This is a genomic window from Acinetobacter sp. YH01024, from assembly GCF_013420195.1.
Taxonomy (GTDB): domain Bacteria; phylum Pseudomonadota; class Gammaproteobacteria; order Pseudomonadales; family Moraxellaceae; genus Acinetobacter; species Acinetobacter amyesii.
Genome location: NZ_VOYQ01000022.1, coordinates 1 through 57,671, shown reverse-complemented (window position 1 = coordinate 57,671; position 57,671 = coordinate 1). Strand labels below are relative to the sequence as shown.

At 41.2% G+C, this 57,671-nt stretch carries 58 protein-coding genes, 4 tRNA genes and 1 riboswitch (1 of these 63 running past the window's edge); of the genes, 38 read left to right on the top strand and 24 right to left on the bottom strand.

Features of this window, described 5'->3' with window-relative positions:
- Nucleotides 1–188, top strand: the 3' end of a protein-coding gene (locus tag FTT88_RS10755) for an outer membrane protein assembly factor BamD (protein ID WP_180005454.1). It extends 805 nt beyond the left edge of the window; only the last 188 of its 993 coding nucleotides appear in the window; its start codon lies beyond the left edge, outside the window; it ends in the stop codon at nt 186–188.
- Between the two features lie 212 nt (nt 189–400).
- Nucleotides 401–2,329: a DNA primase gene (locus tag FTT88_RS10750; protein WP_180005453.1), complete on the top strand. Its 1,929-nt coding sequence runs from the start codon at nt 401–403 to the stop codon at nt 2,327–2,329.
- Between the two features lie 370 nt (nt 2,330–2,699).
- On the opposite strand, the gene hemA is transcribed toward FTT88_RS10750, so the two are convergent.
- Nucleotides 2,700–3,983 (bottom strand): glutamyl-tRNA reductase, encoded by a 1,284-nt coding sequence (hemA, locus tag FTT88_RS10745; RefSeq protein ID WP_180005452.1) that lies wholly within the window; start codon nt 3,981–3,983, stop codon nt 2,700–2,702.
- 78 nt (nt 3,984–4,061) lie between these two features.
- On the opposite strand from hemA, the gene FTT88_RS10740 reads away from it, so the two are divergent.
- From FTT88_RS10740 to panD, 11 genes are all read left to right on the top strand, one after another.
- Nucleotides 4,062–5,774, top strand: a complete 1,713-nt coding sequence (locus FTT88_RS10740) for a hypothetical protein (protein ID WP_180005451.1) — start codon at nt 4,062–4,064, stop codon at nt 5,772–5,774.
- A gap of 9 nt (nt 5,775–5,783) precedes the next feature.
- Nucleotides 5,784–6,362 (top strand): lipoprotein insertase outer membrane protein LolB, encoded by a 579-nt coding sequence (gene lolB, locus FTT88_RS10735; protein ID WP_180005450.1) that lies wholly within the window; start codon nt 5,784–5,786, stop codon nt 6,360–6,362.
- Between the two features lie 28 nt (nt 6,363–6,390).
- Nucleotides 6,391–7,230, top strand: coding sequence for a 4-(cytidine 5'-diphospho)-2-C-methyl-D-erythritol kinase (gene ispE, locus FTT88_RS10730; protein ID WP_180005458.1), 840 nt, complete (start codon nt 6,391–6,393; stop codon nt 7,228–7,230).
- 3 nt (nt 7,231–7,233) lie between these two features.
- Nucleotides 7,234–7,308: transfer RNA gene (locus FTT88_RS10725), tRNA-Gln, on the top strand.
- Between the two features lie 38 nt (nt 7,309–7,346).
- Nucleotides 7,347–7,421 (top strand) — tRNA-Gln (locus FTT88_RS10720).
- A gap of 28 nt (nt 7,422–7,449) precedes the next feature.
- Nucleotides 7,450–7,524, top strand: a tRNA-Gln gene (locus tag FTT88_RS10715).
- A gap of 91 nt (nt 7,525–7,615) precedes the next feature.
- A tRNA-Gln gene (locus tag FTT88_RS10710) sits at nt 7,616–7,690 on the top strand.
- 37 nt (nt 7,691–7,727) lie between these two features.
- Nucleotides 7,728–8,681 carry a ribose-phosphate pyrophosphokinase gene (locus tag FTT88_RS10705; protein ID WP_078191360.1) on the top strand — a complete coding sequence of 318 codons (954 nt, stop codon included), beginning with the start codon at nt 7,728–7,730 and terminating at the stop codon, nt 8,679–8,681.
- Between the two features lie 98 nt (nt 8,682–8,779).
- Nucleotides 8,780–9,076 (top strand): 50S ribosomal protein L25, encoded by a 297-nt coding sequence (rplY, locus tag FTT88_RS10700; protein ID WP_180005449.1) that lies wholly within the window; start codon nt 8,780–8,782, stop codon nt 9,074–9,076.
- 20 nt (nt 9,077–9,096) lie between these two features.
- A complete protein-coding gene (pth, locus tag FTT88_RS10695) occupies nt 9,097–9,672 on the top strand; it encodes an aminoacyl-tRNA hydrolase (protein WP_180005448.1) in 576 nt (191 codons plus the stop codon).
- A 150-nt stretch (nt 9,673–9,822) separates the two neighbouring features.
- The gene (gene panD / locus FTT88_RS10690) at nt 9,823–10,203 is read left to right on the top strand and encodes an aspartate 1-decarboxylase (RefSeq protein ID WP_078191363.1); all 381 of its coding nucleotides are present in this window, start codon (nt 9,823–9,825) and stop codon (nt 10,201–10,203) included.
- Nucleotides 10,204–10,325: 122 nt separating this feature from the next.
- Here panD and FTT88_RS10685 read toward each other — a convergent pair whose 3' ends face one another.
- Entirely contained in the window at nt 10,326–10,946 is a 621-nt protein-coding gene (locus tag FTT88_RS10685) for a GDYXXLXY domain-containing protein (RefSeq protein ID WP_180005447.1), read from the bottom strand.
- A complete protein-coding gene (locus FTT88_RS10680) occupies nt 10,946–12,787 on the bottom strand; it encodes a DUF2157 domain-containing protein (protein WP_180005446.1) in 1,842 nt (613 codons plus the stop codon). Before FTT88_RS10680 ends, FTT88_RS10685 begins: the two co-directional genes overlap by 1 nt.
- Before the next feature lie 170 nt (nt 12,788–12,957).
- Nucleotides 12,958–13,111, top strand: a riboswitch (FMN riboswitch).
- 103 nt (nt 13,112–13,214) lie between these two features.
- Between FTT88_RS10680 and ribB the strand changes: the two genes are divergently transcribed.
- Nucleotides 13,215–13,874, top strand: a complete 660-nt coding sequence (gene ribB / locus FTT88_RS10675; RefSeq protein WP_180005445.1) for a 3,4-dihydroxy-2-butanone-4-phosphate synthase — start codon at nt 13,215–13,217, stop codon at nt 13,872–13,874.
- A gap of 88 nt (nt 13,875–13,962) precedes the next feature.
- Here ribB and FTT88_RS10670 read toward each other — a convergent pair whose 3' ends face one another.
- Both FTT88_RS10670 and FTT88_RS10665 read right to left on the bottom strand, forming a co-directional pair.
- On the bottom strand, nt 13,963–14,574 hold the full coding sequence (locus FTT88_RS10670) for a LysE family translocator (protein ID WP_180005053.1): 612 nt from the start codon (nt 14,572–14,574) through the stop codon (nt 13,963–13,965).
- 61 nt (nt 14,575–14,635) lie between these two features.
- Nucleotides 14,636–15,124 (bottom strand): DUF1289 domain-containing protein, encoded by a 489-nt coding sequence (locus FTT88_RS10665; RefSeq protein WP_078191447.1) that lies wholly within the window; start codon nt 15,122–15,124, stop codon nt 14,636–14,638.
- A gap of 188 nt (nt 15,125–15,312) precedes the next feature.
- On the opposite strand from FTT88_RS10665, the gene FTT88_RS10660 reads away from it, so the two are divergent.
- From FTT88_RS10660 to FTT88_RS10640, 5 genes are all read left to right on the top strand, one after another.
- Nucleotides 15,313–16,245: a rhodanese-related sulfurtransferase gene (locus FTT88_RS10660; protein WP_180005054.1), complete on the top strand. Its 933-nt coding sequence runs from the start codon at nt 15,313–15,315 to the stop codon at nt 16,243–16,245.
- Nucleotides 16,246–16,439: 194 nt separating this feature from the next.
- Nucleotides 16,440–16,736: a hypothetical protein gene (locus tag FTT88_RS10655; RefSeq protein WP_180005055.1), complete on the top strand. Its 297-nt coding sequence runs from the start codon at nt 16,440–16,442 to the stop codon at nt 16,734–16,736.
- 366 nt (nt 16,737–17,102) lie between these two features.
- The gene (locus FTT88_RS10650; protein ID WP_180005056.1) at nt 17,103–17,714 is read left to right on the top strand and encodes a DedA family protein; all 612 of its coding nucleotides are present in this window, start codon (nt 17,103–17,105) and stop codon (nt 17,712–17,714) included.
- Between the two features lie 21 nt (nt 17,715–17,735).
- Entirely contained in the window at nt 17,736–18,146 is a 411-nt protein-coding gene (locus FTT88_RS10645) for an ABZJ_00895 family protein (protein ID WP_180005057.1), read from the top strand.
- A gap of 141 nt (nt 18,147–18,287) precedes the next feature.
- The gene (locus FTT88_RS10640; RefSeq protein WP_180005058.1) at nt 18,288–18,704 is read left to right on the top strand and encodes an ABZJ_00895 family protein; all 417 of its coding nucleotides are present in this window, start codon (nt 18,288–18,290) and stop codon (nt 18,702–18,704) included.
- Between the two features lie 80 nt (nt 18,705–18,784).
- On the opposite strand, the gene FTT88_RS10635 is transcribed toward FTT88_RS10640, so the two are convergent.
- On the bottom strand, nt 18,785–19,309 hold the full coding sequence (locus FTT88_RS10635) for a YecA family protein (protein ID WP_078191372.1): 525 nt from the start codon (nt 19,307–19,309) through the stop codon (nt 18,785–18,787).
- 67 nt (nt 19,310–19,376) lie between these two features.
- Nucleotides 19,377–19,586 carry a PA3496 family putative envelope integrity protein gene (locus FTT88_RS10630; RefSeq protein WP_078191373.1) on the bottom strand — a complete coding sequence of 70 codons (210 nt, stop codon included), beginning with the start codon at nt 19,584–19,586 and terminating at the stop codon, nt 19,377–19,379.
- 399 nt (nt 19,587–19,985) lie between these two features.
- Between FTT88_RS10630 and rpoD the strand changes: the two genes are divergently transcribed.
- From rpoD to FTT88_RS10600, 6 genes are all read left to right on the top strand, one after another.
- Nucleotides 19,986–21,875 carry an RNA polymerase sigma factor RpoD gene (gene rpoD, locus FTT88_RS10625; RefSeq protein ID WP_078192191.1) on the top strand — a complete coding sequence of 630 codons (1,890 nt, stop codon included), beginning with the start codon at nt 19,986–19,988 and terminating at the stop codon, nt 21,873–21,875.
- 127 nt (nt 21,876–22,002) lie between these two features.
- Complete coding sequence (locus FTT88_RS10620; protein WP_078191448.1) at nt 22,003–22,290, top strand: YbeD family protein; 288 nt, start codon at nt 22,003–22,005, stop codon at nt 22,288–22,290.
- Between the two features lie 157 nt (nt 22,291–22,447).
- Nucleotides 22,448–23,107, top strand: a complete 660-nt coding sequence (gene lipB / locus FTT88_RS10615; RefSeq protein ID WP_168378112.1) for a lipoyl(octanoyl) transferase LipB — start codon at nt 22,448–22,450, stop codon at nt 23,105–23,107.
- 76 nt (nt 23,108–23,183) lie between these two features.
- A complete protein-coding gene (locus FTT88_RS10610) occupies nt 23,184–23,717 on the top strand; it encodes a hypothetical protein (protein ID WP_168378113.1) in 534 nt (177 codons plus the stop codon).
- A 3-nt stretch (nt 23,718–23,720) separates the two neighbouring features.
- Nucleotides 23,721–24,905 (top strand): iron-containing alcohol dehydrogenase, encoded by a 1,185-nt coding sequence (locus tag FTT88_RS10605; RefSeq protein ID WP_111885299.1) that lies wholly within the window; start codon nt 23,721–23,723, stop codon nt 24,903–24,905.
- A gap of 265 nt (nt 24,906–25,170) precedes the next feature.
- On the top strand, nt 25,171–26,592 hold the full coding sequence (locus FTT88_RS10600) for an APC family permease (protein ID WP_180005059.1): 1,422 nt from the start codon (nt 25,171–25,173) through the stop codon (nt 26,590–26,592).
- Between the two features lie 61 nt (nt 26,593–26,653).
- Here FTT88_RS10600 and FTT88_RS10595 read toward each other — a convergent pair whose 3' ends face one another.
- The 3 genes from FTT88_RS10595 to FTT88_RS10585 form a co-directional block, all read right to left on the bottom strand.
- A complete protein-coding gene (locus tag FTT88_RS10595; protein ID WP_180005060.1) occupies nt 26,654–27,292 on the bottom strand; it encodes a hypothetical protein in 639 nt (212 codons plus the stop codon).
- Nucleotides 27,270–28,082, bottom strand: a complete 813-nt coding sequence (locus FTT88_RS10590) for a DUF6502 family protein (RefSeq protein ID WP_180173909.1) — start codon at nt 28,080–28,082, stop codon at nt 27,270–27,272. The genes FTT88_RS10595 and FTT88_RS10590 overlap by 23 nt, the downstream gene beginning before the upstream one ends.
- Nucleotides 28,083–28,148: 66 nt before the next feature.
- Nucleotides 28,149–29,345, bottom strand: coding sequence for a cupin-like domain-containing protein (locus FTT88_RS10585; RefSeq protein WP_180005062.1), 1,197 nt, complete (start codon nt 29,343–29,345; stop codon nt 28,149–28,151).
- A 152-nt stretch (nt 29,346–29,497) separates the two neighbouring features.
- Here FTT88_RS10585 and FTT88_RS10580 point away from each other — a divergent pair, with 152 nt between their 5' ends.
- Nucleotides 29,498–29,893, top strand: coding sequence for a hypothetical protein (locus FTT88_RS10580; protein WP_078192198.1), 396 nt, complete (start codon nt 29,498–29,500; stop codon nt 29,891–29,893).
- Nucleotides 29,894–29,963: 70 nt separating this feature from the next.
- Nucleotides 29,964–31,565: a PT dipeptide repeat lipoprotein gene (locus tag FTT88_RS10575; protein ID WP_180173908.1), complete on the top strand. Its 1,602-nt coding sequence runs from the start codon at nt 29,964–29,966 to the stop codon at nt 31,563–31,565.
- A gap of 92 nt (nt 31,566–31,657) precedes the next feature.
- Here the strand turns inward: FTT88_RS10575 and FTT88_RS10570 are convergent, their stop codons facing one another.
- The 7 genes from FTT88_RS10570 to FTT88_RS17125 all read right to left on the bottom strand — a co-directional run bounded on the left by FTT88_RS10570 (nt 31,658) and on the right by FTT88_RS17125 (nt 38,902).
- On the bottom strand, nt 31,658–32,158 hold the full coding sequence (locus tag FTT88_RS10570) for a hypothetical protein (RefSeq protein WP_218953404.1): 501 nt from the start codon (nt 32,156–32,158) through the stop codon (nt 31,658–31,660).
- A gap of 169 nt (nt 32,159–32,327) precedes the next feature.
- Nucleotides 32,328–32,807: a tRNA (cytidine(34)-2'-O)-methyltransferase gene (locus FTT88_RS10565; protein ID WP_111885295.1), complete on the bottom strand. Its 480-nt coding sequence runs from the start codon at nt 32,805–32,807 to the stop codon at nt 32,328–32,330.
- Nucleotides 32,808–33,188: 381 nt separating this feature from the next.
- Nucleotides 33,189–34,589 (bottom strand): siroheme synthase CysG, encoded by a 1,401-nt coding sequence (gene cysG, locus FTT88_RS10560; protein WP_180005064.1) that lies wholly within the window; start codon nt 34,587–34,589, stop codon nt 33,189–33,191.
- A gap of 73 nt (nt 34,590–34,662) precedes the next feature.
- Nucleotides 34,663–35,934, bottom strand: a complete 1,272-nt coding sequence (gene serS, locus FTT88_RS10555) for a serine--tRNA ligase (protein ID WP_180005065.1) — start codon at nt 35,932–35,934, stop codon at nt 34,663–34,665.
- Between the two features lie 117 nt (nt 35,935–36,051).
- Complete coding sequence (locus tag FTT88_RS10550) at nt 36,052–36,843, bottom strand: RsiV family protein (RefSeq protein ID WP_180005066.1); 792 nt, start codon at nt 36,841–36,843, stop codon at nt 36,052–36,054.
- A gap of 162 nt (nt 36,844–37,005) precedes the next feature.
- Nucleotides 37,006–37,701, bottom strand: a complete 696-nt coding sequence (gene lolA, locus FTT88_RS10545) for an outer membrane lipoprotein chaperone LolA (RefSeq protein WP_111885313.1) — start codon at nt 37,699–37,701, stop codon at nt 37,006–37,008.
- 232 nt (nt 37,702–37,933) lie between these two features.
- Entirely contained in the window at nt 37,934–38,902 is a 969-nt protein-coding gene (locus tag FTT88_RS17125; protein ID WP_218953949.1) for a YadA-like family protein, read from the bottom strand.
- A 16-nt stretch (nt 38,903–38,918) separates the two neighbouring features.
- Between FTT88_RS17125 and FTT88_RS10535 the strand changes: the two genes are divergently transcribed.
- Complete coding sequence (locus FTT88_RS10535; protein WP_180005067.1) at nt 38,919–39,071, top strand: hypothetical protein; 153 nt, start codon at nt 38,919–38,921, stop codon at nt 39,069–39,071.
- Here the strand turns inward: FTT88_RS10535 and FTT88_RS10530 are convergent.
- The 3 genes from FTT88_RS10530 to rplU all read right to left on the bottom strand — a co-directional run bounded on the left by FTT88_RS10530 (nt 39,068) and on the right by rplU (nt 40,110).
- On the bottom strand, nt 39,068–39,343 hold the full coding sequence (locus FTT88_RS10530; protein WP_180005051.1) for a hypothetical protein: 276 nt from the start codon (nt 39,341–39,343) through the stop codon (nt 39,068–39,070). The two genes, FTT88_RS10535 and FTT88_RS10530, sit on opposite strands and share 4 nt — an antisense overlap.
- Nucleotides 39,344–39,524: 181 nt before the next feature.
- Entirely contained in the window at nt 39,525–39,779 is a 255-nt protein-coding gene (rpmA, locus tag FTT88_RS10525; RefSeq protein WP_067764378.1) for a 50S ribosomal protein L27, read from the bottom strand.
- Nucleotides 39,780–39,798: 19 nt separating this feature from the next.
- Nucleotides 39,799–40,110: a 50S ribosomal protein L21 gene (gene rplU / locus FTT88_RS10520; protein ID WP_078191390.1), complete on the bottom strand. Its 312-nt coding sequence runs from the start codon at nt 40,108–40,110 to the stop codon at nt 39,799–39,801.
- 459 nt (nt 40,111–40,569) lie between these two features.
- On the opposite strand from rplU, the gene sdsA reads away from it, so the two are divergent.
- The 8 genes from sdsA to FTT88_RS10480 all read left to right on the top strand — a co-directional run bounded on the left by sdsA (nt 40,570) and on the right by FTT88_RS10480 (nt 51,284).
- Nucleotides 40,570–41,547 carry an All-trans-nonaprenyl-diphosphate synthase gene (gene sdsA / locus FTT88_RS10515; RefSeq protein ID WP_180005068.1) on the top strand — a complete coding sequence of 326 codons (978 nt, stop codon included), beginning with the start codon at nt 40,570–40,572 and terminating at the stop codon, nt 41,545–41,547.
- A gap of 31 nt (nt 41,548–41,578) precedes the next feature.
- Complete coding sequence (locus FTT88_RS10510) at nt 41,579–43,630, top strand: site-specific recombinase (RefSeq protein ID WP_180005069.1); 2,052 nt, start codon at nt 41,579–41,581, stop codon at nt 43,628–43,630.
- Between the two features lie 152 nt (nt 43,631–43,782).
- A complete protein-coding gene (locus FTT88_RS10505) occupies nt 43,783–44,379 on the top strand; it encodes a phosphatase PAP2 family protein (RefSeq protein WP_180005070.1) in 597 nt (198 codons plus the stop codon).
- A gap of 42 nt (nt 44,380–44,421) precedes the next feature.
- Nucleotides 44,422–45,687: an efflux RND transporter periplasmic adaptor subunit gene (locus FTT88_RS10500; RefSeq protein ID WP_180005071.1), complete on the top strand. Its 1,266-nt coding sequence runs from the start codon at nt 44,422–44,424 to the stop codon at nt 45,685–45,687.
- Between the two features lie 12 nt (nt 45,688–45,699).
- Nucleotides 45,700–48,879 carry an efflux RND transporter permease subunit gene (locus FTT88_RS10495; protein WP_180005072.1) on the top strand — a complete coding sequence of 1,060 codons (3,180 nt, stop codon included), beginning with the start codon at nt 45,700–45,702 and terminating at the stop codon, nt 48,877–48,879.
- Nucleotides 48,879–50,330 (top strand): multidrug efflux RND transporter AdeIJK outer membrane channel subunit AdeK, encoded by a 1,452-nt coding sequence (gene adeK / locus FTT88_RS10490; RefSeq protein ID WP_180005082.1) that lies wholly within the window; start codon nt 48,879–48,881, stop codon nt 50,328–50,330. Before FTT88_RS10495 ends, adeK begins: the two co-directional genes overlap by 1 nt.
- Nucleotides 50,331–50,480: 150 nt before the next feature.
- The gene (locus FTT88_RS10485; RefSeq protein WP_180005073.1) at nt 50,481–50,837 is read left to right on the top strand and encodes a YbjQ family protein; all 357 of its coding nucleotides are present in this window, start codon (nt 50,481–50,483) and stop codon (nt 50,835–50,837) included.
- A gap of 3 nt (nt 50,838–50,840) precedes the next feature.
- Nucleotides 50,841–51,284, top strand: coding sequence for a YbjQ family protein (locus FTT88_RS10480; RefSeq protein ID WP_180005074.1), 444 nt, complete (start codon nt 50,841–50,843; stop codon nt 51,282–51,284).
- A 33-nt stretch (nt 51,285–51,317) separates the two neighbouring features.
- Here the strand turns inward: FTT88_RS10480 and FTT88_RS10475 are convergent, their stop codons facing one another.
- From FTT88_RS10475 to FTT88_RS10465, 3 genes are all read right to left on the bottom strand, one after another.
- Nucleotides 51,318–52,334 (bottom strand): hypothetical protein, encoded by a 1,017-nt coding sequence (locus FTT88_RS10475; protein WP_180005075.1) that lies wholly within the window; start codon nt 52,332–52,334, stop codon nt 51,318–51,320.
- A 74-nt stretch (nt 52,335–52,408) separates the two neighbouring features.
- Complete coding sequence (locus FTT88_RS10470; protein ID WP_180005076.1) at nt 52,409–53,215, bottom strand: SDR family oxidoreductase; 807 nt, start codon at nt 53,213–53,215, stop codon at nt 52,409–52,411.
- 44 nt (nt 53,216–53,259) lie between these two features.
- Complete coding sequence (locus FTT88_RS10465; RefSeq protein WP_078192215.1) at nt 53,260–53,931, bottom strand: hypothetical protein; 672 nt, start codon at nt 53,929–53,931, stop codon at nt 53,260–53,262.
- Nucleotides 53,932–54,115: 184 nt separating this feature from the next.
- Here FTT88_RS10465 and FTT88_RS10460 point away from each other — a divergent pair, with 184 nt between their 5' ends.
- Both FTT88_RS10460 and FTT88_RS10455 read left to right on the top strand, forming a co-directional pair.
- Nucleotides 54,116–57,010, top strand: coding sequence for a valine--tRNA ligase (locus FTT88_RS10460; RefSeq protein WP_180005077.1), 2,895 nt, complete (start codon nt 54,116–54,118; stop codon nt 57,008–57,010).
- A gap of 67 nt (nt 57,011–57,077) precedes the next feature.
- Nucleotides 57,078–57,443 carry a hypothetical protein gene (locus FTT88_RS10455; protein WP_180005078.1) on the top strand — a complete coding sequence of 122 codons (366 nt, stop codon included), beginning with the start codon at nt 57,078–57,080 and terminating at the stop codon, nt 57,441–57,443.
- A gap of 1 nt (nt 57,444) precedes the next feature.
- Here FTT88_RS10455 and FTT88_RS10450 read toward each other — a convergent pair.
- On the bottom strand, nt 57,445–57,671 hold a 227-nt coding region (locus FTT88_RS10450; protein WP_180107138.1), incomplete at its 5' end, for an integrase core domain-containing protein.

Genomic DNA, 57,671 nt, shown 5'->3' with positions numbered 1-57,671 from the left:
AAGGCAGCTTCCTTAACCGTGCAACTTTGGGTATTTTCGGTAAAGAAGCACAGACGATGTCTGAGCAAACCTCTACAGATGTAGTTAAAAATGATGAAGAAAAACGTAGTTTAACTAATCGTTTAAGCTTTGGCTTACTCGATCGTCCAAAAGATGAAAAAACACAATCGACCGAAGCAGCTGAATAATATAGTCGCAACGAAGGTCGATTTTTCACAAAGGGCAAGTTAGAATACTTGCCCTTTTATCTTTTCAGGATCTACAGATTCGGTTAGATTAAAAGGTATACAATAGTTCGATGGACGATGCTGTACTGCATCTCCACCTGAACTTACAGCATTGCTGATTTCAACATATTTCACGAACTGCCCAAATTCAATAGATAGACAGATAAAACAGCATGGCCATTCCTCAACATACAATTGATCAAATTTTAGATCGCACCGATATTGTCGATGTGATTGGTCAATTTGTGAAATTGAAAAAGACTGGACGCACCTACTCAGGATGCTGCCCATTCCATCAGGAAAAATCGCCATCTTTCCATGTCTATCGTGATAAACAATATTTTCACTGCTTTGGTTGTCAGGCCAATGGTAATGCCATCCGTTTTTTAATGGATATTGGTAGCCGTAACTTTATCGAAGTAATGAAGGATTTATCTAGCCAAACGGGTATTGAACTACCGAAAGACAATAACGATTCCAATAAACTCAAATATAAACGCGAATCTAAACCCAAACCTGTACAAAAACCTCCAATCCAAGCAAAAGCTCTGCCACCCAAAACAGGCGAAACCGACACAAATCCTGCTGCAGTAAATTTCGAACACGACCCATTTGCTGAGTTTCAAAATAGCGAAGAAGCCTTTTATGGGAGCGATCCGTTTGCTCACTTTGACCAAGTTGCCAATGCTTTTGAAGATGTGCCGCAAGATGGAAACTTATATGACTTGCTGGAAAATGTCGCACAGTTTTATGAACAACAACTTCCGCTCAGTCCAATTGGGCAAGCTTATTTTAAACAACGGGGTCTCAGTGCAGACACCATCGCCTATTGGCGCTTAGGCTATGCCCCTGAAGATTGGCAACATTTAGAAAAAGCCTTTCCACAAGATATCGAAGGACTCAAACTTCTCGGTTTGATTCGAACCAGTGACAGTGGTCGTGACTTTGACCTACTGCGCGAGCGGGTGATTTTCCCGATTCGAGATGCGAAAGGTCGTGTGGTCGGTTTTGGTGGTCGTGCCCTAAATGATGAAATCAAACCGAAATACATCAACTCTCCAGACTCTGAAGTTTTCCATAAAAACCAGTTACTTTATGGTTTATATGAAGGCCGTAAACAAAAAGCCCAAGACTGGTTAATGGTCGAAGGTTATATGGATGTCATTGCCCTTCAGCAATATGGCATTCATGGCGCTGTAGCAACTCTTGGGACAGCCAGTAATACAGAACATTTAAACATTTTATTTAAGCAAAATAGCCGTATTACCATTGCATTTGATGGTGATGCCGCGGGTCAAAAAGCAGCTCGTCGTACGCTTGAAATTGCCCTGCCATTACTGAATGATGGACGAGAACTTAAATTCTTTGTTTTGCCGAATGACCACGACCCAGATTCATTGATCCGTCGTGAAGGTATCGAAAATTTTCGACGGTTACTGCACACCTCACCGCTACTTTCTGAATTTGTTTTTGCACATTTAACGCAAAATCATAATGTTGCTTCGCCTGAAGGTAAAAGTCAGGTGATGGGTGAACTGAGACAACTGACTGAACTGTTACCGAAAGGTGGTTCATATCGTTATTTGCTACAACAATATTTCCGTGAAAAATTAGGGTTTAGCCGAAAGTGGCAGCCTCAAGTCAATAATGATGCGTCTCTGAGCTTTAGTACAAAAATTGATGCTGAAGAATATGTGATTGCGATTTTAATCAATCATCCTTATCTCTACATTCATTTTGAGCCTTTACGCGCCTTAGTTTCACAAGATCTCTTGCTTTATCACGTTTTAAATATTTTCAATGTGATTTTTGATGAATTGCCTGATGACCCAGAGTTATCGACCTATTATGTACTCGGTGCTTGCGCAGCACATCATCATGAATTACAACATATTTTAGAGCATGCCAATATCAGTGACTATACATCATCACCTGAACAAGCAGATAAACTCGCAGCAGATTTATCGACAAAATTGCAATATCAATTCTTACAACTCAAGATCAAGTCGAATAAGTTTTCTAGCCTTGCAGAAATGCGTAATTTAAAACAACGTATTTATGATATTGATAAAAAAAGATCGCTCACACTCCTTGAAGATTAAGTTTTAACTCATGTTACGACCGTAAAAAAATTACGCATTTTTAAAATGATTTTTAATTCTATTCGACGGAGTCCTGCCTCTAGGGATCGAATAAAGGGATTAGCCTTCGGCTGGAGGTACTTTTGTTTCGGCAAAAGTACCCAAAACCATTATCATCCGCAGAACTCGTTCACTAGCGTCAAATTATTGAAAATATCGCAAAAAACATTTTTGATTAGAAGTAGTCCTGTCTCAAACACTTGCGGATGACCTTACCGCGTATCGTTCTTTTATTTGAATCATATGGCGCTTATGATGTTACCTGCTTAACAACAGGTTTTAACTTCAAGTTCAAGCTGTGAACAACATACTATTCAATGAATCAGCTTATTTATTTCTTTGGTTTACGGCGATTTTCAGCAACATTAACTAAATCTTGTTCTAACATTTCAAAATAAGCAGGATCTTCCGCCATCGCAGCATTGCGCAGCACGATAGAAGTTGGATGCAGCAACTTTTGGGTTAAACGATGTGACATTTCTTGCATAATCTTCGCAGCATCTTCACCCTTTTGTAGACGATTCAGGGCTAAAGCCAGCTCTTCTTGACGTAATGACTCCCCATGTTCACGGTATGCATGAATTGTCGAGCCAGCCAAATTCACTTTTTGCTGTGTGATTAAATCTGTCGCAAGCTGATTGACCATCACTTCGGCTTCAACTGCCGCCTGACGACGCTGAGCCAAGTTTTCTTCTATGACTGTTTGCAGATCATCTACACCATATAAATAAACACCATCTAAACTTTCAACTTTGGCTTCAATATCACGGGGTACCGCCAAATCGACCAACAACATTTGTTTATAACGGCGTTTTTTCAATGCTGCTTTGACATCCGCAAAATAAATCACTTGATGCAAGCTTCCAGTACAACTTGAAATTACATCTGCGCGATGTAAATTGTCTGCCAAATCTGCAAAATCAATTATTTCAACTTCTACACGATGAGCAATCTCTTGGGATAAAGCTTCAGCACGGGCACGTGTACGGTTACAGATAATAATTCTACCCACACCCATTTCGGCCAAATGCTTCGCAACCAAGCTATTCATTTCACCAGCAGCAACAATCATGACCGTCAATTTTTCAGGTTGACTAAAGACCTGTAAAGCGAGCTGAGCAACAGCATAGCCCATCGATACCGCATGACTTCCGACTGCTGTTTCAGAACGCACTCGTTTTGCCGCATAAAAGGCATATTCAAAAATACGGTTTAAATTTGGGGAGACAGTTTCGGCATCTTTGGCTAATGACAAAGCCGTTTTAACTTGACCTAAGATTTGAGGCTCACCAAGCATGAGCGAATCCAAGCCGCTAGCCACACGCATGAGGTGTGTCACCGCCTGTGCATTTTCATAACGATACACATGATTTGACAATTGCTTTACATCGATACCATTTGATTGGGCGAGCCAATTCAATACCATGTCTGCATTTTCAGACATCGCATAGACTTCGGTACGATTACATGTAGACACCACCACCATGTCATTGAGTTCAGGCGTATGGCTTTGCTGTTCAAGCAGTGCAGTTAACTTTTCAGGGTTAAATGCAATCTGTTCACGCAGCTCTACAGAAGCGGTTTGATGGTTGACACCCAATGCAAAGAAAGACATATCAGATCATCATTTCGCTAAATTTATGCTATTGTGCAACATCGGTGTCATAAAAAGCATTACTTGGATCAAGAAAAATTGCGTCTAACAAATAGCCGACTGAACGGCCAGACAATAAAGCAGTATTCTACCACATTCTTACTTGTTGGTAGCATGGCTTCTACTGCCCCAATTCGGGCCGTGGGAGAAGTTTACCATGCAAATTCAGGATATGATGCAATTAAACAAAGTATGATTGCAGAATTTGCCTTAGCTTATAACGACATTCCAACCGCGCTTCATAATTACACCGTGCTTGCAATCAAAAGTAAATCCACCATGGTCAAACAGCGTGCTTTAAACGTTGCTATTGAGCAAAATGATTTACAAGCAGCCTTAGATATTGCTACACATTGGGTTGTGCAAGAACCTGAAGATGTACCAGCATTATTTTATTTATCACATATTGCTTTGAAAGCCCATGAATATGAGCTTGCCGCCGAAACACTTGATAAAATTTTAACCATTGACCCAAATGCAGATTTAGAACAAATTTTGGCGGGTATTTCCCCTGAATCAGAGGAAGATCGCGCTTATCTGATTCAAGCACTGACCGCTAGCAAGGAAAAAACCAACCCTTCTATTTTGGTCTTAGTCGCAGGTTTACAAGCTCAAAATGGTGCCTTTGCTGATGCCTTAGACACCATTAATTTAGCACTGAAAAAACGCCCGAAAGTGACTGGCTATATCCTAATGAAAGCCAATTTACTTATGTCGTTAGGCGATGAAGAAGAAACCTTAAAATGGTTCGAAAAATCCAGCCGTAAACACCGCAACAATATGGAAGTTCGCTTAGCAGAAGCAAAATATTTAATTAAAATCAATCAGTCAGAATTAGGTCTAGAAAAACTCGAAGATATACTAAAGAAATGGCCATCTGCTGAAGAACCGCTATTTATGGCAGGTTTGACCAGTATTGACTTAGAGCTTTATGAAAAAGCCGAAAAGTATTTGGTGGAGTTACGTTATTCGAGCAAATACCAAAATGAAGCGTATTACTATCTCGCAGTAAATGCTGAACGCAAACAGCATTATGAAACGGCAAAAGCCTATTATCGCCTTGTTGATGGCAGTCTTTATACAGTTTCACGGCGCAATATGATCAGCATTTTTAGCCAGCAAAATAAGCTGCATGATGCACTGCGCTTTTTAACCCAAGAGCGGGTTAATTATCCTCAACATGCCAGTTTCTTATATCTTGCTCAGGCAGATATTTTAAAACGCATGAACAATAAAAAAGCAGCAGTCCGTTTGCTTGATGAAGCGGTAAAAAACTTGCCCGAAGATCCTGAGCTCATTTATGCCGAAGTTCTTCTGCTCGACGCCCATCAAGATAAAGATAGACTCGACCAATTACTAAAACAATTACTTGAAATTGAACCCAATAGCCCGACCTATTTAAATGCATATGCCTATACCTTGGCGGTACAAAATAGACGCTTAGATGAAGCCCGAAAATACGTCGAACATGCCTTAGAATATGCTCCTGAGCAAGCCTCAATTTTAGATACGTTCGGTTATATTTGTTATTTGCAAAATGATTTTAGTACATCTGCATCTGTTTTGGCCAAAGCGTATGAACTGAGTAATAGTTTAAAAATTGGCATTCGCTATGCACGATCAGTCTTCATGCAAGGTGATATGAATAAATTTGACGCGTTGTTACAACAACTCCAACAAAAACATCCGAATGATCCGCAATTAGAGCAACTACATTCGTTATTGTTACCCCAACCCATGAAAAAGAGTTAGAAAGACTTTATGCAAGTATCTTCAAAATTTGGGGTATCTGCCCTGACCTGCTGCGCTTTATTTTTTACCGGTTGTCAGCAATATGTTAAAACACCCGATCAACCCAGCCCTGAAGAAGTCGCTGCAAATCAATTCAACTTACAAGGTAAGATTGGTGTGCGCACGCCACAACAGTCAGGAAGTGCTTTTTTTACTTGGGTTCAAGACCGCAATGAATATGACATCGAACTGAGTGGCATCTTGGGTGTTGGAAAAACTCAAATCAGCGGTAAACCCGGTCAAGTTCAGTTAAACAGTGCAAAAACCGGTTTAATTGAAGCAGAAACACCTGAAGAATTACTGGAACGTGCTACTGGTTGGCAAGCTCCCATTACCCACCTCGTCGACTGGGTACAGGCGCGCCCTGCAACCACACAAGCAAAAATTCAACGCGATACTGCACAGCGCCCACAACAGATTATTGAAGATGGTTGGACGGTTGACCTAAGCTATAACGAGACTGCGACGGTACCGAACAAGTTAATTTTAAAACAAGCACTTGAATCCGGTCAGGAAAACCGTATTACAATGGTGATTCAAAATCGTTAATTTGCCTAAAAGCTGAGCTATGACTTCTGTGATTCGTGTACCTTCTCCTGCAAAACTCAATTTGTTTTTGCACATTACTGGCCGACGTCCTAATGGATATCACGAATTGCAGACGATTTTTCAGCTCATCGATTTATCTGATTGGATGGAATTTCACCCACTTGCAAATTCTGCTGATGAAAATTTTATTCAAATTGAGGGCTTAAACAGCGTCAATCTAGAGCAAAATTTAATTTATCGTGCTGCTCAAATACTCAAACCGTTTGCTAAAGCACTGACTGCACAAAAAATCCACATCGAAAAAAATATTCCGATGGGTGCAGGGCTCGGTGGTGGTTCATCCAATGCAGCAACAACCCTTATTGTGCTCAATCAACTGTGGAAATGTGGTCTAAATACTGAACAACTAGCAGAACTCGGCTTACAACTTGGGGCAGATGTTCCCGTGTTTGTACATGGTTTAAATGCATGGGCTGAAGGCATCGGTGAACACTTAACATTCATAGATTTAGCTCAAAAACAGTACATTGTGCTGAAACCTGACTGTTTTATCAGCACTCAACTGCTTTTTTCACAAAAAACGTTGACAAGAGACTCAAAGCCCACTAAATTTTGCGGCTATCAGGAAACACCATCTGATTTTGGAAATAACTTTGAGCCTGTGGCACGAAGCTTATATCCCGAAGTCGATGAAGCAATGCAGTACTTAGATCAGTTCGGTGGAGCAAAGCTTACAGGTACAGGTGCTTGTGTATTTACTGAAGTGACTGAAAATATGAATATTGATGACATATTGAAAAATGCACCATGTAAATCTTACTTGGTTCGCAGTTTACAAGAATCACCATTACGTCATTTTGAAGTTTGATATAGGGGCGTCGCCAAGTGGTAAGGCACCGGGTTTTGATCTCGGCATCCGTTGGTTCGAATCCAGCCGCCCCTGCCATCATTTTTCACCTGTAGATGTAATTGCTGTAAAGTATTAGGGGCGTCGCCAAGTGGTAAGGCACCGGGTTTTGATCTCGGCATCCGTTGGTTCGAATCCAGCCGCCCCTGCCATTTACTTTATTCGCTATTTCATCAATTTAGGGGCGTCGCCAAGTGGTAAGGCACCGGGTTTTGATCTCGGCATCCGTTGGTTCGAATCCAGCCGCCCCTGCCATTAACTTCAAAAAAGACAGAGCATAATTTGCAGTATCTTTGTTGTTTCAACTTGACAAAATACCGCAAAAATATTAAAGTTCTGCCGCATTAGGGGCGTCGCCAAGTGGTAAGGCACCGGGTTTTGATCTCGGCATCCGTTGGTTCGAATCCAGCCGCCCCTGCCATCTAATTCCCTAATTTGCCAACCGCCAAGGGTGCTTCATGCCCAATCTTGTCGTTTTTAGTGGATCTGCACATCCACAATTCGCCCAAAAAGTCGTTAGCCACCTTCACATCCCTCTAGGTGCTGCATCTGTAGGTCAATTTTCTGACGGTGAAATCGCTGTCGAAATTACTGAAAATGTTCGTGGTAAAGACGTATTCATCGTACAACCAACTTGTGCCCCAACTAACGATAACCTTATGGAAATCTTAGTTATGGCTGATGCTTTGCGTCGTGCAAGTGCTGGTCGTATCACTGCTGTCATTCCTTACTTTGGTTATGCTCGTCAAGATCGTCGTCCACGTTCAAGCCGTGTGCCAATTACAGCAAAAGTTGTTGCAGATATGCTCACAACTGTTGGTATTGACCGCGTTGTCATGATCGACCTTCATGCTGACCAAATCCAAGGTTTCTTCGATATTCCTGTAGACAACATCTACGGTACTCCTGCGCTTTTAGCAGATCTTCGTCAACAGTCACACGACAACTTAATGGTTGTTTCTCCTGACGTTGGTGGTGTAGTACGTGCGCGTGCTGTTGCTAAGCAAATGGGTGATATCGATCTTGCGATCATCGACAAACGCCGTCAAAAAGCGAATGAATCTCAAGTAATGCACTTGATCGGTGACGTTAAAGGCCGTGACTGTGTCATCGTTGATGATATGGTGGATACAGCAGGTACATTGTGTAAAGCTGCTGACGCACTAAAAACTTTTGGTGCTCGCAAAGTTGTTGCTTACGCAACTCACCCAGTACTTTCTGGTAAAGCTTTAGAAAACTTGAAAAACTCTGTGATTGACGAATTGGTTGTAACAGACACCATTCCGCTTTCAGAAGAAGCTCAAGCTCTTGGTAAGATTCGCCAAGTTTCAGTTGCAAGTATGGTTGCTGAAACAATTCGTCGTATTAACAACGAAGAATCTATTAGCGCAATGTTCGATTCTTATCTATAATATAGCGCTAAATTTAAAAGCCCTGCCTTTTGGTGGGGCTTTCTATCACTAGACTGGTCGAAGGTCTAGTCAATTAAACTTAAATAGGAATGTCTATCATGGCAAACTTCGTATTAAATGCAGTAGCACGTGAAGAAGCAGTACAAGGGAAAGGTTCGAGCCGCCGCCTTCGTCTTCAAAATAAAGTACCAGCAATCATCTACGGTGGTGCAGCTGAACCTGTAGCAGTTACTTTAGAACTTCGCGAACTTGTTAAAGCTTTAGAAAACAACGCTTTCTTTGAAGAAATTGTTGAAATCAACATCGACGGTAAAGCTGAAAGCGTTAAAATCCAAGCTTTACAACGTCACCCAGCTAAAAACACTCCTATGCACGCTGATTTCAAACGCGCATAAGTGTTAAATGGTGTAAATGAGTGAGTAAACTTTCACTGATTGTTGGTTTGGGTAACCCAGGTTCTGAGTATGCCCAAACCCGCCATAATGCAGGCTTCTGGTTTGTAGAACGCCTTGCAGAACAATATGGCATCCAACTCAAAGCTGATCCTAAATATAAAGGCATCAGTGGTCGTGGTAATATCGAAGGTCAAGACGTTCGTCTGCTGTTACCTACAACCTTTATGAACCTCTCTGGTCAAAGTGTTGTTCCCTTCGCCAAATTCTATCAAATTGCTCCTGAAGCAATGCTTATCGCACATGATGAACTTGATATGAACCCTGGTGTCATTCGCCTGAAAACTGGCGGTGGTCATGGTGGTCATAATGGTTTACGCGATATCGTCCCGCATATTGGTCCAAATTTCCATCGTTTACGTATTGGTATTGGTCATCCTGGTTCTAAAGAACGTGTCTCAGGCCATGTCTTAGGTAAAGCACCAAGTAGTGAACAAGGCTTAATAGATGATGCTATTGCACATGCCTTATCACGTACTAAATTGTTGGTAAGTGGTGAGATTCAGCAAGCCATGAACCAGATCAACGCTTACAAATAGAACTGACAATTCCACAAATTGTTGAACAATACTTATTGCCATCTGAATGATTTCAGAGCAAAATGCGCTTGCATTTGACTGCTCACCCAGCATTCAAGAGATTGTTCCACCATAAGATACGATCTTAGGTCTACCAAGGAGACGCTAGCCATGCTATCTCGTTTATTAAAAGCTAAAATCCACCGTTGCGTCGTTACACAAGCAGAATTACATTATGAAGGTTCTTGTGCAATTGACGGTATTCTTCTAGATTTAGCCGGTATCCGTGAATATGAAGAAATTCATATGTGGAACGTGACTAATGGTAAGCGTTTTACCACTTATGCCATTCGTGGTGAAGAAGGTTCTGGCATTATCTCTGTAAATGGCGGTGCTGCTCACCAAGCAGATATTGGCGACTTGTTGATTATCGCAACTTTTGGTGATTTCACAGAAGCTGAAGCAAATGCACATAAGCCACGCTTAGTCTATGCGAACCCAAACAACACGGTGAACCACACAGCGAACTGTATTCCAGTTCAAGTCGCTTAATTCAAGCATTTAAAGATTCTAAAAAGCCCGCAAAATTTGCGGGCTTTTTTATGGCTGAACTATGCATTATTGACTGCAAAAATTCAGTATTAGACGCATATCACTACATACAACTCAACAGCTCAACTTATCTCCCCTGCTCTCGGGCCCTTCCACCATGCTTGGTTTTGTTTACAATCAAAGGGCTGTAAATGCTCTCCGACCAAACCCACCAACAAAGGCTGACCATTTTCTTGTACCTTTAGCTCTGCATATTGCGCATCGCGATAGCACGACTCCAAGCCTTCAGCAAATAAAAAGCTGCTCGCAGCGGGATATAAACCCTCAAATCTATTGTCAGGATTTTTGAGCACCAGTTTTGTGGATGAGCTTGGATACTGCGCTAACAACTCTGGGTTGAAACTGGTTCGAATCACCCTACGCTGTGCATCAAGCTGCACATAACTCACAATACTTTTTTGATCGACAAAATAGTCACGGTGTACATTTTCTTCTGTGTTCGCTTTGGCAGCCTGCCCATTGGCAGATTGCTCTTTTGATGGCTGACCACCAAAATAGAGCTGATAATTCAGGGCCATATAATCTCCTTGAATCAAAGAGCGCGGATCGACAGGCTGCAGCTTTACATAAATACTCTGACTGTTTGCCAGATGCCATTCATGACGTGCAATCATCAGTACGAATATAAAAATACTGAGTACAGCCAAACCAACAGGAAGCATTTTTTTATTGAGTATGTTCATCACACATCTCCCCCTTGTTTAAGCTGTATCGCAGATAACATCTTGGTAATGCCAAGCAGCAAAAGGCCAGAGATCAAAATCGTTAAACTTTTCAATAAAAAACTCAGACCCAAATTGTAGTACAGCATCCATAAGCTAAAAATGATCAACACGATGCAAAGGGCTTTAACCAAAGATTGCTGATAGACCTGCGCCCATGCCAATAAAACCAATAACAAGAAAATTCCAAAATAGCCCATCGCAATCAGCACAAGGCCCAATAGCAGTAACGGCCATTTTTCGCTCCCCACCTGTTTTTGCTGATTTGCGATGTAAAGGCCAAGCCAAACCACAGGCAGCAGGTAACCGACACACAGGTCAAGAACGCCATGTTGGGTCTGTTCAAACTGTAGAACGTTATTTGATAGCGTCTGCAACACCACAACCGCCAATACGATGCATAACATCCACAACACAATGCTTTTTCGATACATCGTGTGCAACCAAGCTGTTGCACTCCCGAGCAAGAAAATCAGTAGAATATAATTCAATCCAATCACAGCTAAGATGACATGTTCATCGCTTATAAAAAGATCGGCATCAAATAGTGTGGCCACTGCAAGGCCATATCCTGCAATGAGTTGAATAAAAACAATAAACCAATGCATTCGACTAAACAAACAGAGCAAGATAACGCCAATTTGCAACACTAAAATAAACGAAATGCTATTGGTTAAGCTCTCTGTATGAATGAAGACCGCAGATTGGCCACATACCCATAAGCAGTAAGCAAATTGGCGACTAAAGACAATTTTAGCACTTCGAATCAGCCACCAAGCCACAGCCACAAAAACTAAGCCCATGACGATTGAAAACGCCTTCCAATAGGTCAGCAATAAGCTCGATAAAATAATGCCTGCGAACCATGCCCCAATCGCTAAAGGAATAACTGCAAATTTAGTCTGTGGCAGAAATTTCATCAGTGCCCAACTGATCACCGCAAACCAAGCAAATATCAGCAAGGCAAAAACCAACAATCCTGCACTCGAGTCAGATAAAATATGTTCTGCCCATTGGAAAATCAAAATACTGAAACTCGCGGCGAGACCTGCAGCTTGTAAACTGGTTTCTAATGCACGATGTTGTCGATAAAAATAGATAATCAGATAAATTGGAAGCAACAATGCAAAAATTAAATATTGCCATTGATACTGCTCTGCCCCATTTCCGCAGTATAAAAACATGCAATACATCGACATTAGTGTAATAAATGCAACAAATACAAAGCGCAGTGCAGCATAATATTTCAAACACAAGGTCACACATATTGCGGTCAATACATTCATGCAGAGTAAATACCACCATGAATGATCAACGATTAAATAGCTTTGTTTAAAATATAAAAATAATGCCAATTGACTGATCAAACACAGTAACGCAAAGACTCCAATATTCGGTCGAGATAACCAAGGTAAAAGCAGCAAAGCCCAGACCAAAAATAACAGATAACTGTCTGCTCCTGTTTGATAGACCTGCCCAATCACAGCTAAACTTAATCCGAGCAACAAAGCACTTAAAGCATCTAAGCTTTGCTGAATCCAAGCATGCCTTACAAAATATACACTCGTCACAGCACTCAGTACCAACAGCAACATTGGAATTGCCAATTGAATAAATTTGGGTAACATCAGCCAGTTTGCCGCGATCAAATACACGAAACTGGCTGCTATCAGTGCAACACCGATCACTTGCAGATACCGAATGACCTGTACATCTTGGAACAGATCTGTTGAAAACTCTTGATCTAACTGTGAACGATGCAGCTTTATATTCTGCTGCTGAGAATGCTGAGGAAGCGTCATTTTTTATCATTATGCAATCATGGTTGATTTATCGGCACGATAGCATGCTTTGGCACACTTTATAAAAATGCTTACAAATCCAATCTTATAACTTTACTTATCTAAAATTTTGCAAATGATTCTACGCAATAATTCCCCATCACCACACAAACAGGTCTATACTCAAGACACATCGCTTCAGGGCGGGGTGAAACTCCCCACCGGTGGTAAATTTGCTGGGTTGAACGCCCTGCAAAAAGCCCACGAGCCAATCGTTTAAACGCGATTCGCAGATCAGGTGCAATGCCTGAGCCGACGGTATAGTCCGGATGAAAGAAGACGACGTCACATCTCTATATCATTGATCATTTTCAATATATATCGTAACGCCACTATTTCACATGTCCTGAAATGTTCAACCGTATCTAAAATTTACGCGAGCGTTTCAATGTCTAGTTTAATTCAACCCGAAATTTTCTTTTCTGCCCTTCCACCTGCAGAACAGCGCATGCTGCAAGCCTTAGAAGACATTCGTCATGGCAAGCCTGTTTTAGTCATGGACGATTTTGACCGTGAAAATGAAGCCGACCTGATTGTTGCTGCAGAAACACTCACTGTAGAAACCATGGCACGTATGATTCGTGACGGTTCAGGGATTGTCTGCCTGTGTTTAACCGATGCTCAGGCTAATCATTTAGAACTTCCACCCATGGTGTCTGATAACTCTAGCCATTTTAAAACTGCCTTTACCGTAACCATTGAAGCTGCGGAAGGTGTTACTACTGGAGTTTCTGCAAAAGACCGAACAACTACAGTCAAAGCCGCAATTAAAGATGGTGCTGTTGCTGCTGACTTAAACCGTCCGGGTCATGTTTTTCCTTTACGTGCGCGTGAAGGCGGCGTATTGACCCGTCGCGGACATACTGAAGGGACTATTGATTTGGCACGTCTGGCCGGTTTAAAACCTGCAGGTGTTTTGTGTGAATTAACCAACCTAGACGGCACAATGGCGAATGGCGTACAAGTTTTAGCGTATGCACAAACCCATCATTTGACTGTACTCACCATTGAAGAAATTGTGCAATATCGTTTACAGCACAATCTCTAGTGCGAATAAATTAAAGCTCTACACGTTCATAAAAAAGGCTGATTGAATCAGCCTTTTTTATTTTTTACTGTACATTTCAAGTTAAGAATTAAGCCGTGAATGTGCTATAGATGCCATAGATGGCAACCACCACTAAAATCAACCCACACAGGGCCAACAATTTTTTATACCAACGTGATTTCGACAATCGATGAAAAGATAAATACACCAAAGACAAGGTCGCAAAATCTAAAACGATCCAACTCAGGGCCAACACAATTAAACTCAGATCAAGATGAGGAGTAATTCCTACAAACTGCGGAAAAAATGAAGCAAAGAAAATAATATCCTTAGGATTTGAAATCCCCACGATCAGTCCTTGCTTAAAGCCCCCTTGTGCTGCTTTTAACTGCAGAGATTGCTCAGTGGGCTGTGTCATCACTTCTTTTAAAATATCAAACCCAATATAAGCAATATATATACAACCCAGTATTTTAATGCCATCGAGCCAGTGCGCATTCACATTTAAAATGCCTTTTAAAATACACACCGACAGTACGATCAAAATCAGTGAAGCAAAATTCGTCCCGACAATGGTTTGAAATGCCTTTTTATAGCCGCCTTGTAAGCCTGCACTTGCGACCAACAGCATGACAGGTCCAGGCGTTGCAATCATCACGATGACGGCCACACAATATAAAAAGTACTCCGAATAATTCACGCTGAGATTCCTTCACTTATTTTTTAGATCACGATAAATTTCATACATAAAAAAAGAGGACTTAGTCCTCTTCATCCATGTTTTGCAATAAATGCAAGCGAATGGCATCTGCTCTTAAGAATGCCAAATCATAGCTGGCTGTGGCGAGTGCCAAAACGCGACGCTCAAATTCATCCCACAACGGTCGTACCTGTTTGTAATGTATCCCGAGTCCACTGTCATCTGTGAAATGACGGTTTTTTTCGCAGAGCTTGAGTGCGTGATACAGTTTTCGGCCTTTGCTTGCATCTGGACGTAAGCGAACTCGCTTAGACAAAACAAAGCCTTCGACATGGACGATATCTGCTTGCGGCAACATCGGTATTAAAATTTGATCTAACTGCGCATCTAAACGACACCAAATGGCAGTGTGTTGCTCTGCTGTATAGGTATTCCATTTTATGACTTCATGGTTAAAGCGGCGGCAACCACGACAGACTGAATCACCAAATACCGTAGAACAACGCCCTGCACATGGGGTCAACGAGGCAATTCGACGATCAGTACTCAAAACCGGCTCCATTCAATCAATATTTATGGGATAAAAACAACTCGGCATGACTATACACGCTAAAACTGCTGAAATGAAGCCATGATCAAATGTGTGGCTAAAAGCCACCACATTACTCGCTTATTCATCCAAATCACGGTAGAATGTGCGCCTTAATTTTTATCCTGTTTATTCATTTGGAGTACTCCATGAACGCTACTGTAGAACAGCTTGCACCTGTAGAACAGCAAGCGACCTCTGGTTGGGTTGTTGCCGCACTTTATCAATTCAAAGAAGTTCAAGATCCTGCCGATCTTCAACAACGTCTTTTAGACTTGGTAAAAACCATCAACCTTTGCGGTACTCTAATTGTGGCAGGTGAAGGTATTAACGGTACTGTTGCCGGTGACCGTAAATCTGTAGATATCATCCATCAGTTCCTTCTCAATGAAGGCTTCAATGCGATGGAATACAAAGAATCGCATAGTACGGATAAACCATTCCGTAAAATGAAGATCAAACTGAAAAAAGAAATCGTGACTTTAGGTGTGGAAGTGAAACCACGTGATTTAGTCGGTCACTATCTTGATCCTAAAGAATGGAATGAACTAATTACACGTGATGACGTAATCCTAATTGATACACGTAACGACTATGAGTACAAAGCAGGTACATTTAAGGGTGCGATTGACCCGAAAACTGAGACTTTCCGTGAATTCCCTGAATACGTGAAAAAAGAGCTTGAGCAGCATAAAGATAAGAAAATTGCCATGTTCTGTACAGGCGGTATTCGCTGTGAAAAATCAACCTCACTTTTACTTCAAGAAGGCTTTAATGAGGTTTATCACCTTAAAGGCGGTATCTTAAAATATTTAGAAGAAACCCCTGCTTCCGACAGCATGTGGGAAGGTGAATGTTTCGTATTTGACGGTCGTACTGCTGTCACTCACGGTATGGAAGAAGGCGAAAATATCAAATGTCACGCATGCGGTTGGCCACTGGCTCCTGCTGAAGTTGAACTTCCGAGCTACGAACACGGCGTATCATGCAAATACTGTATCGACAAAACTACTGAACAGCAAAAAGCAGGCTTCCGTATGCGTCAATCACAAATTGTGGCAGCAAAACGTAAGCGTCTCTAAGGAAAATTTGTTGTAACGATATATAAATAAAAGCCCTATTTTTAGGGCTTTTTTTACGCATTCTCAACAGTGACTTAATTTTTTTGACAAAATAACTATATCTGGTTATTTACGAGAATCAGTTCGCGCATTTATGCTTATTCTGATCAATTGATCCGAGAAAATCATTATAGATAATTGAAAAGGAAAGCATTATGCCAAAATTAATCAACTCTCCAATTGCAACCTCAAGGCACCTTGTTTTACCCGCTCCCCGTGTAAAAGAAAGTGTAGGAGAATTAAAACACCTCCTTAACCAACAGTCGCATATTTTGATAGTCAGTATTGCTACATGCATTGGTGCAATTTTTGCCTTATTTATTGCTTATACATTGCACTTACAACCCACTATGCTCAACATTCTTGGACTTTGTGTGATTCCATTTGCTTTATCTCTGAGCTTACGCCAAGTCTATATTCACACACTGTTAAATATGGAACATGATGATTAATTTATGCACCTTGCAACGCTACTTATTGCAACTTTGTCCTACGCTGTTCAGTACATAAAACGATTTTTAAGGCTGCTAAAGCGCCAAAAATCAAAAATAAAATCCAAACTGAACAGCGTACACTCAATACTATAAAAACTATGATCCAAGCCTTTCAATTCTTCAATCTTATATCATTCAGCATTGCTTAATGCCATCACGCATTAATACATTTTCCTTCTCATTAAGCCTACATGCTACTTAATACAAGATGAACTCAATATTTATTGTTTTTGCTTAGGTGATTTCAGGAATATCTAAAACGGAACTTTACCCACTGCGCTTTTCAACATAGGATAAATACACCTTTTCTCTGCCTTAGCTACCATGACTTTAACTGAATGGATCATTTCAATCATGGAACAATTGGGTTATCTCGGTATTGCCCTACTCATGTTCCTTGACAATGTCTTCCCCCCAATCCCCTCAGAAATCATCATGCCCTCGGCTGGCTATTCTGCCTCCCAAGGTCAACTACTGCTCATTGGTGTCATTATTTCAGGTTGTGTCGGCTCTTTACTGGCGGCTGCATTGCTATATTGGATTGGTTATAAATTTAAGCATGAATCCATCTTTCACTTCGTCGATCGCTATGGAAAGTATTTATTTATCAAATCGGCAGATGTAAAAAAATCTCTAGCATGGTTTGAGCAATACGGTCACCGCATTGTATTTTTTGGCCGGATGATTCCAGCTGTGCGTTCTCTCATTAGTATTCCTGCGGGAATGAGCCGCATGCCATTTTGGAAGTTCATGTTTTATAGTGGTTTAGGCACGATTATTTGGACCACCTTTTTAGCCTGTGTAGGCTTTTATTTAGGTGAAAACCAGCAGTTAATGCAGCAAATATTTAGTAAAGTTGGACATGTGATTATTCTGATCACAGTCATCATTATTGCTTGGATTTTGTATCGCCGACATCAACGTCGACATCGTTAATTTTTTGTTTTTGGGGCTTTCATGAAACACTATCTCCTGCACTTTGCTGCTGTTTATAGCATTGCCTTGGTGCTTTTGATTACCGTATTAATCTTTGGATTAAATCTTGGCGGTATCACCTTAATTCCTACATTGGTGGCATGTGCATTCATTAGTGTTGGGCATTTTGTAAAGAAAGAACAACGTGTGCCGAGCAACCATGAAAAGATCCAACTGGTTTGGGGCTCGAGTGCTGTTGCAATCATCATTGGTAGTTTTTTTGTGCTGTTCTTGGTGCTGATGAATCCCAATGCCGAAAGCATTATGAAGTCTGTAGATAATGCAGGCATCGGATTAACTGCTGTGGTTATGCTTTGTTTGGTCGCCATTCATGGCACGATATTTCATATTGCCTACGGTTGGTATGCAGACTACTGCGCTAAAAAATTATAAATTTTTTTAACTTATTCCGTTAGAATTTGAATCAATACCCTTCACTGAAACTTAAAATTCAGTGAAGAAACTTCGGGCAAGCTATACTCGCTCTTTATAAAACGAAAACATGAACATTAAATAAAACATGAACATTAAATAATGAAAAAATACATCATCACATTTAGCATTGCTTATGCCCTCGCCATGGTCGCTGTCGCAGCCATCGAGTCTTTCTTTGATTTACCCGGTGGTTCATCTATTACCTGTCTCATTGTGGGCGGTTTTGCTGCGGCATCTAGCTTTGTCAAAGACCATCAGCGAGTGCCAGATAAGTCTGAAAAGAGAACTTTGATTTGGAGCTGTATTTTAGCTTCCGTACTGATTAGTGTCGTCGCGACCGTCATTTGTCTGTTGATCTTCCCAGAAACCCAAGCCTTTATTCAAATGGTGCTAACGCAATTACCCGCTTGGGTCTGGCTGCTTGCTATCAGCTTTACGCTACTGATCCATTATCTTGTGTTGGCTTTATCTTTTGGATGGATGGCGAAAAGCTTTTTAAAAGCCAAACGCAGTTAAGCATTAAGATTGATTTTGAATTAAAAAAGTACGGCGCTAAAAAAAGCACCCCAAGGTGCTTTTTTTAAATTTCGTCGAAATTAATTTGGTGTGTGATACATCAAATATAATTCGTTCAAATTGGTTGGGATTTCTTCTGCAAGTTCATCCATCAACTGACCATTGCGACGGAAAGATTCCATTTGTGGATCTTCTTCATCAATGCCGCTGAACACCATGATTGGCAAAGTTAAATCAACCAATTGTTCTTCAAACTCGTCGGTGAACCATGCATCTTCGTTTAGGAACATAGCATCAACGAAGCCAACACTCCAGTCACCAAGACTTGATTCAACATCGGCTTCTTCAATTTCAAATGGAAATTCAATACCATCTTCATTGGCAAGATTCTGACGAATCGATTCGAGCCATGCTTTTACTTGCGCAATAATTTCAGCAGGTACTTTTTTCTGATTGTTATCAAAAAGTTCGTCTAGCCATTTATCAAAAGCTGGGCCTACTGCAATTGCACACAAAAAACCATGAGTCGCTGCAAAATCTAGACCATGCTCGTTGTCATCGCCGTCTAGATAGTCACTCAAAAGGTCTAAATCTAAAGCACTCATTTCAAATCCAGAGTTAGAAACTTAATGCGTAAGCATAGCATTTTCAAGCGCTATGCTGAATCGCTATTTAGTCTTCTTCGTCATCAAAATCATCGTCATCGTCGATGTCGTAATCAAAATCTTTAAGCTCACGTTCAAGACGGCGCTGAGCCAGAAGGTCATCAATAAGTCGGCGCTTTTCTAACGATTCTTTCGCGCTAGTTTTTGCACTGGCCTCATCGAAATTCACATCATCATCACCGTAGTTATCATCTAGTTCAAAATCTGTAGAAGACACCAAAACTACCTCATAATGAAAAAAATTGAAGGGGTCTAGCCGCTATTTATATGGGATATAAAATATTGTCAAGTTTTATTTGTTTTTTTAACATCTAAACTTTAAAAATAGGGCTTTTTTTCTTACCAAAACCTGTGGCATGATATAATCCACCCTGCGTCCTTCATTTTTATGACAGTCACAGTTGACCCATAAAATAATCGATGCATGGGATGAACTTGAAAACAACAATTTCAGCCCCACCTAAATTACTGAATTTAAATTTTTAATATCTCATTGGACAGCTTGATGCTGTACCGTCCTAATGGGATAAACCAGCTATTCACAAGATTTAATGAGACGATCGTGCTAAAATGCACGGTTTTTTACTGCCACAGATTCAACGAAGAGTAAGCAAAGATGAGCGATATGACTTCCCCTACTTCTCAAGTAGCGGCTCTGATTAGCCGAGGCAAAGAGCAAGGTTACCTAACTTTCGCCGAGGTTAACGATCATCTCCCGGACTCAATCACTGAAAGTGAACAGATTGAAGACATCATTCAGATGTTGAATGACGTGGGTATTCCGGTACATGATCGTGCACCAGAAACTGACGATACAATGTTTGAAGGTGGCAGCGAAGCGACTGACGAAGTTGCTGAAGAAGAAGCCGCTGCTGTACTTGCATCTGTTGAAAATGAACCCGGTCGTACCACTGACCCTGTGCGTATGTATATGCGCGAAATGGGTACAGTTGAGCTTTTGACACGTGAAGGCGAAATTAGCATTGCAAAACGCATCGAAGAAGGTATTCGTGACGTTTTACATTCTATTGCTTATTGGCCAAATGCAGTCGAAGTTGTATTACAAGAATATAAAGATTATGAAGCGGGTGAACGCCGTTTAGCTGATATTCTTTCTGGTTATTTAGATCCAGAATCTGACGAAGCCATCCCAGAAGTGATCGATGAAGATGATTCTGAGATCGATGAAGATGAAGCGTCAACCAACAAGCCAACTAAAGATGTCAAACTTGATGATGACGATGAAGAAGAAGAGTCTGAAGGTGATGATGATTCTGAAGGCGAATCTGGTCCAGATCCTGAAATTGCTAAAGCACGTTTCACTGAGCTTGAACAAGCATGGTTAGTCACTAAAGCTGCAATTGAAAAACATGGGCGTAACAGTAAAGAAGCTGCTGCTGCACTTGAAGCACTTGCAACTGTGTTCATGATGTTCAAATTCACGCCACGTTTATTCGACATCATCTCTGATTTGATTCGTAATACCCATGACCAAATCCGTACTTCTGAACGTGAAGTTATGCGCTATGCAGTACGTCGTGGTCGTATGGACCGTACTCAATTCCGTACGTCTTTCCCAGGTCAAGAATCTAACTTTGCTTGGTTAGATGAACAAATTGCTAAAGCACCTGCAGAAATGAAAGGCTATCTTGAAAAAGTCCGCCCTGACGTTCTGGCATTCCAACAAAAAATCGCTGACATCGAGAAAGAACTTGGTTTAGATGTTAAAGGCATCAAAGACATTTCTAAACGTATGTCGATTGGTGAAGCGAAAGCTCGCCGTGCGAAAAAGGAAATGGTTGAAGCTAACTTACGTTTGGTAATTTCGATTGCGAAAAAATACACCAACCGTGGTTTGCAATTCCTCGACTTGATCCAAGAAGGTAACATTGGTTTGATGAAAGCGGTGGATAAATTCGAGTATCGTCGTGGTTATAAATTCTCTACTTATGCAACTTGGTGGATTCGTCAGGCGATTACGCGTTCGATTGCCGACCAAGCACGTACTATTCGTATTCCAGTACACATGATCGAAACCATTAACAAGATCAACCGTGTATCTCGCCAACTTCTTCAAGAAATGGGTCGTGAACCGACACCTGAAGAATTAGGTGAACGTCTAGAAATGGACGAAGTGAAAGTTCGTAAAGTGCTTAAAATCGCGAAAGAACCGATTTCAATGGAAACACCAATTGGTGATGATGAAGATTCCCATCTTGGTGACTTCATTGAAGACGGCAACATCACCTCTCCGATTGATGCTGCAACGTCTGAAGGCTTAAAAGAAGCAACACGTGAAGTTCTTGAAAACTTGACTGAACGTGAAGCAAAAGTCTTGAAAATGCGTTTTGGTATCGATATGCCAACAGACCATACTCTGGAAGAAGTGGGTAAACAGTTTGACGTAACACGTGAACGTATTCGTCAGATTGAAGCGAAAGCTTTACGTAAACTTCGCCATCCATCACGTTCAGAGCATTTGCGTTCATTCCTTGAGAATGACTAACCTATAACTAGGACAATGCAGGCTTGAATATGGGGTTTTCCACCCCATATTATGAGCATGTAGCAAATGATTCCAAATACCTGCTCATTGCAGGTATTTTTAAATAATGAGGTGTCCCATGACTGATATGACTAATCGCGCTCCTTCACGTGAATTGCAAGAGCATCTTTGGGTCTTCCCTATGGACTACCCAATTAAATTGATTGGTAATGCAGGTGAAGAACTTCGCCTAGCAGTGAATGAAATTTTTGTTAAACATTTTCCTGATTTTGATGGCAGCAAAATGACGGTGACGCCATCTCGCACAGGTAAATATCATTCAATTACTGCTCAATTACGTTTTGAAGAGTTAGAACAAGTACATGCGGTCTATGCGGATTTAGCAGCTTGTAAACACATTCGTACTGCGCTGTAATTCTGTTGATGCAATTAAAAAAAGCACGCTTTAGAGCGTGTTTTTTTATGTCTAAATACAATAGTGATCCCCTCAAGTATTCAGTATTTAACCCCCTTTTATACGCTTAATTCATTATAATCCATACATAACTTTGATAGAAAAGGACACGAAATACGTGACTGAAACTGTTCAAAAACCCGAATTAATTATTCGTCAATATAACCACCTGACCCCTTATGCAGACCGCTTTTTAGAGATGAAAACACTCACTGAACAGCGCGATGAAAACACACCTGATGAACTGTGGATTTTGCAACATCCCGATGTATTAACTCAGGGGCAAGCTGGCAAACCTGAACATATTTTGGTGCATAGTAACATCCCTGTGGTACAAACAGACCGTGGTGGGCAAGTCACTTGGCATGGGCCGGGTCAATTGGTGGCTTATTTCATGTTTGACCTAAACCGTTTGGGATGGAATGTTCGTACATTGGTTTCGTATGCCGAAACCCTCATGATCGATTTGCTGAACAAATATGGTATTCAAGCTTATGCCAAGCCTGATGCACCGGGTGTATATGTCAATGAACGAAAGATTGGTTCCTTGGGCTTTAAAATTCGTAAAGGCCGTTCATATCATGGTTTAGCACTGAATATTGATTGCGATTTATTTGGGTTTCATACCATCAATCCATGTGGCTATGCTGGATTAGAAATGGTTCGTATACAAGATTTGGTGCAAGATTACCCTAAATTTGAAAACTTATGCGTCGATATCATTGATACTTTGAAAAACAGTGGTTACTTTAAAGACGTAACAGTCAAACAACTATAAAAGACTTTGCTTTCTCAAATAAAATAATTTAGAGTAAAAGCTCTAAATTTAATAATTATAGATAAGGGATGTACACGTGATTGCAACTAAATCCGTTAAACCCGCGCTCCAGCAGGCCTATGTCAAACTCATGATGGATGTGATTGGCAGAGGTCTGGTCATGGCGAGCCAGGTCGATGAAGAAATTAAACAAGAAGTTGCTAAATTTCCAGTTAATTTTATTTTATCTATGAATGTTTTTCCAAATGGTGCTGCATTTGTCGCGCAAGTCACGGAAGACCACCAACTCAAACTCCTCACACCCGGCACTCAAAAGCCTGACTTAACCATTACGTTTAAGCATTTGAGTCATGCCTTTTTGGTCTTCTCATTTCAAGAAAGTACCGCACAAGCCTTTGCCAATGACCGCATGATCGCCGATGGTGATTTGTCTTATGCAATCCGATTGGTGCGTTGTCTCAACAAAATGGAAGCGTTAATTTTACCTAAATTGGTGGCTGAATTGGCTGTCAAAGAATATCCAACACATTTAAGCCTAAAAGAAAAACTGAGCGGTGCTGCAAATATTTATTTAAAAGTAGCCCAGTCTTATTTAAAACGGAGCGCATAACACATGGCTAAACCATATTACGAATTTTTCTGTCCTGTAAAAGTGATTGCTGGCCATGCTGCTTTAGAACACATTCCATTCGAACTGTCTACTTTAGGTGCTAAACGCCCCATGATCATTACTGACAAAGGCGTTCGCAGTAATCAATTACTTGCACCGATTGAAGCGGCATTTGAAAGTACCGAGACGGTGATTGGCTATATTTTTGATGATGTTCCGCCAGACTCAAGTCTAGAAACCGTACGTAAAGCGGCTCAACTTTACCGCGACAACCAATGTGATGCCATTATTGCCGTCGGTGGCGGTTCAGTGATTGATACCTCTAAAGCAACCAACATCTTGGTATCTGAAGGTGGTGATGACTTACTGAAATACTCAGGTGCGCACAACTTACCTAAACCTTTAAAACCATTTTTTGTGATTCCAACAACCTCAGGGACAGGTTCAGAAGTGACTATGGTCGCTGTGGTTTCTGACCCTGAAAAGAATGTTAAAATGGCTTTTGCATCGAATTATTTGATGCCACATGCAGCAATTCTTGACCCACGTATGACGCAAACTTTGCCGCCTCATCTTACAGCAATGACAGCGATGGATGCGATGACGCATGCCATTGAAGCCTATACGTGCATGGCGGCGAACCCGATTTCAGATGCCTATGCAACTGCCGCAATCAAGAAAATTAGCAATAGCTTATTTGGTGTATTAGATAATACCAGCGATGCACATGGGCGCTTAGAACTTGCACAAGCCTCTACGATGGCAGGAATTGCATTTTCGAACTCAATGGTCGGTTTAGTGCATTCATTAGGTCATGCGCTGGGTGCAGTCGCTCACCTGCCCCACGGCTTATGCATGAACTTATTCTTGCCGTATGTGTTGGAATACAACAAAGAAGTGAATGGCGATAAGATTGCTGAATTGCTATTACCACTGGCTGGTCCTGATATTTATGCACAAACACCGGCCAACCTCCGCGCTGAAAAAGCTATTTCAACGCTTTTAGCCATGCGTGACCGCTTGTTTAGTTTGACCAAATTACCACGTACTTTGAGTGAAACAGGTAAAGTGACTGAAGCTCAATTAGATGAAGTGGCAGAGAAAGCACTGAATGATGGATCGATTATTTATAATCCTAAAGAAGCCAGCTTAGAAGACCTCAAAACTATTCTAAAAAAAGCTTGGTAATTGCTGAAAAATAAGCGAATATAGCGAAAAATTAAGCCTGATGTTTTTTTAAACATCGGGCTTTTCACTTGCAGAACGCAATATCAGTTATTTTTTAATCAAACTGGCATAATTTCTGCTAAAAATAATTTCAAAGTTACTGACAAAATGTACCAATTTGGAGTAGATTGGCGCACTTTTGTTTTAAAACGTAGGGGGGATCGTTCGTCTCAAACGATCCTTAGAATATGACTGATCCTTGATCAACGATAAGAGGATAACGCCGTTGACAAATTACTCTGGGACTCAATCTGCAGCAAAACTGAAAAAAAATCTTGTGCTGTGGCATATCATCATTATTGGTCTGGCATATATTCAGCCTCTAACCTTATTTGATACTTTTGGCTTGGTATCAGACGGAAGTCAAGGACATGTCCCAACTTCTTATATTTTTGCACTTGTGGCCATTCTTTTAACATCAATCAGTTATGGACATATGATCCGCCGCTATCCATCATCGGGTTCGGCGTATACCTATGCTCAAAAATCCATTCACCCAAACGTTGGCTTCATGGTTGGCTGGTCATCTTGGCTAGATTATTTACTTTCACCTCTCGTCAACATTATCTTGGCAGATATTTATCTAAGAGCCTTATTCCCAGATGTAAATAACTGGATTTGGGTAATTGGATTGACTGTAATTATGACGGTCATCAATTTATTTGGTTCACGTTTTGTCGCTCGCTTTAACAGTACTATAGTGTTCGTACAGTTAGGGGTAATCTTCTACTTTGTTTATGAAGTTTACTTACTCCTTACCCAAGGTGTTTATGCAGATGGCACTTTAAATCCAGATAAAGCTGGACTTTGGTCACTTGCTCCTTTTTGGAATGAAATGACCACGATTGGTGCTTTAATTGGCGGTGCGACAATTTTGTGTTTTTCTTTCACAGGTTTTGACGCATTATCATCACTTGCGGAAGAAACCAAAGATGCTGAAAAAACCTTGCCTAAAGCAATTTTCTCAACCGCATTAATTGCCGGCATTATATTTATTGTCAGCACATATTTTATCCAGCTATTTTTCCCTAGCAATGCAAATTTGTATTTTAATCCATTGGATGAATCACAACCGGTAATGCTGGAAGCGCTTGGCAACACAACAATTTTAACCGCAATTACTGGTATTGCATTCAAAAATCTAGTGCTCTATTTTGCAGTTATCGCCGTTCTTGCTTCAGGTATTTCGGCACATGCGGGTGTATCACGCTTAATGTATGTCATGGGCCGTGATGGTGTGATTAACAAAAAGATTTTTGGTCATATTAGCCCTAAACTCCACACACCAACTTATAATATTTTAATTGTTGGTGTAGTTGCACTTACTGCGGGTTTCCTTGATCTTGAGCATATTGTTAACCTAATCAGCTTTGGTGCATTAACTGCATTCAGTTTTGTCAATTTTTCTGTAATTTCACGTTATGCATTACGTGATGGAAGAACTAAATCATTAAAGGAAATCATTAACTATGTGATTATTCCTACACTTGGTTTTGCCAGTGTATTCCTAATGTGGTTAGAAATTGATGAGATGGCACTTAAACTAGGACTAGCTTGGGCTGTTATTGGTGTTGGTTATTTAGCATACAAAACCAAAGGTTTTAAACACCCTGCGCCGCAACATAACGAATTTGATGATAAATTCTAATCAAGTTTATCTCTAAACAAAAAAGGCGCTTAAAGCGCCTTTTTTGTTTTAAATATACCAATTAAGGTTGTATGGATTTTCTAGATTGCTGAAATTGAATTGAAATTTCTTCACACTTGTCTGGTGTATTGCCTTTTAATTCAACCGATGCTCCATCACCGTGTGACCATATACCATCTTCAACAGTCTCTAAATTTACAGCTGCTTCAAATATATGCTGTTGTTGTGGATAGAGTTTGATATCTATAGGTGTATCACATACTTGTTTTGGAAAATATGGTCTAACCTGCTCGAATAATTGCATGGTTAATGGCATATCACATTGCAAATGAATGGTGACTGGTACGCTATTGGTATTTTTTAAGATCAATTGAACATTTTGCGAATTAAGATCCGCTTGGGCAGCAGGTATTTCTACATACGTTTTTGTGTCAATCGACTGACGATCAAATGGATTGAGGAAGGCTAATTTACGTTCCACGCCATAACAAGAATCCTGCACGGAAGCTGAAAACTCTAAATATCGTGTCCCCAAGATAATTGTTCCGCGGCCATCCCCTGCATGACCGATATCAATGATTGGATCACCTGTACCTTCAATTGTAACCCCACCACTTCGAAAAAACTCTATGTCACAACCCGCTAAAACGCTGATCAAGCCACAAAGGGTTAAAGTCTTAAAATTTAATTTTCGCATCATGTTGATAAACTCCAAAGCGAAATGCACGATTTGCTTCAGGATTCCCGTCATCCATTGCGCAACGCTCCACGGCAAGTTTTAAAAGTTGTAGTGAGTATTTCTGCCAAAGCTCTAAGCTCATTTCATGTAATTTATTAATCGATTCTTCTGTTAATTCGTCAGCACAAATGGCTTGTTCTAAGTAAGGTATTTCATCAGGATTCAATAAATTATGCAAACCCGCTTCTAAATGCGCTTGAACATTTCGTGTTAAAATTTTACGTGCTTCTAACTGCGAAGGATCAGGAATAAAACGACGCTGTTGTAAATATATCTGCCCATCTTTTTCTGTCGCAATTTCAAGCCTTATAAGCTCGTTGAGTACTGAACGCGGATGACGTTCTGTTGAAATTCTTTTCACCAGCATTTCAAAGCTATTTTCTGACTCACTGCTAAATGGTAAAGAATCCCCCCAACCTTCTGCAAGCCACAAACCCATCACACGTGATGGCACACTAATCGGCTCCGAAACAGTCGCTTCGGTCAAATCCTTACCTTCAGAAATCACTTCTTTATAAGCAGTCACGTCTTTACGGTGTAGGCCAGAAAGTAAACTGATCGCGGAAATCGTCGGTTTTTGATCGATACGCTCTAACTCTTGTACAGCTTGTTGGAAAAAAACCGGTTTCAATGCAGCAGTAAACTCGGTATATCCCACACCTGAGCGAATCAGCCATTGGCTCAGCTCATTCATCAGCACCAATACTTGCTGTAAATTTTGATCTGCCTCATTAGTGAGAAGTTTGCTCATTGAATTGCCATGAAAATTAGACTGCATAAGTGAAATTTTCGCATTGTTTAATCTACTTCACAATTTTTATCTGATGAGATCTTGAGGATATTCAGTAAAAAAATGATTATTTACATTAAAATGCGTAAAAGAAACACTGATCGAGATATCTAAACTTTCAACACTATGCCACCAACCAATTGGGATAAATAAGGTTTCCCCTGGTTGCAAAATGCACTCGAACGGTGTCACATTTTCTAACAGTGGATAGGCTACTAGATCAGCCTTTGCGACGTCTGAAACCTGACTGAATACCCAATGATCGTTATACATATACGGCATTTGCCATGCAGGAATCAAAGTCACTTTTTTACGTCCATAGATTTGTGCCAACATATTATTGGTTAAGTCATAATGCAGTGGTGTAAATGTGCCTGCAGGGCCAAACCATAAAAAATGTCGATCTTTGATCTCTTTTTGACAATAAGCTTTGGCGAAGTCACCTAGATCTTCACTAATCTTTTGCATGAATTGCTTATTTTGAGCGGCGTTATTCGCAGTTAAATAAATGTCATTGCTGTGCTTAGTGGCTTTAATTTGTGCGACAAAATCTTGCATCAAAATAATACGTTTCAATTGTACCGATTTTTTTTCAAAATCTTGATGCTGCTCACGATGCATCTGGACTTCAACCAACTCATTTTCAAAATGCTGTGCAAAATAATCAGGACTCCATTTATGCAATGCAGGCCAATGTTGTATCCCACCTTTTAAAATGACTGGTCGCATCTGGCTATAATACCGCTCTATAAATGTTTCAAAATCAGGTGTTTCTATGCAATCGATTGTGGATGGAATATGGTCGTTCAATTGATTCAATTGACCCATCACCTGTAATAGCCAACGCTGTTTATTCTGCTGTTGCTGTACTTGCTTCAGTTTTTTAAAAATTACGTTATTGTTTACACGCTTTAGAAACTGAATGATTAAATGATTTGAAATATTTTTTTGCTTAATTTTTTCTAAAATTTCATCTGTCTCTAAGCCCTCAAGACTGTATTCCAAAAGTTCATTTTGCAGCTGTTCTGAAAGTTGATCTGCATCAGAAAATAAGTATTGATCCGCCCTTGGGCTTAATCCATGTGATTGTAAAATTAGACTTATTTTCTGTACATCGCAACCATTTTCAATATTTTCATTCAACCAATTTTGCCATTCCGTCGGTAAGGACTGATACCAATTTTTACTTTGCTTTAGATGTTCACTCTGGCTTTCTACATTCATCTTCACCACTCCACCCTCTTTACAAGTGAAGTATAAATGATCTATTTTAAAAATGCTAAATTTTCGCATTTTATAATTATTTAAACACCGCGAATGTTATGAATCCGTCAAATATCACGCGGAATGACATAACAAAGTAAAGGAGAAAGTTCATGAAAATTCGTCATTTAGTCATTGTTAGCAGTCTGTCTTTAGCTTCAATACCGGTATATGCAGGTTTTGCCGATACCATGCGTGATTTAAGAAATACGCTGAATCAATTTAATGAAACATCCAAAGAAGTATCGAATACCGCAAAAGAATGGACAGGTAGTCGGGCCACGACTAACTCAAATTATGCTGCAAATGGTTTCAGCATGGGACAGCAACTCAGACCTAAAATTAATAATCTACCGCTTTATCAAACTGCCGATAAATCGAGCCAAGTCATTAATAAACTGTCAAAAAATGCAGACATTATTTTTGCGGGAAACATGACTAAAACAGGTTTGATCGAAGTCACTACAGAACATGGCAATGGCTGGATTGAGTCACACCTTGTGCAATAAATCTAGATTTTAAAAGTTTATACAACTGCATCAGCCGTACATAACAACTTCACTCTATTGAGCACTAGTCATGAATAATAATCACAAAATCAGCATTATCGCTGCTGTATTTACGACATTGGTGGGCTGTGGTGGATCAAGCTCCAATGATGATGGCGCGACACCTACACCTACACCTACACCTACACCTACACCTACACCTACACCTACACCTACACCTACACCTACACCTACACCAACACCAACGCCAACGCCAACGCCAACGCCAACGCCAACAACTGTAGCGGATAAATTCACAGGAGAATGGATTCAAGGGAATTCTGCCCTCGGTAACAATAATTGCGATTTACCACAAATTTCAATTCATAAAACCAGTGAAAACTCAGTCAGTGCAGTGAACGAAGAACTAAAATATGCGGTACACAATAGTTCAAGTAAAACTTGCAGCGGTGAATTTGTTTCCAAACGCTATCAATTACTTCATGACATGGTCATGAGTGAAATACAGCCGGCTGCAACACTAAATAACTTTGAATATCATTCGATTAAGTTTCAACCAGTCAGAGGTGGCGCGACGAGCAACCGTGTCTTAACTTTTTTAAATAATCATTCTTTCTGTGTAATTAACGCGACGATTTCAAATCCAAGCTATATCATCATGCAACGAGGTCTAATTACCGACCCACTCAAGGACAGCCGCTGCTATACAAAAAATTCCAATGAATTCTTCACCAATTTAAAACCGAAAACCAAAATCACAACTGCAGTTTTTAAGTCTGAGAGCTTTATTAATACGACCGACACAGTAAACTTCTTGGCTCAGCTCAATACAATGGGACAAAGCGGTTATAAGTTAATTGGCTATGATACTAAAACCCTGGACAATGGTAATGTTAATAGCTACATGAAACTTGCCAATGAAAATACGCGTTTCAATCATATTGTGGCAGACCGTACAGCACCCTCTATCGCTGACATATATTTTACATGGCGTAATCAGTTAAATGAAAAAGGCAAATCAGGCTATCAATACTTGCATAGCGTCAGACCAACCAATACCCTGAATTTCAAAGATTATTTTATTAAGAAGGAAAATGATACCGCGACATATACTTACGACAGCGGCTATGTTTCCCCGCTCGTAGACCCAGTGCAACTGGAAACTATGCTCAATACACTGGGTGCCCAAGGCTGCCGTATTATTCAGTTCAAAAGCTATTTCACAGGTTTACGACCTGAAGTTCTGAACGGCAAACAAAATAGTCCTAAAGTTGCAACCTGTATAAATAGCAGCGCACACCATGGCACTTACAGCTATCGCTATAAAACTTACCCAACCGGCAGCAATAGTGTAGAGCGCAGCATAAAATTACAGGAGATGATCGATGAGCAAGCTAAAGACGGTTACCGCTTAGTCAGCCGTGCTTTAGATATGAGTTCAACCACCAAAAACGGCATGCTGTTTATGAAAGACAGCGAAAACACTAATGTCGGTGAGTTTAAAGTCTTTAGTGAAACTGTCTTTGCAACGTCGACATTTAACGACGTCTTACTGAAACGTCTTCAGCAGCAAGGTCAATTGGGTTGGTTATACACCAGCGGTCAACTGCTGTTTGCAAATAATCCAAAACATCTACAAACAGAACTGAGTGACTTTAATTTAATTGATTAATTCATGAGGTATCTCGAGCTTTTCCATGTCCTTTATTTTTTACATCAAGGACATGGATCATTCACATAAATCAAAGCAGTGATAAAAATCACTTATTTTAAGCGGCAATTAAAACCCATCTTGGTATCAACGATATTATTTTCATAACCTAAGCTTTGAATAAATTGATTGCGGTCTGATATTTGTTTTTGATCCGCTTGACTCAATCTTGCTTTATTTTTTTGTGCCAACCCATAGGTTTCATTCACTAAACCCTGATAGATCCCGCAAACTTCCTGACGCTTGGACTTTTTCAATTGACGACCACCATACCATGAACGTTCAAAATCGTCGGCTTTTAGTGTTTTTCCCCATTCCTCAATACGCTGATTTTGTCTTTGCTGCATTTCCAGCATGCCCTGCTGGATTTCAGCCTTAGTAAAAGGCTTGATCACCTCAACCTTCGGTACAACTGGAACATTTTCTGTAGTTGCAGTGACGGTCACTGCTGTCTGTTCCGTTGTGGTTGATACGGTTGGATTAGCCCAACTCATTGATGAAATGAATCCGGTCGCAAATACGACACCAAAAGCTTTTAAATTTATAGATTTCAAGTTTTAAGTACCCATTTTATTTCTTCACAGTGTTCTTATACACATTTTTATATTGATGCTGAAGTTTTTAAGCCCTTATTTTACAAAACTTCATTGCTGTAAATGGTTCACTGTGTTCACTCCCAATAAAAAAGCCGCTCGATAGAGCGGCTTTTTGAACAGATCACACTTAGACCAATTCTTTAAAGTCTTGCTGACGCCAAGCTTCATATAAAATCACAGCAGTAGCATTAGACAAGTTTAAACTGCGTGAATTTGGTGCCATCGGCAGGCGAATCCAATGTTCTTTCGGGAACATCATACGGACATCTTCTGGCAAACCACGTGTTTCTGGCCCCATCAACAGCGCCACAGGACGGTTTAAATTGGAGGTATGCGGTGTTTCAAAACCTTTGGTGGTTAATGGATAAATGGCATCCATCTCAATACCTTGCGCTTTTAAGCCCGCAAGACATTCTTCAAAGTTTTCCCACACTTTCATGTGCGCCCATTCATGATAATCCAAACCGGCGCGGCGAAGTTTTTTATCATCCAGCTCAAAACCTAATGGCTTGACCAAATGCAACTGCGCTCCAGTATTGGCACATAAACGAATGATATTCCCTGTATTTGCAGGAATTTCTGGCTCGTATAAAACAACATGGATCACAGTTTTTTTCTCTACTCTTTAGTTAAATAATGGCTTAAAGCTCAGGCTACAGTTTCAAAGCTGAAGCATAAGTTTAGATGGTACTACAAGCGCGTGCTTATCTACGTTGCTTAGCTTTCGCATTACAATTTGACAATACCAGAACTTGCTTATCCTCTTTGCTCATGCATAGCCTTCACCTTGCACGTGGACAATTCAGCAGCCTGCTTATCCTCTTTGCTCAGGCATAGCCTTCGCCTTGCGCTCGGGCAACGCGTTGCGTTGCTTATCCTCTTTGCTCAGGCATAGCCTTCGCCTTGCATTTGGACAATTGAGCAGCTTGCTTATCCTCTTTGCTCAGGCATAGCCTTCGCCTTGCGCTCGGGCAACGCGTTGCGTTACTTATCCTCGCTCATGCCATTGAAGCTGTTCACGCAGACTCACCACATCACCAATAATCGTCAATGTAGGCGCCTGAATTTGGTATTCACTGACTTTAGATGCAATATCTGCCAATGTCCCGACCACGACTTTTTGTTCAGGTGTCGTCCCTTTAGAAACCAATGCGACAGGCATGTCTGAACGCTGCCCATGCGCGATGAGTTTCTCACAAATTTTTTCTAGACCGACCAAGCCCATATACAGCACAAGCGTTTGATTTTGATAAACCAACTCATTCCAAGGCAGCTCAGGCGAACCTTCTTTCAGATGGCCTGTCAGGAAGCGTACACTTTGCGCATAATCACGATGCGTTAAAGGAATCCCTGCATAAGCCGAACAACCAGATGCAGCAGTAATCCCTGGAACGACTTGGAAGGCAACGCCTGCCGCAAAAAGTTCCTGAATTTCTTCACCGCCGCGGCCAAAGATGAATGGATCTCCGCCTTTTAAACGGCAGACACGTTTGCCTTCACTTGCATATTTCACCAGTAAGGCATTGATGCCTTCTTGCGGAACAGCATGATTAGATCGTGCTTTACCTACGTAAATTTTTTCAGCGTCACGGCGGCAGAGGTCCATAATCGGCTGAGAAACCAAACGGTCATAGATCACCACATCCGCTTGCTGCATTAAACGCAGGGCTTTTAAGGTCAGCAGTTCAGGATCACCCGGCCCTGCACCCACCAAATACACCTCGCCTTTCGGCTGTTTCCATTCCAATATGGCCTGTTCAATCAAACGATTGGCTTCGGTCAAATTGTCATTAAATACCTGCTCTTTGAGCGGACTTGCATACAAGTCTTCCCAAAAAATACGGCGTTCATCTGGATTGACGATTTTGGATTTAACGGCTGCGCGCCACTTACCTGAGAACTCAGCCAGTTTGCCCATGCCATGCGGTATTGAGCTTTCTAACTGGGTGCGTATTTGACGCGAGAGTACTGGCGATGTGCCATTGGATGCTACGGAGATGACCAGCGGAGAACGGTTAATAATCGCAGGAACCATAAAACGGCAATGCGGCGGATCATCAACACTATTGACCAAGACATTTTCAGCTTCGCAGGCTTCAAAAACCGCCTGATTGACCGCTTTGTCATTGGTTGCTGCAATCACTAAACGAAACTGACGCAGCGCAATAGCATTTTCTTGATAAACCGATTCGTGATAAATCGAGTTGAGATATTGACCTTGGGTTTTATTAACCAAGGTCAATAAATCATCTTCAATTTCGGGTGAGCAAACTGTCAGCTGAGCGCCCGCTTTTGCAAGCAGCACAGCCTTTCTATATGCAATTCGACCACCACCAACAATCAGACAAGGTTGCTGCTGCAACTTCAAAGAGATTGGAAAGATATCCACACACGACCTCAATAGTTTAAATCTGATTGTCTTAAGCAATTTTTGTGCACAAATGTATGCACTTTATCGACTATTAATCGATAAATTCAGCACCGCCCATATATGGACGAAGTACTGCTGGAATTTCAATTGAACCGTCTGCACGTTGATAGTTTTCCATCACGGCAAGTAAAGTACGACCAACTGCCAAACCTGAACCATTCAGCGTGTGTACAAACTCAGTTTTCTTTTGGTCAGCACGGTAACGCGCTTTCATACGGCGTGCTTGGAAGTCACCCATGCATGAGCAAGATGAAATTTCACGGTAGGTATTTTGACTTGGCACCCAAACTTCTAAATCATAAGTTTTGATTGCACCAAAGCCCATGTCTCCGCCACACAGAACGACTTTACGGTATGGTAAGCCTAATGCTTGAAGAATACCTTCGGCATGACCCGTTAATTCTTCCAAAGCATCCATCGAAGTTTCAGGTTTTACAATCTGAACCATTTCTACTTTGTCAAATTGGTGTTGACGGATCAAACCACGTGTATCACGGCCATACGAACCCGCTTCACTACGGAAACATGGCGTATGCGCTGCATATTTTAATGGCAAACGTTCTGGATCAATGATTTCATCACGCACGAAGTTGGTTACAGGCACTTCTGCAGTCGGGATCAGGTAGTATTCTTTTTCGCCTTGAAGTTTGAATAAATCCTCTTCAAATTTAGGCAATTGGCCTGTACCACGTAAAGAATCTGCATTAACCAAATACGGTACATAAGCTTCGGTATAGCCATTTTCCAAAGTATGTTTATTTAACATAAATTGAGTAATTGCACGTTGTAAACGCGCCAATGGGCCTTTGAGTACGCTAAAACGAGTACCTGTCAATTTGGTTGCGGTTTCAAATTCTAAACCGCCCATCATTTCACCCAAGTCAGTATGGTCTTTGATCTCAAAATCAAACTGACGTGGTGTACCCCATTTGAAAACTTCAACATTGTCGTTTTCGTCTTTACCTTCTGGCACAGACTCATGAGGTAAATTCGGAATCGATAAAGATTTGGCTTCAAGTTCAGCCTGAAGCTCAGAAAGTGCAACTTCTGCGGCTTTAATTTCATCACCAATAGCAGACATACGTGCCATGATTTCAGATGCATCACCGCCAGCTTTTTTAATTTGACCAACTTGTTTTGCACCAGCATTACGTTCAGCTTGTAACGACTCAGTTTTAGACTGAATTTCCTTACGGCGAGCTTCAAGGTCTGCCCACTCTGCTACGTTGAGTTGAACACCACGTTTTGCTAAGGCTAAGTTTACAGCCTCAATATTATTTCTGAGTAATTTCGGGTCGATCATAGCCAATCTTAAGTAAAGAAAAAAACTGGCTATAGTGTAAGCTCTTAACACTCAAAAATACAGTGACCGAGCTTACAGCTGCCCCTTATTAGACCAATAATCTTGCTGCAAATTGTCTTATTTGGTTTCGTAATTTGGCAAACTTGGTAAATATTCAGGTTTAAATAGCCCTTTAGCCATAAAATATGGAAGTTTTAGCTCAGGCATGCCCTCTGCGTAGCTCGCCAATTCATACAGCGGATAAGCAAATACGATCCCGTTCGCGCCATAATAAAAATTATCGCTTAACTGAAGTTTTGAACGTTCAATATCATGACTATCTAACCACATATAGTTGGCATCAAAAAGTGCGCTAATCACTTTCGCATCTGCACCTTTGACCAAGACATCTTGTAAAGCCAAACGTTTTTTGGCTTTTAAATCAAAATTGACATATTCAACATGAGACATGCCATGAGCAGCATGCGCTGCGTAGGTATAGCTTTCGATTGCAAAAGTTGCGATATGTCCCCACTGACTAATATATCGAATAGAAGTGGTACTTTGACTTAGGCCTGCATCCGTCTTGTCTGATAAATCGATTTTTTGATTCGGCTCAGTTGAAAATGCAATTGGATCTGCCTTTTTAATTCGGTCTGTAAAATATTGATTGATCCAATCAACATTGGTTTCAACCGTTTGGATCGTATATTGGGTACAGCCTTCCGCATCGCAAGCCTGTGCTTTTGGTAATTGCATCGCAACTGATTTAGATTGAATAAGTGGAATCGCATCAGCGACGACTGCTGGCTTCTGTTCCGTTGTTTCACCTTCAACAGGTTCATTTCGAGGATGGCAGGCCGTTAATGACCCGATTAAAACCACAGCTGAAACAGCCCAAGCTATATTATTCATATGATTTTTTTTCATCCCAAAATTCCCTATAGCAACAGTCAAAACCACAAGTCACTTCATTTAAGCAAACTGTGAATATCAGCATACTACTAAATTTCTCTTATATTCAGCTTGCTGGCTTTACATTTCTCCATAAAAAAAAGCAGACCGATGTCTGCTTTTTTTCGTTCATGACAATTATTGATCAATAATGTCCGTACCTTTTGGAGGTACAAAGTTAAAGGTTGACGCTGGAATAGACGCATTCACCTTCACATTATTGAAACGTACATGGGTTGTTTGACCTAGTGAGTCTTGGAGAATCATTAAAGTCGGCGCATTTTTCGCACCAAAACTAATGGTTAAGCTTTGAAACACACCATCATCACTTTTTGGATATAAAGTGTAATAAGTTTTGGTCTTATTCGGCTGTGTAATACGATAAGACTTCATGATTTGAGCCGTATTACCCGACAATAATAATGCAGGCGTATTCGCAACTTGGTCATCTAAGCTTTGGCGTACTGCTTGTTGTAGGTCTGGGTCATAGATCCAAACTGTTTTACCTGTAGTCGCAATGGTTTGCTTAGATGGGCTGGTTGTTTCCCAATAGAATTTACCCGGACGCTGAACTTTCATTACCCCAGTAAAAGTCTGGTTCATATGCTGCGCACTTAAACCTTTCTTTTGAGTGGCTTTCGGGTTGGTCACTTTTGTAGTTTGCTGAAAGTTAGCAGTAAAACTTTTAATACCCGATAATTGTTTCACCAAATTGGCAGTTGCCTGCTGCTCCGACGCTGCAACTGGTGCCGCGAATACTGTCGTACTCATAACCGGTGCCAGTGTCGCTGCACCTAATGCCATAGCACAGATGGTTTTACGAAGCATTTTCATAGATTCACCTTTTATATTTGCATCAACGCAATTTGTTAGATGGCTCCATCTTAAACCACTTTCATTGACTAAATTTAGAGAAAATAAGAAGTTTTGTATGGTTATTAATGCAAATTGCTGTTTTTTATTCATCATGATGGAGAAATATAAAATAAAAAGGCACTTGACTTGACTCAAATGCCTTTCAAATAATTAAACAACATTTTAGCAATTTCAACATTCCAATATTGAGTTATTTCCATTGCCAACCGATCGATGCCCCAGCGCCAAAGTCACCTTCAGAGTTCCCTGTTGCAGCCAATTTATAGACATATTTATTGCTCTCAGTTACTCCACTAAAACCTACTGCATAGCCTTGTGAACCTTCCCAAGTCCCCATACCTACACTGAACATGTTGTATCCAGCATCTGTCGGTTGCGGTAAGGAGGCGATTGCAATACTTGAAGCAACAGCACCATAAACATTATCTTTAAATTTATTGAAATTATGGTTCAATTCATTCACACGTTGGTTGGTATAACTATTGGCTTGATTGAGTACATTTGCCCCATGCTGATCTGTATATGCATTTGAACTATTTAGCACTTCTAGATCTGCTTGACGCATTTGTTTCACATTCACCGCATCGGTGTCTGCCGTACCAGCTGCCACATGAATAATTTGCCGCTCTGCACCAGCCGAGCCAACAGAAACCGTATTATTGCGATTAGAGCTTGAACCATTGCCTAGTACAACAGCATTATTTGCCGATGTGTTGATATTGTTACCAATCACATAGGTATTATTACCTGTGACTGTGTTATTTGAACCTACTGCACCAGAGCCATCACCATTGACGGTATTGTTTACACCGAGGGCAATAGACTGATTACCATCAGCTTTATTACCGGCACCGACTGCAATCGCATCTTGTCCATTCGCAGTTGGTTTAGGTGCTGTATTGGCAACATTTGATTGGATTTTAATGTACGGATCTGTTCCTTTTAAGCTCAATAACCAGTCCACTTCAGTACCGACAAATCCATTTTTTATCGCAAGTTCATATGCACTGAAACCATTTTCACCTGTTAGCCCTTGTGCGCCAACTGCACCACTTAGACTTTCTAACCATTGGTCTTCATTGCCTTCATAACCATTGTTCACCGCAACTTGATAAGCACTTGCACCATCTAAACCATTGCTACCATTCAGACCGTTCAACCCATCCTTACCATCGATGCCGTCTCGGCCATTGAGTCCATCTTTACCGGTTGCACCTGTAACACCTACTGCACCTGTAACACCTACTGCTCCGGTATCACCTTTAGCTCCGGTTGCACATGTAGCGCCTGTTGCTCCTGTATCGCCTTTTTCACCAGCAGGACCTTAAGGACCCATTGGCCCTGCTGGACCAGGAATACCACTATTGTAACGATTACAAGTATGCCCATGATGTGATGAACCACTCCCACCGGCCCATGCAATTGAACCTAGAGAAAGTAAAATACTCACAGCAAGTAATTTTGGTACAGCTTTAATAGCGATTGAAGTTATTTCACCAAGTCCTAGTGTCTTTTCAAATGCAATTTGTTGGCTTTTATCAGGACAATTCCTTTTCTGATAGTCAGCATTGATAAAAACTGTATTCAATATTTTATTCATGTCCTTATCCTTTTTTTGTATTTGTACTCCTCTATTACGCTCTTTATATTTTGTGATTTAAGTCACTGTTTATGGTGATTTATTGCTTCATACATCGTTTATAACAATCAAGAAAAATACCTCACATTTTCATCAGACGAAAAAAAAACCCGCAAAAATGCGGGTTTTTTTCTATTAAAGCTTACGCTTCAACAGATACGTAGCGACGACCGAATTGGCCTTTCACTTCGAATTTCACAACGCCGTCAGCAGTTGCAAATAAAGTATGGTCACGGCCCATACCTACATTTACACCAGCGTGGAATTCAGTACCACGTTGACGAACGATGATGTTACCAGCAGTCACAGATTGACCGCCGTAGATTTTAACACCCAACATTTTTGGGTTCGAGTCACGACCGTTTTTAGTCGAACCACCGGCTTTTTTAGTTGCCATGTCTACTTACTCCTCGTAATTAGCCTGAAATAGCTGTAATTTTCAACTCAGTGAACCATTGACGGTGACCTTGTTGTTTACGATAGTGTTTACGACGACGCATTTTGATGATGCGGATTTTGTCGTGACGACCATGGCTAACTACTTCAGCAGTTACTTTAGCGCCAGCTACTACTGGTGCACCAATTTGAATGCTGTCACCGTTAACAAGCATCAACACGTCATCAAAAGTAACAGTTGAGCCAGTTTCAGCTTTCAATAATTCTACTTTAAGGGTTTCACCCTCAACTACACGGTGTTGTTTACCACCGCTTTGGATTACTGCGTACATTTAAGTACTCCAAACATGCCCGTGTTGTCGTGCCGGTAAAGGGATATACCGATCTTAAAACGATCGTCACTGGGGTTTCGCAAAGGCAAAGATTTTAAGGGATAACCCGAAAAACAACAAGTCATTTCCGTAAAATATTAGATGAGTATGCGTTTATTATATAAACAGTGTCATTAAAACCATTAAAATGAGTGCTCTATTTCACTTATCATGCTTTTGGCAAGGTTTGACATAGATTTTTAGCAACAATTCGCTAATATACACTGGACTGACATCAACAACATGCTGTTCAAACAACATGCTAAAGATAAAAGTCTGTTAAAAAATAAGTACAATACTTCCGCTTGATGAAAAAAATCACTTAAGATTAAGTCAATTGAGTAAGTTCTTATCTGTTATTCATATAACAAATTGCTACACTACGTCTGTAATTCAAAAATTATTGAGGTTTCTCTTCATATGACCATCGACTTTAAGCAAGATATTCTCGCGCCTGTTGCTACTGACTTTGCTGCGATGGACAAATTTATTAATGAAGGGATCACGTCTAAAGTTGCCTTGGTCATGGCAGTCAGTAAACATGTGGTTGAAGCAGGCGGTAAACGCATGCGTCCCATTATGTGCTTACTTGCAGCAAAGGCTTGTGGCGCAGAAGATTTAGAAAAACACCGTAAACTTGCAGCAATTATAGAAATGCTGCATACCGCGACCTTGGTACATGACGACGTAGTCGATGAATCGGGTTTACGCCGTGGCCGCCCAACAGCAAATGCGACATGGAATAATCAAACTGCCGTACTTGTGGGTGATTTTTTGATTTCTCGCGCTTTTGATTTATTGGTGGATCTAGACAGCAAAGTTTTACTCAAAGACTTTTCAACGGGTACCTGTGAAATTGCTGAAGGTGAAGTTTTACAACTTCAATCACAGCACCAACCTGAAACCACTGAACAAACCTACTTAGATATTATTCACGGTAAAACATCACGTTTATTTGAGCTCGCTACCGAAGGTGCAGCGATTTTGACGGGTACACAAGAGTACCGTGAACCTCTTAGAAAATTTGCCGGACACTTTGGAAATGCCTTTCAAATTATTGACGATATTTTAGATTACACCTCAGATGCTGAAACATTAGGTAAAAATATTGGTGATGATTTGATGGAAGGTAAACCAACTTTACCTTTAATCTCGGCCTTAAAGAATACCACTGGCGAAGAGCATGACATTATTCGCCGCAGTATTGCCACAGGTGGTACGGCAGATTTAGAGCGTGTTATTCAGATTGTACAAAGCTCTGGGGCACTTGATTATTGTAGCCAACGAGCGACTGAAGAAACTGAGGCAGCACTAGCCGCTTTAGCAGCGCTACCAGATACTGAATATCGTCAAGCTTTAATCAACCTCGCAAACTTGGCATTACACCGAATTCAATAATTAACAATATTCCTCGTAATTCCCCTTGCCTATGCATATAAAACTGAATGATATCTTTTTGACCATGCAGCAACAGCTCGATACCCCTCGGGCTGTGCTGGATGAAAACTTGCTGATCGAATTGGTCAACCGAATTCGACCAGAAGATACAAAAAATACCGACGAAATTAAGAAAAAATTTCAGGCTTTCATCCAAGCTTTACTCATCACGCCAGATGCAGCCTCTACCCTGCAAAGCTTTGTTCTAAAACTCATTAGCCGATATAAACAAACCAGTTTATATGCGGACACGGGTATTTTGTCTCTCGATGGTTTTTGGGGACAACTGTTCCAACGTCTTGGCGCACATTTTCTTCCCCTGATCAATGACGAAACTCAACTACAAGATTTAGTCCGTCGAGTTTTTTATCGTCATAACGACAAATATTGGCTGGACAATATTGATGATCAGCAATGGATGCAGCTCTTTCGATTGTTTAACCAAGGCCATAGCAATCAGGAAGAAAAAAAGAAAATTCGCCGTGAGTTAATTAAAGCCATTACCGTTTTGTCCTATCGGGTAAGTGGTATTGGCTTATATCCTGAATTTATTAATGCACAGCCTGAACTGACCGAATATGAATCACCTTTTTTGGTGCAAAACCGCGAAATAAACGATTTTATTCAGCAGTATAAAAAGCTCCATCAAAGTGCTGAAGAAATGAGTGCTGTGCTACCGCCAGATGCTTCTCAAGCGTTGGTAATGCTGGAACAATGTCGTGATGTGGTGCTGAAGATTCGGCGTGCGACCAAACGAATTGGTGTAAGTGTCAGCCTGACTTACTTATTGTCGCTTTTAGAACAGTGTTTAGATCGCTTAGAAATCTTACTCAACCTGATTGTTGAAGAAGATGATGTCCGCTATGTGTCTATGGGTAGTTTACTCAGTGATGTGACGTCAGCGATTTATAGCGAGCGCAGTGTGCGCGATTTGCTCGCCACCAATAGTGAATTGGTTGCCCTACAAGTCACCGAAAACGCAAGTAAAACTGGCGAACACTATGTAAGTACGGACAAACAAGGCTTTATGAGCATGTACCGATCTGCGGCAGGTGCCGGTGTGATCATTGCATGTATGGCAACTTTAAAAGTGCTGATGGCCCGTGTCAGCATGGCACCGCTCATGCAAGCCATTTCATATAGTCTGAACTACTCTTTCGGCTTTATGCTGATTCATGTCTTACATTTTACGGTTGCTACCAAACAGCCTGCGATGACAGCTGCCGCCCTTGCCTCGACAGTTCAACATCGTAAAGGCTCGAAAATGGCGCAGATTGCCGAACTTGCCGCGCTGATTATTAACATCATTCGAACCCAGTTTATTGCAATCTTAGGCAACATTAGTATTGCGATTCCTGTTGCAGCATTGATCGCCCTCAGTTGGGACATGGCTTTACATGAGCCATTAATGAATCATGCAAAAGCAGCTAAAACCTTACACGACCTCAATCCATTTACCTCATTGGCTGTGCCACATGCTGCGATAGCTGGGGTATGTTTGTTTTTATCGGGTTTGATTGCCGGTTACTTTGACAACATGGCGATCTATCGCAAAGTTGGACCACGGATTCAAGCACATCCAAAGTTAAAACGCATCATGGGTCAAGAGAGACTGGATAAGCTTGCCGCTTACATTGAGCGAAACTTAGGTGCTTTAGCAGGTAACTTCTTATTCGGGATCATGCTAGGCAGTATGGGAACGATTGGATTTATTTTTGGTTTACCTTTAGATATTCGCCATATCGCCTTCGCCTCTGCCAACTTCATTCAAGGCCTCATCAATATTAATGGTTCACCAGACATTGGCTTAATCATTGTGTCATTCTTAGGAGTTATTCTGATCGGTCTGACTAACTTATTCGTCAGTTTCACGTTAACCATTATTGTGGCACTACGGGCACGTCGCGTAAGATTTGAACAATGGAAACCACTGGCTAAATTGGTGATGACTCATTTTCTAACGCGACCAAGTGACTTTTTCTGGCCACCAAAAGCCCCACTTGAAGTTGAAGATGGCACACAAGCCAGTAAGAACAATCATTAGCAGATTTGTGTTTTATTTTAGTAAGATGTAAATGAACACAAAAAATAAAATCAGTATGATTTACACAGACTTGAAATAAAGTGTACTGATGAGTACACTTTAGTCCATTAATTAACCGAGCTCAAACCGGTTAAAATGACAAGGAATAAAATATGCCACGAACGCTACTGTTTGTTGGTTTTTTTGCATTAATTATCAGTGTGTTGTCGCTTTATCCCACCTATTTAAATCTATTAGATTTAAATATCGTGGAATGGATGAGTCAGCACCGTATTGCTGTTTTTAATCAAATTGCCATCGGACTTTCCGCGCTAGGCGGCATGCCTTTTGTATTATTTTTCACCACGCTATGGTGTTTACACTTTGCGTGGTATAAAAAATACACAGAGATTGTTTTTATCAGTATAGGGATCTTTGGAAGTATCGGCCTTGCATGGTTGCTTAAATTTACGTTCACCAGACCGCGCCCCCCAGAAATGTACCATCTTGTAGCGTCTTACGGGAGTTCATTCCCAAGCGCACACAGTTGTTATGCTGCATCGCTTGCGTGTCTGATGATCTTGATTTACCGACAACATGCTCAACATCGCTTGATCACCATTTTGGCATTGTTATGGATGCTGTGTATGGGTGTTTCGCGAGTATATGTTGGGGTTCATTTTCCGACAGATGTCTTATCCGGTTGGAGCATAAGTTTTATTTGGATCGCGCTACTTTATTTGAGTTACATCAAAATCAGTAAAGCGTAAACAAATGAATAATTTAGATAAATATCTAATTGAGGTGGAACAATGATGTCTGCAAAGCTTTGGGCTCCCGCCCTGACTGCTTGCGCATTGGCAACAAGTATTGCACTTGTTGGTTGTAGCAAAGATCCTAAAAATGCACAGCAAGCTGCTGCTGCACAGCAAATGCCACCAACTGAAGTCGGTGTCATTGTTGCCCAACCGCAAAGCGTTGAACAATCTGTTGAACTTTCTGGCCGTACATCTGCCTATGAAATTTCAGAAGTACGTCCACAAACCAGTGGTGTAGTACTGAAACGTCTATTTGCAGAAGGCAGTTATGTTCGCGAAGGACAAGCCTTGTACGAGATCGACTCGCGTACAAACCGTGCTTCAGCTGACAGTGCTCGTGCTGCTTTAACACGTCAACAAGCAAACCTAAACGTGTTACGTGTTAAAGAAGGTCGTTACCGTCAGCTTGTTGGCTCAAATGCGATTTCTAAACAAGAATACGACGATATTGTTGCTCAAGTTAAACTGGCTGAAGCAGATGTTGCGGCATCTCAGGCAGAACTTAAAAATGCAGAAATTAACTTAGGTTACTCAACTGTACGTGCGCCAATTTCAGGTCAAACCAACCGTTCAACAGTGACAGCGGGTGCTTTAGTTACTGCATCTCAGGCTGATCCATTGGTAACAATTCAACGTCTTGATCCAATGTACGTTGACATTAACCAATCAAGTGCTGAACTTCTTCGTCTACGCCAACAGTTAAGCAAAGGCAACTTAGACAGCAGTAATAACACCAAAGTGAAATTACGTCTTGAAGATGGTAGCGAATACCCAATTGAAGGTCGTCTTGCATTCTCTGATGCAAGTGTGAACCCTGATACAGGTACGGTTACCCTTCGTGCTGTGTTCTCTAACCCGAACCATTTATTGCTTCCGGGTATGTTTGCCAATGCTCGCATCGTTCAGGGTGTGATTCCAAACGCTTACCTCATTCCACAAGCTGCTATTACACGTACCCCTACAGGTCAAGCAATGGCAATGATTGTGAATGCAAAAGGTGCTGTTGAATCTCGCCCTGTAACCACTGTTGGTACACAAGGTTCGAATTGGATCGTGACTCAAGGCTTGAATACTGGCGATAAAGTGATTGTTGACGGTATTGCGAAAGTTAAGCCAGAGCAACAAGTTGTAGCCAAACCGTATCAACCTCAGGCTGCTGCACCTCAAGGTGCTCAACAACCTGCTGCAGCAAAAGAACAAGGTAAAGCAACAGAACAAGCAGCGCCTAAAACTGAACAAAAAGCTACTTCAAACGCATAAGGAGTAGACTGAATGGCTCAATTCTTTATTCATCGCCCCATTTTTGCGTGGGTGATTGCATTGGTAATTATGCTAGCGGGTGTACTCACGCTATCTAATATGCCAATTGCACAGTATCCGACCATTGCGCCGCCAACGGTTTCAATCTCTGCGACTTACCCAGGTGCGTCTGCAGAAACAGTTGAAAACACCGTAACCCAAATCATTGAACAACAAATGAATGGTTTGGATGGCTTACGTTATATTTCGTCAAACAGTGCGGGTAACGGTCAGGCATCTATTACATTGAACTTTGAACAAGGGATCGATCCAGATATCGCCCAAGTTCAAGTCCAAAACAAACTCCAGTCTGCGACAGCGCTATTACCTGAAGACGTACAACGTCAAGGTGTAAAAGTCACCAAATCTGGCGCAAGCTTCCTACAAGTTGTAGCATTCCACTCACCATCGGGTAAGTTGACTGCGGACGACATTAAGGACTATGTAAACTCGAATATTTCTGAACCTCTCAGCCGTGTGGCAGGTGTAGGTGAAGTCCAAGTATTCGGTGGTTCTTATGCGATGCGTATTTGGCTAGATCCAGCCAAAATGGCAAACCTGAAAGTTACACCGAGTGATGTGGCTGCGGCTATCCGTACACAGAATGCTCAGGTTGCTGTTGGTCAGTTAGGCGGTGCGCCTGCAACTGAAGGTCAAGTACTGAACGCGACAGTTACAGCACAAAGTTTGTTGCAAACACCAGAGCAGTTTAAAAACATTTTCCTGCGTAACAGTAGTGATGGTGCTCAAGTACGTTTAGGTGATGTTGCACGTGTTGAATTAGGTGCTGACAACTATCAGTTCGACTCTAAGTTCAACAACAAACCTGCTGGTGGTGTAGCGATCAAACTAGCAACTGGTGCAAACGCATTAGATACAGCCGAAGCTGTTGAAGCACGTTTAAAAGAACTACGTCCAAACTACCCTGAAGGTTTAAAAGACACGCTTGCATTTGATACGACTCCATTCATTAAGTTATCGATTGAAAGTGTTGTACATACCCTTGTAGAAGCCGTGATTCTTGTATTCTTTGTGATGTTCTTATTCTTACAGAACTGGCGCGCAACGATTATTCCGACATTGGCTGTACCTGTAGTGGTATTGGGTACTTTTGCTGTCATTAACATGTTTGGTTTCTCGATCAACACACTCACCATGTTCGCGATGGTACTGGCGATTGGTCTCCTCGTGGATGATGCTATTGTTGTCGTAGAGAACGTTGAACGTGTCATGGTTGAAGATCATCTTGACCCAGTGACTGCAACTGAAATCTCAATGAAACAGATCTCGGGTGCCCTTATCGGTATTACCTCTGTGTTAACCGCTGTATTCGTGCCGATGGCATTCTTCGGTGGTACGACAGGTGTAATTTATCGTCAGTTCTCAATCACGCTGGTAACAGCAATGATTCTGTCATTGATTGTGGCATTGACCTTTACCCCTGCCCTATGTGCGACCATGTTGAAACAACATGATCCAAACAAACCAGAAAGCAACAATATCTTTGCCCGTTTCTTCCGTTGGTTTAACAGCTCTTTTGATAAGGTTGCGCATAAATACCAAGGCGGCGTGAACTTCATGACGCACCACAAGATTTTCTCTGGTGTGATTTATGCAGTTGTAATCGGGTTATTAGTGCTTTTATTCCAAAAGTTACCTTCATCATTCTTACCTGAAGAAGACCAAGGTGTTGTAATGACACTGGTACAGTTACCACCGAATGCCTCACTTGAGCGTACGGATAAAACTGTCACTGCAATGACCGATTACTTCCTGAAAAACGAAGAAAAATATGTCGATTCTGTATTCAGTGTTGCCGGTTTCTCGTTCACAGGTGTAGGTCAAAACGCAGGTCTTGCATTCATCAAGTTAAAAGATTGGGAAGACCGTACATCACCTGAATCTCAAGTGGGTGCGATTATTCAACGTGGTATGGCACTGAACATGATCGTGAAGGATGCTTCATACATCATGCCAATCCAATTACCAGCAATGCCTGAATTGGGTGTCACTGCCGGCTTCAACTTGCAGTTAAAAGCTTCTGCAGGTCAAACCCATCAACAACTTATCGATGCCCGTAATATGGTGCTCGGTATGGCTGCTCAAGATAAACGCCTCATGGGTGTTCGTCCTAACGGTCAAGAAGATACGCCACAGTACAAAATCACGATTGACCAAGCTCAAGCCGGTGCTATGGGTGTCAGCATTGCTGAAATCAATACCACAATGGGTATGGCATGGGGTGGTTCTTATATCAATGACTTCGTTGACCGTGGTCGTGTGAAGAAAGTCTATGTACAAGGTGAAGCTGCGGCACGTATGATGCCTGAAGACCTGAGCCAGTGGTATGTCCGTAACAACCAAGGCACAATGGTTCCATTCTCGACCTTCGCTACTGGTGAATGGACTTATGGTTCACCACGTCTTGAACGTTATAACGGTATCGCATCTGTGAACATTCAAGGTTCACCGGGTGTGGGTGTAAGTTCGGGCGACGCGATGAAAGCGATGGAAGAAATTGTACAAAAACTTCCTTCGATGGGCGTTCAAGGCTTTGACTATGAATGGACTGGTTTATCTCTAGAAGAACGTGAGTCTGGCGCACAAGCACCATTCCTATACGCACTTTCATTGTTAATCGTCTTCCTATGTCTTGCTGCCTTGTATGAAAGCTGGTCTATTCCGTTCTCAGTATTACTGGTTGTACCATTAGGTGTATTGGGTGCGTTATTACTGACTTTCCTTGGAATGGTGTTCTTCAAAAATCCAAACTTGGCGAATAACATTTACTTCCAGGTGGCTATTATTGCCGTCATTGGTTTGTCCGCGAAGAATGCGATCTTGATCGTAGAATTCGCCAAAGAACTTCAAGAAAAAGGTGAAGATCTGTTTGACGCAACATTGCATGCCGCTAAAATGCGTCTACGTCCAATTATCATGACCACTTTAGCCTTTGGTTTTGGTGTACTTCCGCTTGCCCTTTCTTCGGGTGCAGGTGCAGGTAGCCAGCACTCTGTAGGTTATGGTGTATTGGGTGGCGTAATCAGTTCTACCCTACTTGGTATCTTCTTTATTCCTGTGTTCTACGTATGGATCCGAAGTATCTTTAAGTACAAACCAAAACAACAAAATAATCAGGAGCATTTATCGTGATGCAAAATGTATGGTCTATTGCAGGTCGTAGCATTGCGGTTTCTTCACTTGCGCTTGCTTTGGCTGCCTGCCAAAGCATGCGTGGTCCAGAGCCGGTTGTTCAGACCAATATCCCCGAAAGCTACACAGCAAGTGCTTCTGGTACTTCTGTTGCTGAACAAGGATATAAAGATTTCTTTGCTGACCAACGTCTGGTACAAGTTCTTGACTTAGCTTTAGCCAATAACCGTGACCTACGTACGGCTGCTTTAAATATTGAACGTGCACAGCAACAGTATCAAATCACTGCCAATGGTCAATTACCAACCATTGGTGCAAGTGGTAGCGTACTTCGTCAAGACACGATGAATTCAAAGCCTATCACCTCTTATAATGTCGGTTTAGGTGTCACTGCCTATGAACTTGATTTTTGGGGTCGTGTACGTAGCTTAAAAGACAATGCTTTAGACAGTTACCTTGCAACTGCAAGTGCCCGTGATGCAACACAAATTGCGTTGATCGGTCAAGTGGCTCAAGCATGGTTAAACTATGCATACGCTAACTCGAACTTGAAGCTTGCGGATCAAACCTTAAAGGCTCAGCTTGAATCTTACAACCTCAACAAAAAGCGTTTTGATGTCGGTATCGACAGTGAAGTTCCTGTTCGTCAGGCTCAAATTTCTGTAGAAACTGCACGTAATGATGTTGCGAACTACAAGACTCAAATTGCTCAAGCGCAAAACTTATTGAACCTATTAGTGGGTCAACAAGTGCCTGCGAACTTGCTGCCGAACCAACGTGTCAATCGTATTACTTCGACCAATACCATTGGTTCAGGTATTCCAAGTGATTTGTTGAACAACCGTCCAGATGTCCGTGCAGCTGAATACAAACTGTCTGCCGCTGGTGCGAACATTGGTGCAGCTAAAGCACGTCTGTTCCCTACGATTAGCCTGACAGGTTCTGCGGGTTATGCTTCAACGGACTTAGGTGATCTATTTAAATCAGGCAACTTTGTATGGTCTGCTGGCCCTAGCCTAGATATTCCAATCTTCGACTGGGGTACACGTCAGGCCAATATTAAAGTTTCTGAAACTGACCAGAAAATTGCATTGTCTGATTATGAAAAATCAGTTCAGTCAGCTTTCCGTGAAGTAAATGATGCGCTTGCAGTTCGCCAAAACATTGGTGACCGTATTGCAGCACAGCGCCGTTTAGTTGATGCAACCAATACAACGTACAAACTGTCAAATGCCCGCTTCCGTGCTGGTATTGATAGCTACTTAACTGTACTTGATGCGCAGCGTGCATCTTATGCAGCTGAGCAAGGTTTGTTGTTGCTTGAACAAGCAAATCTCAACAATCAAGTTGAATTGTATAAAACACTTGGTGGTGGTATCAAAGCCAACACTTCTGATGCTGTGCAATACCAACCTTCTACTGCTGAGCGTAAAGCTGCATCAAAACAATAATTTGATTTAGCCTAGCCAGTAATATTTGAAAAGCTCACTTCGGTGGGCTTTTTCATTTTTAGATCGAAGCCTCAAAATAAAAATGAACATATTGCTTTTTGCTGAAGAGTTTCCTATCTTCAATTCACCTTTTTATATTGATAACTAAAAATGCTTTTAAGTAATCTTGAATCTGTTCCGGGTCATACCATTACACAACAACTTGATGTCGTTTATGGCAGTACTGTCCGCAGTAAACATGTTGGTCGTGACTTTATGGCTGGCCTAAAAAATATCGTGGGTGGTGAACTCAAAGGTTATACAGAACTACTCGAAGAATCCCGTCAAGAAGCTATGAGCCGTATGATTAATAAAGCACGTGCCTTAGGCGCGAATGCCGTCGTCGGTATCCGTTTTTCAACCTCAAATATTGCTCAAGGCGCCTCTGAATTATTTGTGTATGGCACGGCAGTTCGCGTAGAAGCCAACTCAGCAAAACTACCAGACCCATTTCCAACTCAGGACTAAGTCATGGATGCCTTTATTTTTAAAGTCCTGATCTTTGTGGTGCTCTTTTGTATTGGTTGGGGCTTCGGTCGCCATATCGAACAAAAGCATCTCAAAGAACTCGAAGCTCAAGAAAAGCGATTGGCGCATATTCGCATAGACAACAACCGCTTTAAAACTACTGAACAATTCGGACAACTGATTTCAAGTAATGTAGTGATTTCACATGATTATTTTAAATATGTGATTGCCAATATTCAGAACTTCTTTGGCGGACGTTTAACCAGTTATGAAAGCATCGTTGATCGGGCACGTCGTGAAGCCGTGGTGCGTTTAAAGCAAGAAGCTGAAAAAATGGGCGCAACGCAAATTATGGGTCTGCGTTTAAGCACCACTGAGCTTGGTATGCAAGGCGGCATGGTCGAAGTCTTTGCGTATGGAACAGCAATTCAAAAGAGAGACATCTGATCTCTCTACTTCTCCCCAATTCATTTTTACTATTTAATTTACTTTACACAATGTGTTTTCAAACTCTTCATAACTCACATTTTCATTGCGACAAACTTTAAAGCAAACTTCATTAAATTTCTTTTCATCAATATTTGGATCATGATAACTAAATGCAACATCTCCAGCATAAGCACGTGCCAGATCTTGCACCACAATGTCAGCTTTACATCCATATAAAGTTGGACATGCCTCTAATGTTCCTTCGTAATACTCTTTACACTGAGTCGCTTCGACATCCACCTTATTGGGTTTTTGCATCGACACATTTAAACCATTTTCATTCATTAGAAGAAAATATTGAAGTTTTCTAAATGGTTTTAAGTCAATCTCGAGTCCCGAATGATTGATACGAGCCAATTGATCTTTGTAAGAATTATGATCATCTGAGATTAACTCTGCATTACCAGCTTTGTCGATTTTGATAAAGCTATAGTTGACAGGCATATATGCGCCACTCCCCTTATGTGCAATCACTTCGACCAAATGATCTTTCGCAATCAATGCGCCCGTAAATACAGTCGATTCAACACTGGTCAGCAACTTATCTTTCACTAAAACACAATATCCAAAACATTGATCTTTGAATCTAGCCTGATCGCCTTTAAAATCATCAACAGGATGAAATTCAGCTCGCCATTTAAAATCACCAATTTTATTCGAGCTATAAGGTAATTTATCAACATCTGAATCTTGAGGATTTTGACTGTAATACTCAGACTTCAATAATCCTTGTTCATCAAACAGTGCTTCGATCGGTAACCACCCCTCATTTGGTCCTCGCATAACAACTTCTGCACTCGCCGCTTCAACTTTAGGCTCAATCTCAACAGATTCAGTAACGGGTTCTGATACAGTTCCTATTTCTTTTTCAGGCTTTTCGAGCGTTGACTTCTGCTCAATTTTTTGAGTTTTCTGTTTAAAATAAAAATATGCCACTGTACCGATTGCACCAATGATTGCGCACAAAATGATGGCTATTCCCCATTTGTTAAAATTATTCTTTTTCATTTCTTATAATCTCGTTACTCATTAAAAAAGTCACTCTTAAAAGTGACTTTTAAACAATTTAAACTTGATAAAACTTACTTCACTTTGATTTTACGAATCATTTTATATAACGTTGTCGGTGATAATCGAGATACCCAAACACCGAGCTTTTCTTTAGAACCACCCACCACGATGTATTCTTCCCCACGTTGCAAAGATTGCACCACCGTTTCGGCAAACTCATTGGCTTCTAGACCATTTTCAATGGCTTCATCCTGATGCCCTTGTGGCTTGCCGGCACCATTGAGTGCATTAAATGAAACATTGGTTTTGACAAATCCGGGGAATATCACCGATACGCCCACCCCTTGATCCGCAACTTCCGCACGTAGACTGTTCGCCCACATATGAATGGCAGCTTTTGCAGCAGAATAGGTCGCTCGGTACTGTGTCCCTAATAAGCCTGCAACACTTGAAACAAAAGCAATTCGACCAGACTTTTGCGCTAAAAAAGTCGGTAAAACGGTTTTAGTCAAATAGACTTGCGAAAAATAATCTACTTCCATGATGGCACGTTCAGTTTGCATAGTCGTATCCGTAATCAATGCACGCTGACTCAATCCCGCATTATTGATTAGCCAGTCAATTCGACCTTTATGCGCAAGGACTTGTTCATAAGCATGGCGAACTTGTTCTTCATTGGTAATATCTGCACACACTGAAAGATGCTGATCTGGATGTAATAATGAAACACGGACTTTTTCCAACTCTTCAAAACGACGTGCGGTCAAAATGACCTGCGCCCCTTGCAAAGCACATTCTTTTGCTAAAGCTTCACCCAAACCTGACGATGCCCCAGTAATCCACACCACTTTTCCGTTCAAATCATCACGTTTTGCCATTTTGACATCCTTTTAAATAACTAATTTATTCATTTATATGTATTTTATGCTTTACGTAGTACAGGCTCATTGTTCAAAAACACCATAAAATGGTCAAAATACTGACTCATTGACTGTGCATCATAAATTTTGCCGAGTTTATCAAAACGTTTATAACCGAGTTGCGTGGTGAGATTGATGACACCGGTTAAAGTTTTATCCACCACCATGTTAAATTTCAGCATTTTTTTCGGTTCTCGCACCAAATGCGTCACCCCGGCATCGACCACTTGTGTAAATGCCTTCAACGCGAGCGGCACATATTGATTCTGCCCTTCTTTCATTTGATTGACATAGGCAAGCAAGTCGGTGGCTAAAGAGGCATCGATCGGATAATGCATATAATGCTGACCATCTTCGCTGTAAAAACGTCCATATAAATAATTGACCATCGGTACAAGGCGGTCATTGCCAAAAAAAGACACCGACCACGGCATATATTTACGGGTCGTTTCACGTATTTGCTGAATAATTTTTTCGGATTCATTGTCTCCAGACTTATTCATGCGCGCCATTTGGCCAAAAACTTGATCTAAAATTTCACATGCAATATCCGCTAGATTATCCCCTAAGGCTTTGGACTGACTTTCTGTTTCACCTGCATTGAGTTTTTGATGAATCGTCTCAAAACGTTGATATGTCGTAGGTTGAATCTTTAAAGAAATAGAATAAGTCATTTGATATTGCTCCTTTTATCTTAGTTTTGGGATCAATGGATACTTCTTATCTTAGGTCCTATCATACGGACTCTTTTATTTACTGCCAAATCCTAAAAGTTAACATTCGCCCAACATCCCTAATTCACCATTTTTTTTGCTACAATAGATCTAATTTTTTATCCACTTTTGATCTGTTTAGACTATGACTGATTCAGCGCAAAATATTGCTACGACCTACGATCCGACCGAGATCGAAAAAAAATGGTACAAGACTTGGGAAGAGAGAGGCTACTTCAAGCCATCTCAAAAAGGTGATTCATTCTGTATTATGATTCCGCCACCAAACGTCACTGGTAGCTTGCATATGGGTCATGGTTTCAACAATGCCATTATGGATGCGTTGACTCGTTATAACCGCATGTCTGGCAAAAATACCCTTTGGCAGCCGGGTACCGACCATGCAGGTATCGCAACGCAAATGGTGGTAGAGCGTCAATTAGGCGCGCAAAATATCAGCCGTCATGACTTGGGTCGTGAAAAATTCATCGAAAAAGTGTGGGAATGGAAAGAACAATCTGGCGGGAACATTACCCGTCAAATTCGTCGTCTAGGCTCATCTGTAGACTGGTCTCGTGAACGCTTCACCATGGACGAAGGTCTTTCTAACGCGGTTAAAGAAGTATTTGTTAAGCTACATGAAGAAGGCTTAATTTACCGTGGTAAACGCCTCGTAAACTGGGACCCTAAACTACAAACTGCCCTTTCTGACTTAGAAGTTGAGTCTGATAAAGAAGAAGCAGGTTCACTTTGGCACTTCAAATATTTCTTTGAAGATAAATCACTACGCACTCACGATGGCAAAGATCACATTGTGGTTGCAACCACTCGTCCTGAAACATTGCTAGGTGATACTGCAGTTGCGGTTGCACTTGATGATGAGCGTTACTCGCACCTTGTTGGTCAAAATATCATCCTTCCGATTACAGGCCGTGCCGTTCCAATCGTAAAAGATGAGTATGTCGATAAAGAATTCGGTACAGGTTGTGTAAAAATTACCCCTGCACACGACTTCAATGACTATGAAGTGGGCAAACGCTGTGAACTTCCAATCATCAACATCTTCAACAAAAATGCTGAAGTTCTTGCTGAGTTTGAATACATCGCAAAAGCTGGCGAGCAAATTTCTAAAACCATTCCTGCACCTGCGGACTACATTGGTTTAGAACGTTTTGAAGCACGTAAAAAATTGGTTGCTCAAGCGGAAGCTGAAGGCTGGTTAGACCAAATTCAACCATATACCTTGAAGCCACCTCGTGGTGACCGTTCAGGCGTGATCGTTGAGCCACTTCTAACAGACCAATGGTACGTAAAAATTGCACCACTTGCTGAGCCTGCAATTAAAGCGGTTAAAGATGGCGACATCAAATTTGTACCTGAGCAATACAGCAACATGTACATGGCTTGGATGAACAACATTCAAGATTGGTGTATTTCGCGTCAATTGTGGTGGGGTCACCGTATTCCTGCTTGGTACGATGCTGAAGGTAACGTATTTGTAGGTCGTGATGAAGCTGAAGTTCGTGCGAAAAACGGCATTGCACCTGAAGTTGAATTGAATCAAGACGAAGACGTGCTTGATACATGGTTCTCTTCTGGTCTTTGGACATTCTCAACTTTAGGTTGGACAGGCGACGCTGCGAAAGATAAAGAAAACTATTTCTTAAACACTTTCCACCCGACTGATGTATTGGTGACTGGTTTCGACATTATCTTCTTCTGGGTTGCCCGCATGATCATGATGACCATGCACTTCATGAAAAATGAAGATGGCACACCACAAGTGCCGTTCAAAACTGTGTACGTTCACGGTTTGGTACGTGATGGCGAAGGTCAGAAAATGTCTAAATCTAAGGGCAACGTGCTTGACCCATTAGATTTGATTGACGGTGTTGACCTTGAAACTTTAGTACAAAAACGTACGACTGGTTTGATGAACCCGAAACAAGCGGCGAAGATTGAAAAATCAACACGTAAAGAGTTCCCTGAAGGTATTCAGTCTTACGGTACGGATGCTGTACGTTTCACTTTCTGTGCGCTTGCAAACACAGGTCGTGACATCAAGTTCGACATGAAGCGTGTTGAAGGCTACCGTAACTTTGCCAACAAGATCTGGAACGCTACCCGTTTCGTGATGATGAACTGCGAAGAGCAAGTGATTGGTCAAGAAGTTCGTCAAGACCTTTGGGAATTGCCTGAACAATGGATCGTAAGCCGTCTGCAAAAAGCGGAACAAGCAGTGCAAACAGCATTTGCGACTTACCGTTTAGACTTGGCTGCACAAGCGATTTACGAGTTCATTTGGAATGAATACTGTGACTGGTATGTAGAGCTGACTAAGCCTGTTCTAAATGACGAAAACGTATCGGTTGAGCGTAAAGCTGAAGTTCGTCGTGTATTGCTTGCAGTAATGGAAGCGTCTTTACGTTTGGCTCATCCATTGATGCCGTACCTTACAGAAGAAATTTGGCAAACGCTTGCGCCGAAACTGAACATTTCTGGCGAAACAATCATGTTGGCTCAGTACCCTGTTGCAGATGAAGCGAAAATCAACGAACAAGCTGAAGCAGATATGCAGTGGCTGCAAGGTTTGATTGGTGCGGTGCGTAACATCCGTGGTGAAATGGGTCTAGGTAATGCGCGTTTGTTGCCTGTACTTCTTCAAAACACCACTGATGCTGAAAAAGCACAAATCGCACGTATTGAACCGTTGTTCAAAGCATTGGCTAAAGTTGAAAGCATTACCTTCTTGGCTGATGCTGAACAACCGCCATTGTCTTCTTCTTCTGTAGTGGGTCACGTGTCTGTATTCGTTCCAATGAAGGGTTTAATTGACCCTAAAGCGGAATTGGGTCGTTTGCAAAAAGACTTAGACAAGGTTCAAAAACAGCATGACCAAATTGCGACTAAACTTAGCAATGAAGGTTTTGTGGCTAAAGCACCTGCGGCTGTAGTTGAAGGTGAGAAAGCGAAACTTGCTGAGTTTGCTGACCAGTTAGCGAAGATTAAAGCGAATATGGAGCAGATTGCAGCGCTTTAATATGCTGTTAATTTAACCAAATTTGTAGTATAAAGGGCTGATTATTCAGCCCTTTATTATTAGCAATATGGAAATAGAAATACTAAATAATCAGCCAATTAATTTTTGGACTATCTCATTTGGAGTGATAGTAGCTGCGACAACATTTGTTTATCTAACACTTCAATATCTCAATAACAATAAAAATACCAATGATTTAATTAAGAAATACCATGAGCTCAAACAGCATCACGAATTGATTGAACAATTCAACAACCAGAAAAAGAAGAAAGATTTAAACTTAGCTGAACTCAAACAAGCTGAATCGGAGCTAAATCTAAAAGAAAAACGCCTTAATGAAATTCAAGAACAGCTTAAAAATGTATCAGAAACCATAAAATTAAAAAGAAATACTATGAACCGTACCGGGTTTGTCGGAGACATTTTTATTTAAGTTAGGCCACGTGACCTAACGGGTTAATCTTATCATAGTACATTGCTTCAAACTCAAAAGGCGATACATAACCCAATGCGCTGTGTACACGCTTTTTGTTGAACCAATCTACCCAATTTAATGTCGCAAGTTGTACATCCGCTAAACCTTGCCAGTCTGCTTTTAAATATTCAATCACCTCTGTTTTGTATAACCCATTCACTGTTTCAGCCAAAGCGTTATCGTATG

What these genes read in the sequence shown, in the direction of transcription:
- FTT88_RS10530 (WP_180005051.1), bottom strand. Translation starts at nt 39,343, where the DNA reads ATGAATAAAATATTGAATACAGTTTTTATCAATGCTGACTATCAGAAA.
- rpmA (WP_067764378.1), bottom strand. Translation starts at nt 39,779, where the DNA reads ATGGCAACTAAAAAAGCCGGTGGTTCGACTAAAAACGGTCGTGACTCG.
- FTT88_RS10465 (WP_078192215.1), bottom strand. Translation starts at nt 53,931, where the DNA reads ATGACTTATTCTATTTCTTTAAAGATTCAACCTACGACATATCAACGT.
- FTT88_RS10635 (WP_078191372.1), bottom strand. Translation starts at nt 19,309, where the DNA reads ATGAGTGCTTTAGATTTAGACCTTTTGAGTGACTATCTAGACGGCGAT.
- FTT88_RS10460 (WP_180005077.1), top strand. Translation starts at nt 54,116, where the DNA reads ATGACTGATTCAGCGCAAAATATTGCTACGACCTACGATCCGACCGAG.
- rpoD (WP_078192191.1), top strand. Translation starts at nt 19,986, where the DNA reads ATGAGCGATATGACTTCCCCTACTTCTCAAGTAGCGGCTCTGATTAGC.
- FTT88_RS10660 (WP_180005054.1), top strand. Translation starts at nt 15,313, where the DNA reads ATGAACGCTACTGTAGAACAGCTTGCACCTGTAGAACAGCAAGCGACC.
- FTT88_RS10510 (WP_180005069.1), top strand. Translation starts at nt 41,579, where the DNA reads ATGCATATAAAACTGAATGATATCTTTTTGACCATGCAGCAACAGCTC.
- FTT88_RS10645 (WP_180005057.1), top strand. Translation starts at nt 17,736, where the DNA reads ATGAAACACTATCTCCTGCACTTTGCTGCTGTTTATAGCATTGCCTTG.
- FTT88_RS10750 (WP_180005453.1), top strand. Translation starts at nt 401, where the DNA reads ATGGCCATTCCTCAACATACAATTGATCAAATTTTAGATCGCACCGAT.
- FTT88_RS10620 (WP_078191448.1), top strand. Translation starts at nt 22,003, where the DNA reads ATGACTAATCGCGCTCCTTCACGTGAATTGCAAGAGCATCTTTGGGTC.
- FTT88_RS10590 (WP_180173909.1), bottom strand. Translation starts at nt 28,082, where the DNA reads ATGAGCAAACTTCTCACTAATGAGGCAGATCAAAATTTACAGCAAGTA.
- FTT88_RS10480 (WP_180005074.1), top strand. Translation starts at nt 50,841, where the DNA reads ATGGATGCCTTTATTTTTAAAGTCCTGATCTTTGTGGTGCTCTTTTGT.
- FTT88_RS10470 (WP_180005076.1), bottom strand. Translation starts at nt 53,215, where the DNA reads ATGGCAAAACGTGATGATTTGAACGGAAAAGTGGTGTGGATTACTGGG.
- FTT88_RS10455 (WP_180005078.1), top strand. Translation starts at nt 57,078, where the DNA reads ATGGAAATAGAAATACTAAATAATCAGCCAATTAATTTTTGGACTATC.
- FTT88_RS10505 (WP_180005070.1), top strand. Translation starts at nt 43,783, where the DNA reads ATGCCACGAACGCTACTGTTTGTTGGTTTTTTTGCATTAATTATCAGT.
- FTT88_RS10550 (WP_180005066.1), bottom strand. Translation starts at nt 36,843, where the DNA reads ATGAAAAAAAATCATATGAATAATATAGCTTGGGCTGTTTCAGCTGTG.
- lolB (WP_180005450.1), top strand. Translation starts at nt 5,784, where the DNA reads ATGCAAGTATCTTCAAAATTTGGGGTATCTGCCCTGACCTGCTGCGCT.
- rplY (WP_180005449.1), top strand. Translation starts at nt 8,780, where the DNA reads ATGGCAAACTTCGTATTAAATGCAGTAGCACGTGAAGAAGCAGTACAA.
- FTT88_RS10605 (WP_111885299.1), top strand. Translation starts at nt 23,721, where the DNA reads ATGGCTAAACCATATTACGAATTTTTCTGTCCTGTAAAAGTGATTGCT.
- sdsA (WP_180005068.1), top strand. Translation starts at nt 40,570, where the DNA reads ATGACCATCGACTTTAAGCAAGATATTCTCGCGCCTGTTGCTACTGAC.
- FTT88_RS10475 (WP_180005075.1), bottom strand. Translation starts at nt 52,334, where the DNA reads ATGAAAAAGAATAATTTTAACAAATGGGGAATAGCCATCATTTTGTGC.
- FTT88_RS10575 (WP_180173908.1), top strand. Translation starts at nt 29,964, where the DNA reads ATGAATAATAATCACAAAATCAGCATTATCGCTGCTGTATTTACGACA.
- FTT88_RS10655 (WP_180005055.1), top strand. Translation starts at nt 16,440, where the DNA reads ATGCCAAAATTAATCAACTCTCCAATTGCAACCTCAAGGCACCTTGTT.
- FTT88_RS10705 (WP_078191360.1), top strand. Translation starts at nt 7,728, where the DNA reads ATGCCCAATCTTGTCGTTTTTAGTGGATCTGCACATCCACAATTCGCC.
- adeK (WP_180005082.1), top strand. Translation starts at nt 48,879, where the DNA reads ATGCAAAATGTATGGTCTATTGCAGGTCGTAGCATTGCGGTTTCTTCA.
- FTT88_RS10485 (WP_180005073.1), top strand. Translation starts at nt 50,481, where the DNA reads ATGCTTTTAAGTAATCTTGAATCTGTTCCGGGTCATACCATTACACAA.
- FTT88_RS10495 (WP_180005072.1), top strand. Translation starts at nt 45,700, where the DNA reads ATGGCTCAATTCTTTATTCATCGCCCCATTTTTGCGTGGGTGATTGCA.
- FTT88_RS10595 (WP_180005060.1), bottom strand. Translation starts at nt 27,292, where the DNA reads ATGATGCGAAAATTAAATTTTAAGACTTTAACCCTTTGTGGCTTGATC.
- FTT88_RS10650 (WP_180005056.1), top strand. Translation starts at nt 17,103, where the DNA reads ATGACTTTAACTGAATGGATCATTTCAATCATGGAACAATTGGGTTAT.
- FTT88_RS10500 (WP_180005071.1), top strand. Translation starts at nt 44,422, where the DNA reads ATGATGTCTGCAAAGCTTTGGGCTCCCGCCCTGACTGCTTGCGCATTG.
- hemA (WP_180005452.1), bottom strand. Translation starts at nt 3,983, where the DNA reads ATGTCTTTCTTTGCATTGGGTGTCAACCATCAAACCGCTTCTGTAGAG.
- rplU (WP_078191390.1), bottom strand. Translation starts at nt 40,110, where the DNA reads ATGTACGCAGTAATCCAAAGCGGTGGTAAACAACACCGTGTAGTTGAG.
- FTT88_RS10535 (WP_180005067.1), top strand. Translation starts at nt 38,919, where the DNA reads ATGCCGTCTCGGCCATTGAGTCCATCTTTACCGGTTGCACCTGTAACA.
- panD (WP_078191363.1), top strand. Translation starts at nt 9,823, where the DNA reads ATGCTATCTCGTTTATTAAAAGCTAAAATCCACCGTTGCGTCGTTACA.
- FTT88_RS10685 (WP_180005447.1), bottom strand. Translation starts at nt 10,946, where the DNA reads ATGAACATACTCAATAAAAAAATGCTTCCTGTTGGTTTGGCTGTACTC.
- ribB (WP_180005445.1), top strand. Translation starts at nt 13,215, where the DNA reads ATGTCTAGTTTAATTCAACCCGAAATTTTCTTTTCTGCCCTTCCACCT.
- FTT88_RS10680 (WP_180005446.1), bottom strand. Translation starts at nt 12,787, where the DNA reads ATGACGCTTCCTCAGCATTCTCAGCAGCAGAATATAAAGCTGCATCGT.
- serS (WP_180005065.1), bottom strand. Translation starts at nt 35,934, where the DNA reads ATGATCGACCCGAAATTACTCAGAAATAATATTGAGGCTGTAAACTTA.
- FTT88_RS10640 (WP_180005058.1), top strand. Translation starts at nt 18,288, where the DNA reads ATGAAAAAATACATCATCACATTTAGCATTGCTTATGCCCTCGCCATG.
- FTT88_RS10580 (WP_078192198.1), top strand. Translation starts at nt 29,498, where the DNA reads ATGAAAATTCGTCATTTAGTCATTGTTAGCAGTCTGTCTTTAGCTTCA.
- FTT88_RS10585 (WP_180005062.1), bottom strand. Translation starts at nt 29,345, where the DNA reads ATGAATGTAGAAAGCCAGAGTGAACATCTAAAGCAAAGTAAAAATTGG.
- lolA (WP_111885313.1), bottom strand. Translation starts at nt 37,701, where the DNA reads ATGAAAATGCTTCGTAAAACCATCTGTGCTATGGCATTAGGTGCAGCG.